The organism is Bacillus sp. AFS017336 (assembly GCF_002555445.1).
Classification (GTDB): Bacteria; Bacillota; Bacilli; order Bacillales; family Bacillaceae_G; genus Gottfriedia.
On sequence record NZ_NUCO01000151.1, the window covers coordinates 1 to 57,671 of the forward strand.

Below are 57,671 nucleotides of genomic sequence, written 5' to 3' on the forward strand. Positions count from 1 at the left end.
CACTTTTTAGACTAACTTAACTCAATAGTGGAAATTAATAAAATTGCTCTATTTCTTTTAAAAAAGTGAAGAAATCTACTAAATATTTATAAATGATGATCATAAAATCAGCTCTAACCAGAAAATCACACGAATATCCCCGGAAAGATCTCGAAAGTTAAAAAAGGGGCCGCCTATAATCAGGTACTCTGACTTTTAGGTCGGCCTTTTAAAATTATCCTTTTCGATTAATTAGATTGTACAGCGCTTACTTCAAATGGATCTGCAGTTGTTTTATCACCTTTATATACGACGGAGTATTCTACACTTTGTACTGTAGAAGTTGCTTTAATTTGATCTACAATAATGAATGCAGTTGATTTGTCAGCACTAAGTGTAACGCTAGTAGGTGTGATTGTTTGCTCGGTGCCACCATTTATACTTACTGATACTTTTAAATCTTTAATAGATAATGAAGAAACACCCATATCAAATTCAAGAGTTAATTTACCATTTGTTGCGTCGATATAATCGAGTTCAGCAGTAGGAGGTTTAATTGCATCAGTATATACTTCTAATAAATCATTATATTCGTTTGTTAGATCTTCTTTAAATGTTGCTGATGTGCGATTTAATATAGGCTTAACAGATTTCAAGATCGTATTTGCTTTTGCTAATTTGCCATATTCCAGTAGATCAGCAGTTTGATCCAACTTTTTAGAAATTGTAACGTCATATCGATACTGTTTATACTTAGAAGATTGATCTTTATACTCATTCATGAAAATTTTTCTCGTTTTTGCATCATAAACGTGATTATAAATAGATAATTGCTTCGATGATACATATTTTCCTAGTTTACTATGTGCAACGATCACAGCATCTAAATCTTCATCTAAAACTGCAGTTTGAAGTTCAGATTCAACCTTTACAGAGTTATCTAAAGATGTCGTTGCTTTTAGATAAGGTTCAACACGTTTCGTAATATACATTTTATATGTGTTATTAAGGTCAGTTAAATATTTTTTCTTTGCCTTCTTGGAATATTTATTGATCGTTTGTTTTGAATAAGTATATTGTTTTTTTGCTTTGTTATATTCAGCTACAACAGTAGCTTTATTAGCTAATTTACCAGTCCTTTGAACTGGGATGTAATACGAGTTATATGCTTTTTTCATTTGAGCTTTTGATTCGTTAACTACTTTTCCAACGTAAACTGTTGCGCCAGTGGAAGTAGGTTTAGCTAATACAACGGTACTTACGATAATAGCACTAACTGCTGCCACATTAATAATTGATTTAATTTTCATTCGTTAGATCTCCTATCAGAAAATGATAAATAAAATACAAAACTTTGTAAAAATAGTTGAAGGTGTAAAGTTTAATTAATAATGATTATCATTTTCATTAAAATCATATATGCTATTGAGAACTAATGTCAATTACTTTTTTTATACTTTAAGAAAATAGTAATTGGTAGAGGAGAAAAAATCGAAGTGGTTTTCATTTTTAGATAATATGTATAAGTGTCATTAGGACTCTGTTTTCTTTAAAAGTTTTCAGAGTGTGGAGAAATAAAAACCACTTTCACATAATTAATCGATTTATGGTGAAAGTGGATAGAGTGATTATTTATTTATTTTTATCAACTACAACATGTTCAAATTTATTTCCAGAAAGATCGACGTCGTACGCAGATCCAAATCCAACGACATATCTCCCATGGATAGGAGTAAGTTCAAATAACGACATATCAGCTAGTCCTCGAAGTAGTTTAATCATTGATGCGCCATGAATTTCCTCGAACTTGGAAAAAATTTCTTCTTTATTATCATTCCCAATGTTTTCAGACGTGCATTGAAAACGAACGCGTTGTCTTGCAAACAGATTAGGTGATTTAGAGTCATCGGCAATCATCATGATATGAATCAATTCATTCTCCTCAATAAATTTATAATGCTCTGTAATACCACTTATAAAAATATATAGTTTTTCCTCATGCTTAACAAAAGGTGCGTAACTAATAAAGGGATTGCCATTTTGATCTAGCGTACTAATGGAAAAAGTTTTTGATTCGTTAACAAATTCAATATATTTCTGTTTGATTGCTTCGATCGATAGTTGTTTTTGCATTGATAGCCTCCAGAAAGATGTTTTTAGCTTCTAAAATTATATGTAGAATATAAGCTAATCTAGATGATAACAATTATCATTATCGATTTCAACATGAATTTCCACATTAATCTGTAATCAAATAGATGTTTTGTCTTAGAGTAGAGAATTTGCGACAGGAATATAAGGACAGGGGATTGGTGGAACCCTTTTTTTATTATTTTTCTTCATGACAGAGAGGGAGCAGAATAAATTGATTCCAAATTAGAAAAAGATTAAAAAAATTAAAAAATCTAATTGACAACTATTCTCAGTGTAAACTATTATCAATTCGAAGGGTGTAATTGATAATGATAATCATTAATAATTAAACATGAGGAGTTATCTATGAAAAAGTTTTTATTAAGCATGTTATCGGTTTTAGTAACTTTTAGTTTACTAGCATTTAATACTTCGGTTTCTGAGGCAGCAACAAAAAAGATCACAGTAAAGGATTTTGCAAAAAGAACAGTGACATTTAAGAAAGCTCCAACACGAGTAGCGATATTAAGTGCTGGTGATCTAAGCACAGTTAAAGCATTAGGTTCTAAAATTGTCGGCCGTCCAACGACAGTTACACCAGTTGATTCTAGCTTAAAAAAAATTACTCAAATTGGAACGATTTATTCACCAAATTATGAAAAAATTGTTAGTGTAAAACCTGACGTTGTTATTGCGACTACTGCATTTAAAGCAAATATTAAAAAAGTAGAAAAGCTTGGAGTAAAGGTTATTATCACTTCTGGAGCATCAGTTAATGATATTAAAAAAAGTATTACTTTACTTGGGAAAGTGTTAAACAAAGGGAAAAAAGCAAAAGTATTAACAGGTAAAATTGATAGCCGTATAAAAAAATTTAGTAAAAGTAAAACAAATGTAAGAGCTGTTATTTTATTTGGCTCAGGTTCGAATTCTTTAGTTGCTCTTCCAAGTTCATTCTCAGGAGATGTATTGAAGAAAACTGGTGGAGTAAATATAGCTTCAAGTTTCTCACAAGTTAAAGATTTCCCAGGGTATGCAAACTTAAGTACAGAGAGAATTGTTAAAAGTAACCCAGATGTTATTTTTATGATTACTCATACAGACCAAAAGAAAACAAAGGCAGCTATGGCTAAGCTAATGTCTTCAAGTTCATGGAAAAATTTAAAAGCAGTTAAAAAGAAAAATGTTATTTTCTTACCTAGTGACCTATTTGCAGCTAGTCCAGGTGTGAAAATTACGAATGCTTTAGATTATATGAACAAAGAATTATTAAAAGTTAAAGCTAAGAAAAACAAATAATTAAATCGATTAATAGGTGATATGAATTCTATTATCATATCACCTTATATTTTTTCTATTAATGAAATACGGGGGAACTATATGATGGAGAGGCAATCTAATGTAGTTGAAGCACAGAGTGAGCCAATAGCAATTAAAGAAAATAGGGTACATCCGTTTACAAAGAGACGAGTAACCACACTAATCTTTTTATTAATTTCGATTGTATTGGTTGTACTTTATTCAACAATTACTGGAAGCGTTAAGCTTAGTCTACATGAAGTTTGGGAAGGTTTATTTAATTCAAAGGATGAGATGCTTCATACAATTGTTTGGGAGTTAAGATTACCACGAATCATTGTAGGATTAGTAGTTGGGATGTGTTTGGCAGTTTCAGGTACAATCATGCAAGGTGTGATGAAAAACCCGCTTGCAGATCCTGGAATAATCGGTGTATCTTCAGGAGCTGCATTAATGGCAGTCATTATTATGATTGTTCTCCCTCAATTCATCATGTTATTACCAATAGCTGCTTTTTCAGGTGGTTTTGTAACAGCCATGTTGATATACAGTTTAGCGTGGCAAAAAGGATCATCTCCTTCAAGAATTATATTAGTAGGAGTAGCTGTAAATTCTGTAATTGGAGCTGCGATGAGCGGATTAATGCTATTATTTAGCGACCGAGTTCAAGCAGTTTTGCCATGGATGGCTGGAGGGATTTCAGGAGCTTCTTGGGACCAAGCAAAGGTCGTTTCAATTTATGCGGTACCTGCTTTAGTCTTATCGCTTTTTGCAATTAAACATATTAAGATTCTTAACTTAGGCGATGAAGTAGCAAAAATCCTTGGTCATAATGTAGAGCGTAGTAGATTCTTTTTAATCGTAATTAGTACATTTTTAGCCGGTGTTGCAGTAAGTGTATCTGGATTAATCGGCTTTATAGGACTTGTTATTCCACATATTTTGAGAATGATTGTTGGAAATGACTATCGATATGTTTTACCATTATCAGCATTAGGTGGGGGAGTATTTTTAGTACTTGCAGACACAATTGCACGAAGCTGGTTTGACCCAATTGAATTGCCTGTAGGTGTATTACTTTCATTCTTAGGTGGACCGTTCTTCCTATACATTTTAAATAAAGGAGGAAAAACTCGTGCTTTTAACTAAGGATATTTCTTTTGCACATTCCGAAACATTTTCACTAAAAGATATTAATGTGGAAGTTATTAAAGGAGAAATTGTTAGTCTAATTGGACCAAATGGCTCAGGTAAGTCGACAATGCTAAGAATTATTTCAAATCTCTTAAAGCCTAATGAGGGTACTGTATTATTAGATGGAAATGAAATAAAGAATCTAAGTAGGCAGGCAATCGCAAAAAAATTAACGATGCTACCACAAATACAAAACAGTGAACTTGATCTAACAATTAGAGAACTTGTTTCCTTTGGCAGAAATCCACATAAAGGCTGGTTTCAAAAGTTAGATGATGAAGACGAAAAGATCATCGATTGGGCGCTAGAAGTTACCAACTTACAGTCATTTGAGTTTCGATTTTTACAATCACTCTCTGGTGGAGAAAGACAAAGAGCCTGGATTGCAATGGCAATAGCACAACGTCCAAGTGTACTTTTATTAGATGAACCAACAACTTTTTTAGATATTGCTCATCAATTGGAAGTTATGGAATTAGTTCAAATGCTAAATGAGCGATTTGGCATGACAGTCATAATGGTTCTTCATGATATTAACCAAGCTGCTAGTTATAGCGATCGGTTAATAGTAATGAAAAATGGGCAAATCAAATACGATGGAAATTCGGAAAGTGTTATTTGTAAAGAAATGTTTCATGACATATTTGAAATAGATGTAGAAATATACAGTGACGGTAACCGACCGTTTTTTACACCAAAAAGAAATATAAGTAAGACGAATGAATATGAGAAAGTACGTTTTGTAAAAAGCTGAGCGGAAAAAGAAATTATCTTTTGGTGTGTGGAAATCAACTTGCATTGCGTTCAGATGAAAATAGGGGGGATTTAAAATGATTATGACAACGAATACAATTAAAGTTGTAAAAGGTCATGCTGACGAAGTAATTGAACGATTTAGAGTTTCTAAAGGGATACATAAATTTCCAGGTTTTGTGCGAATGCAAGTTTTAAAAACATTGGATGTAGAGGAATATGATGAAATTAGAGTATGTACAACATGGGAGTCAATGGAGAACTTTCATAACTGGGTAAATTCTGATTCATTCCGCGGAGCACATGCAAAACGTGCTGAGCAACAGGCGTCTAAAGAGAATAGCATTATGTTAGGTTCACAACTGACTTGTTATGAAATTCAAGTTGAGCATTTACCAAAAGAAAATAATTAATCAGAGTCCAAAACGGGCTCTTTTTTTGTCCATTATTTTGAAAAGTATCTTGTTGAATTCTAGAACAGAATCGTACATATTAATAAACCTAAAGGTAAGGATATAAATATTATTGGAAGTGAATAGAAAGGACAGGAAAACAAAGTTAAAATTTGACTTTAACTTTGTTTTCCTTGGTCCTTCTTACCTGATTGTCTTAAAATGAAATTTTATCACGCTTGTAGTCTAATTGATTTGAATGAGACATTTTATATGCCATTACACCAAATAAAACTCCAGATAAGCCTCTGAAGATCGTTGACATGATCATTGCAGTATTCATACTAAATGATTCCAGCAAAAATACGCCGACTTGCGGGGCGATAAAAGCTACGATTGATAATAAGAAATTATAATTAGCAATATAAGAAGTTCGATGTTCTTCTTCTGTTGATTCTAATAAGCTATTAAATAAGATTAAAACAGTTCCAGATACAAAAAATCCCGATGTAAAGTTTACAAAAAATAAGTAAATATAATTAGTAGATAAAATATTTAAAATAGGTGCAGAAGCCATTCCTATTGAAATCCAAATTAATAATTGAGTATTACTATATCGATTCGCCATCTTTGCCCACCAACGGAAGCTGACGATTTGAGAAAGTTGGTTGCTTACAGTAAATAAACTTATCCAAAAAGCAGTAGCATGAGCATATCTTATTTGATAAATCGAAAATAAAGACCAAGCCATTTGCCATGCGAAGTTAAAAAATAGTGCACAAACTAAAAATGTTATATACGGTTTATACTGAAAAAGATGTTTTGAAAATGGAGAGTAATGAGTAGAAGTTTCAATTGTTTGCTTCTCCTCTTTATGTTTCAAAATATAATAGAACTCAATCATTCCAAATACAAATGCAAATAAAAAAAGTAATTGATAAGGAAGAGCGCTTTTGGAACTGATCGATTTCATACAAAATCCAGCTACAAGTGTTACAACCATTCCTGTAAAGGTAAGAATCCTATTGCGATTACCAAAAAATGTGTTCCGACGATCTGCTGGAATTAAGTCTCCAATAAAAGCTTGCCAGCTTAAATTTAAAAAGGTTCCAGGGAAATTCATTAATGCAATTAATATAACAAAAAACCATGAAATATGTTCTGATTTAATAAATGGTAGAAAAACCATTATTAATAGAAAGAATCGAGTGAAAAAAATTGAATAAGCCGTGAATTTTCTTTTTTCCTCTAACTTGTTCACCATAAAAGCAGCGGGCAGCATTGCGGCCATACCGACAATTGAAGGTAAGGAAGAAATTAAACCTACTTGATAATTTGTAGCACCTAAAATTGCGATTGCAAACAAAATAAAGTAGTTGTTTGATAAGCTTATGGCAATTGTAGAAGCGGCACCATTTTTAATACTCTGGTATTCATTGTGTAGTACGTCTTGTTTACTGTAAATCAACTTACTTTCCTTCTTCCTTTTTTTGATATTTCTTAATTTAGTACAAAATGTAAATAAAACACTCGATTTCAAATTTTTGAATAATTCATTAGAACAATAGCATATTTATACGGTAAATTCTATGATTTGGATTTAAGTTTTTATGTAAAAAAATGGATATATATTAAATGGGGATTTCCAAAAATTAGCTATTAATTTCAGAGTTTTAAAATTGCATTTTAGATAAATTTTTAATAAACTAGAATAATCTGTCTGATTGTAATAAAAGTCTAATTTAAACATATTAAATATTGGAAAGAACATTTTTTAATGGTTAAGCCATACTAAAGTTAGAATTGACGTAAAAATAATCTCAATTATTTCATCGTCAATTTTTTATTTAACTTTAGTTTTTAATTGGCGAGCGATGACGAGTACTCGACGTAGTAACCAGTTCTAGAAATAAAGTAATAGTGGCAACTACGCCTACGGCCCTCACATCGCCCTAAGACTGGCCAATTGGCAAATTTTCTTTATTTACATATGAACAATATACGGCAAGGAGAAGTGACATATGTTTTCACCAGTTTACAAAGTAAATGATGATGGAGAAATTTACTTAAGTACAAAAGGTTTTTCAGTAACTTACGACCAATTTAAAGAGGATGAACAAGGCAACGCATACGTTATCGTAAAAAGCGCTGAAGAACCTCTGATTAGAGTAAAACTACTTCTACATAATATTGGTAATGCGAAAACACCAGAATTAGAAGTAAAAAACAAATCAGGATTAGGTCAGGTGGAAATAAGATTACTTCGAGTAAAAATTAAAAAGTTTAAAAATGGATGGGGAGCAAAAATCGCATTATCGAATGGCGAGGTGACGATTAAGGGAGATATTCCTAAACATGTCAAAATTCAAGTAGTTCGAAAGGTAAAATTAGCTTAAGTATTTGTTCTACTATTTTTTAAATTCATATGAAAAAACTATATTTTGATTTATTTTTTTGGACTAATTCATAAAATTTTTGGTGTCTATTAGCAAGCTAGCTAGTAGGCACCTTTTTTATTTTACCTTTCCATTCTAGAAAGAACATATATTTGAGTTTATTTGCAAAGGATAGATTCAAAATATTAGTAATTTTATTAAGAAAAAATTAAGGATTCTATTGCATAATTCTCTTATTCAATTCTAAGGAGTGGGGATCAATATGGAAAATTTAGAATCAAATTTAGTAGAAAAAAATCAAAAAGCCAATTTGAAAAATAATCGTTCATTTTCTCCTAAAGTTATTTCAATTTTACTAATAGTAAACTTGGTAATTGGTGTTTTTACTTTAATAGGAGTTGGTTATTTAAGCTATAAAAATAATAGCCGTACTGAAATGATGAGAGGTTTCCGTAACGGAGGAGGCTTTCAACAAAACGGTGGCGGAGGCTATTTTAATCAACAACCACCAGCATCTGGTAGCAGCAATTAATAAGAACTTATACAAAAAAAAGAGTGGAAAGTTTTTGCTATTTTGGAAAAACTTCATGATAAGAACTAAACACCCTTACAATTCACAAATGATAACGGAATTTTAATTGGTTAATATACATGTAAGAAGAAATCGCTAAACAAATGTATGCAGCATTTATATCAGTCATTGGAATTATAAAAATTTATGTAAGAGAAACAATCGATTTTTACTTAATAGTAAGTTTTAAATTTTTAATAGAAATAACCGTACTAAGTACGTTTGGTGATATGATAGAAGTAGACTGGACCGATTCGGGCTTTGCGATTTTGAATAATTTAAAGGGAGCGTTGCTATTGTTTAGGGACGCTTCTTTTTTAGTCTAATGGAGGTAAAGTTTTTGAGAATTTTAGCTGTAGAAGATCATAAAGAAGTTTTAAATTCAATCGTTGAATTATTATCAAATGATTTTAAAGTAGATAAGGCATTAGAGGGAGAAGAAGGCTTCTTCATGGCTATGCAAAATATATACGATGTTATTGTATTAGATGTAATGCTGCCAGAAAAAAACGGGTTTGAAATCGTAAAAGATTTGAGAAAAGAAGGGATTCATACGCCAGTACTATTTTTGACAGCAAAAGATTCACTAGAGGATCGTGTTGAGGGATTGAACTTAGGTGCTGATGATTATTTAGTCAAACCATTTCAAGGACCGGAGTTACTTGCGAGAATTTATGCACTACTTAGAAGAAGTGGTAAACTAACAATTGATAGTTCATTAAAATATCAAGGTATTATTTTAAAAGGAAAAGAACATCCAGTCGAAGTAAATAATGAAACTATCCATTTAACAATTAAACAATATGAGCTTTTAGAATACTTCATTCAAAATCAAGGGAAAATTTTAATGAAAGAACAAATTTTTGATCGAGTTTGGGGATTTGATTCTGATACAACTGTTGCGATTGTAGAAGTATATGTTCACCAAATTCGAAAAAAACTAGAGCCTTTTAATTACGGTAGTATAATAAAAACTGTCAGAGGAATTGGATATATTATGAAAGATGACTAGGTGAAGAAATGTTTAAGAAAACTAAAATTCGATTAACAATTATAAATTCGGTAGTATTTATTTTACTAATTGGAATCCTTTCTTTAATTATCTATTCATACACAAATAATCGTTTATATAAAGAAGTTGATCAATCACTTTTATGGAATATTAATCGGATTCAAAATAGTGATAATCCAAATCGTTTACCAATTTCTAATCGAGATCCCCGAGTATTAATGATTATGTGGGATGAAAATAAAAAAGTAGTAAATCCGATGCCAGGTATTAATGCAATAGTATTACAAGATGAACTAAAATATCCTAAAATAATAAACGAAATATATAATGATAAAATTGGTGATATGAATTATCGTACGATTTCAATTCAAGGTGAGACAAATCGCGGGAAAATTACACTACAAATATTACGGAATATAGATTCGGAAAAGGATTTACTAGATACGTTGCTCATCATATTAATTGTTGGTTGGGTATTAGGAAGTGCATTGGCAATTGTGGCCGGGTATATTTTGGCTGGGCGTGCACTTGTACCAATTACAAATGCTTGGCAGAAGCAACAGGAATTCGTTTCTGACGCTTCTCATGAAATAAGGACACCTTTAACAGTCATTCAGTCACGTTTGGAATTATTACTTAGAGAGCCTAATGCTTCAATTGAAGAAAAGGCACAAGATTTTTCAATTATGTTAAAAGAAAATAGGCGTCTATCTAAACTAGTTGCAAGTTTATTAACGTTAGCAAGGTCAGACTCGGGACAAATACAACTAAATAAAAAAGTATTTTCTTTAAACGAATTGTTAGAAGAAGTCACTTCCCATTTCACTGAGATTATATCATTTCAAAATAAAGAACTATTGTTGACAATTAAAGGAACGTATTTTCATTTTGGTGACCAGGAAAGACTTCATCAATTGCTTGTAATTTTAATCGATAATGCAATGAAGTTTACAAATGAAAATGACACGATTGAAATTAGCTGTGAACAAGTGAAAAATCATTTTCTAATAAAAGTTATAGATAGCGGCGTTGGAATAAACGAGGAAAATCTGCCTCGAATATTTGATCGGTTCTTCCAAGAAGACGCATCACGTACATCTAAAAATGGAATTGGATTAGGATTATCAATTGCAAAATGGATTGTTGAAGAGCACGGTGGGAAAATTAAAGTTCAAAGTAAAAAAGGTGAAGGGACAAGCTTTGAAATTACATTGCCAGTCCATTCATCTTTAAAAGGTTAATCATTTTGTTTCTTAATCTAAGAATATTACCCATTATTTAGGATGTTTCCGACATTATTTCCTAAGAAATAACGTTAAATTACAAATTATAAGAAGAACATTAAACTTCTCAAAATAAGAAAAAAAGCGACATATATTTTGTAGAGTCGCTTTTTATTTTGGCTCAGTTAAATTACATTGTTGGTATTTGAACTAAAAAAGAAGCTGTTTTAGTCTCTGAATTCTATTAAACCTTTAACATTTTCATCAAAAATTCAGTAGTTGGTAAACCAAATTTCTTATCGACTAGATCTTGAATAGTTAAACTATTTATCACATTGAAATACCATACTAATAATTTTCGTGGGTCTTCTTTTAAAAATTCTCCACTTTCTTGTCCTTTTATAAATATTGGTATTAGTAAATCAATCAAATAATCTGGAGAGTATGTTGATAGTAATTCTGTCACTTTTTCAGGTACTTCATTGTCTTTCTTCGCTTGTTGGATTATCATAAATGCGTATTTATGATTTTCGTCTAACATTTTTTCAGTTAATAATGTTAATAGCTGGTAAGGAGTTCCAGGAAAAAATTGAAGTGAACTTAGCTCACTTTCAGACTCAATCATTAAACCTTCAATAATTTGAAGAAACAATTCTGCCTTTGAGTGAAAGTGACGAAAAATTAAACCTTCACTAACATTTGCTTCAGTTGCAATTACGCTTGTTTTTGCATTTTTATAGCCATACAATGCGAAAATTTTCAAAGCAGATTGTTTTATAAGCATCTTTCTATCAGTTTGTAGATTATTATCCTTTTGTAACAACTTATTCACTCCAATTTATACTTTCTTACATAAATTATTGATTATTGGGTACATTGAATTGCTAATGGTCTTACTCTTTTTATTAATTCTTGTAAAAACTGTTCAGGTCTAGCAAAGCAAGCTAAATGTCCAGCGTTATTTATATAAACAAACTCTTTTAAAGGGGCTTCTATTTCTTGCAAAAATCGTTCTGCATTTTTTGTAGGCGTAATAATATCTTGATCTCCTTGAAAAATAAAGAAAGGAATTGAAAATTCTGTTCCCAAATGTTCATAATTAAAATTCATTAGTTCGTTAAACAATTGATCCCCTGAAAATTTCATCCCTCTAAAAATATCGAATATATCGTTTATATTATGTTGAGGTGATGAAAGCATTGAAGGCAACATAAGGTCCATTATCATATTTGGAACATTTTTTATAGATTTTACTAAAATCTGATTTCTTTTATCAAAATCTTTTTGAGTCCATTTTGTTTGATCGGGTCCAAAGTTTTTGATTAGCTTAAGTTCTCTAGTATTCCCTGCATCATTCAAGGCATTAATTGCCAAGTGGTATGCTAATTTTTCTGGATCATAACAGTTTTGATCAGTCCCTACATAAGCATAGTAAAGATCGGGCTTTTCTTTTATCATCAATGTAGCTATAAGACTACCAACAGAACTACCTAACAAAATAATTTTATCTTGCTCAAGATCATGACAAATAAGACTAGATAATTCAATGCCATCTTCTGCCAACTGGTTAAATGTAATTTTACCACAACCATCTTTTCCATTCCTTTTAAAAGTTTTTCCAGCGCCTCGCTGATCCCATTGAACTATAGTAAAATACTTTTCCCAAGGTCGTAATAAAGTGCTAAAAATTGTATAAGTCGAGGCCGGACCACCATGAATTAATAAAATAACAGGGTTACTTTTATCTTCTCCTCGGATTGTAATCCATTGATCAATTCCCCCAATAGTTACAAACTTTTCTTCATTTATCATATATTCCGTATTTATTTTTAATTTATTTTTATTTTTCTTTTGATTATATTTACGAAAAAAGATATCCGGTAAAATGTTTGATTTTGTCATTTTGAGTTTTTCCTCTCTAAATTATCTAAATGAGTAAGTTACTCACTCATTCTATGCAATGCATCCTGTCCCTGTCAAATTATTTAATAGAATTAAAAAAGTACCTAAGTCCTATAATTAGTTTATTAAGTAGGTCCTATATAAAAAACAGCCAATGGCTGCTTTTTTTCTTCAACTATCTTAATTGTGAGCTAAGTCTTAATAAATATTAAATAATAAATAATAAAATAACCTACTCGCCTTCATTAAAAATTCGTCCGATATTAGGAAGATGTTGATGAATCAGATTTTTAAAAAATAAAAACACGTACCAGTTTGTGAACAACTTTACTTAAACTAAACTGCCATTTAGTAACATTAGAAAATCATCAATCCACTTACAGAGCCCTTTATTTTAAAAAGCAGTACGAGGGTTTCTTATAAATAACGACGAATAATAATTGTAGCACTAGGAATAAGTTGTCTTTCTCTTGATTTTAAATTAACGAAATCCTACTCTAAAAAGAAGGGAAAACAAAGTTGAGATTAAAATAGAGGTTTTGATGTCTTTTATCCTGTTCATCTTGTATCCCACCCTTAAATAGTCGCATTTTTAATGTGCACATACATAAAATAATAGCAAGGAGGTCATTTGAGATGGAAAAATATATTTTGTCACTTGACCAAGGGACGACTAGTTCGCGAGCAATATTGTTTGATAAAGAAGGTAAAATTGTACATACAGCTCAAAAAGAGTTTACTCAATATTTTCCAAAGCCGGGTTGGGTAGAGCATAATGCGAATGAAATTTGGGGATCGGTTCTTGCTGTAATTGCAACTTGTCTTGCGGAAGCGAATATTAGTCATGATCAAATTAGTGGAATTGGAATTACGAACCAACGTGAAACGACAGTCGTTTGGGATAAACATACTGGGATCCCAATTTATAATGCGATCGTTTGGCAATCAAGACAAACGGCTGAAATATGCGAGGAACTGAAGCAAGGTGGTTTTGATTCAATAGTCCGTGAAAAAACGGGGCTTCTTATTGATGCATATTTTTCCGGTACTAAAGTAAAATGGATTCTTGATCATATAGAAGGTGCTAGAGAAAAGGCTGAGGCAGGCGATTTACTATTTGGCACAATTGATACATGGTTAGTTTGGAAGCTTTCTGGTGGCAAAGCGCATGTAACAGATTACTCAAATGCATCTAGAACGATGATGTATAATATTTACGAATTAAAGTGGGATCAAGACTTATTGAATATGTTAAATATTCCAGAAAGCATGCTTCCGATTGTTCGTCCGTCTTCAGAAATCTATGCGAATACGGTTAGTTATCATTTCTTTGGAAGTGAGATTCCAATTGCGGGAATAGCTGGTGATCAGCAAGCAGCTTTATTTGGTCAGGCATGTTTTGAAAAAGGTATGGCTAAAAACACATATGGTACTGGTTGTTTTATGCTAATGAATACAGGAAATCATGCAGTTAAGTCAAATCATGGACTATTGACAACAATTGCATGGGGGATAGATGGAAAAGTTGAATATGCACTTGAAGGCAGTATATTTGTTGCTGGTTCTGCTATTCAATGGCTACGTGATGGTTTAAGAATTATTAAAAATGCTGCGGATAGTGAGAAATATGCTACTAGAGTAACTTCATCTGATGGAGTTTATGTTGTACCTGCATTTGTAGGATTAGGCACACCATATTGGGATAGTGATGTACGTGGAGCAGTATTTGGTTTGACAAGAGGAACATCTAAGGAACATTTTATTCGTGCTACATTAGAAGCGCTCGCATATCAAACAAAAGACGTATTAACAGCAATGGAGGCAGATGCTAACATTTCATTAAAAACATTGCGAGTAGATGGTGGGGCAGTTAAAAATAATTTCTTAATGCAATTTCAAAGTGATTTGTTAAATGTACCAGTCCAACGTCCGATTATAAATGAAACCACTGCATTAGGTGCGGCATATTTAGCAGGCTTAGCCGTAGGATTTTGGAAAAACCAAGAGGAAATTGCTGGACAATGGCAAATGGATCGTTGCTTCGAGCAAGAGATGTCAAATGATTTAAGCAATGAGTTATATTCGGGCTGGAAAAAAGCAGTGAATGCAGCACTTGCATTTAAGTAAATAGAACATTCAATTGTTTACTAAACTTTTAGGACCATTCTACATGGAATTGTAATTGTAGTGGTCCTTTTTAATTTTAAGAGATTTTCTTTTACCGTGTCTTTCTAATCAACTAGAAAATTTGTTGAAGTGAGGTAGTACAATGGATGAACAATTTTCGAGTTTAAAAAGGAAAAAGATCAAGGAAATATTAACTGAAAAGGTGTTCGATGTATTAATAATTGGTGGCGGAATAACAGGTTGTGGGATCGCGCTTGATGCATCTACAAGAGGAATGACTACTGCTTTAGTTGATATGCAGGATTTTGCATCTGGTACATCGAGTCGTTCTACTAAGCTTGTACATGGTGGCTTGCGATATTTAAAGCAATATGAATTTAAAATGGTGGCAGATGTAGGCAAGGAGCGAGCAATTGTTTATGAAAATGGCCCCCATGTTACGACACCTGAATGGATGTTACTTCCGATATACAAAGGTGGAACGTTTGGAAAGTTCAGTACTTCTTTAGGGCTAAGAATATATGATTACTTAGCTGGTGTAAAAAAAAGTGAACGAAGGAAGATTTTAAATCAAAAAGAAACGATTGATAAAGAACCTTTAGTTAAAAGAGATGGGCTTAAAGGTGGTGGATATTATGTCGAGTACCGCACAGATGATGCTCGCCTAACAATCGAAGTAATAAAAAAGGCAGTTGAACATGGGGCACAGGCGATCAATTACGTTAAGGTTACAGATTTTATTTATGAAAATACTAAAATAGTAGGTGTACATGTAATTGATTTAATCACAAAAGTACCTTTTACAATTCGAGCAAATAAGATCATTAACGCAACAGGACCATGGGTTGATCAGTTAAGGGAAATGGAACGCCTAGAAAGTGATAAAAATTTGAGATTAACTAAAGGGGTACATTTAGTGATTGATCATCAGAAGTTTCCTTTAAATCAGTCTGTTTATTTTGATACGCTAGATGGTCGAATGATATTTGCAATTCCAAGAGATGGAAAGACCTATGTCGGTACGACTGATACATTTTATGATCAAGATACTGCTAATCCAAATGTAAGTAATGAAGATAGAGAGTATATATTAAATTGCATTAAGTATATGTTTCCGACAATCAAATTGGAAGATACCGATGTTGAATCGAGCTGGGCTGGTATTCGTCCTTTAATTTTTGAAAAAGGGAAGGATCCTTCTGAAATATCAAGGAAGGATGAGGTCTGGGTATCTTCTTCAGGGTTGATTACGATTGCAGGAGGAAAGTTAACTGGATATCGTAAAATGGCCGAGACGATTGTAGATAAACTATTAAAAGAAAATAAAAATAAATTTAAAGAATGCCAAACTAAAAATTTACCAATTTCGGGTGGAGATGTTGGTGGTTCCAAAGGAATTAATTACTTTACAAAGCGATTTTCGTCTGCAGGAATTGCGATTGGCTTAAGTGAATCGGAGTATAAAATATTAAGCAGGAAATATGGATCTAATATTGAGCAGTTATTGAATATTTCATTTAGTCACTTGAAGAATCAAACAAGTTTACCGCTACCGCTATTTTTACAGTTGGAATATGGAATTCAAAACGAAATGGTAGTAAAACCGGTGGACTTTTTTATTCGAAGAACTGGATTTTTATATTTTCAAATTGATTTGGTTAATAAATATAAGGAAGAGGTCATTCGTTATATGACAAGTAGATTAGGTTGGAGCAACTATCAAATCATCGAATATCGTCTGGAATTGGAAGAGCACATAAAAAATGCAGTTACAGCTCATAATGAATGATGTTCAAAGCAATTTTAAAATGAAACCCAGACTGATTGGAAGCATACATTTGCGATCAGTCTGGGTTTTCTAATTATCTTGAAACAAATTTATTATTCGTAATCCAAAATCTCCACGGATAATCCTTTGCTTCCCCAGTATTATCGATTCCAATTCTAGGACCACTACTAATATGCTCTGGCTTAATCCCTTCCGTAATATAAACTGGAGGTAGCCAAAAAGGCTTCCCGTAAGACTCCATCGTAATATTTAATGCTTTCGTAAGCTTTCCTGGTCCATTCGTTAAATTAGTAATCGGCTGATTTTTCCGATTTTCGATCATTTTTTCAATCCCGTCCAAAGGTTCTAGTGCCCTAATTAAAACTGCATTAGGTATTCCAACTTCCCCGCAAACAACATTTATTAAAGTATGGGTATGCATTTGATAAGTATAGATGAAACCTGGCTCATGGAACATAATTTCAGTTCGTTTCGTGCGTCTGTTTTGAAAACTATGTGCAGCTCGATCATCCGGTCCCATATAGGCTTCGGTCTCTACGATTACTCCAGATATTTCCATTTCATCGGTACTATGAACTAAGACGCAACCTAAAAGCTCCTTGGCTAATTGTAAAGTAGGTTGTAAAAAGAAATCTTTTTTTAATGTCGAATTCATAAGAAACTCCTCAAAAATTGTTTGTTAAAAAGAGAAAATGTATTATTTTGTCGAGACAATAAGTTGTATTGCCTATTCTGTTTGTTAAAATATTTTTAAAAATAGATTAAATAGATTAATTGAATCATTAGAAATTATTCATTATTACTCATTGTACAATGCCCCTTAAGCCTGTACTATTTATTTGTTATTAGAAGATTCAAAAAAAGGGGTGTAGAATTATGGCAAAACCATCATATTGGAAAGTTTTATCAAGTGTTTCACTTGTTACAGCTTTAAGTATGTCGATTTTAACAGCTGGAGTTACTACAAAAGCAGCAATTCCAACTGAAAGTGAAAGTAAGCAATTAGTAGAAAGTCCTAGTCTAGATTTAAACATTGTTGATGAAGACAGATTAGCACAAGCATTAACAGACAGAGGTGTTATTAAAAAATCTGATAGTGCAAAAACAGTTAAAGCAAAGGTACAAGCTTATCTTGATAAAAAACAAGGTGAAAAAGTAAAAGTAAGCGCTTCCGTACATAATTCTTTAATTGCTGAAAAGCAAAGAAAAACAATCGAAAGACAAAAACAACAGCTAGCAAAACAATTAAATAATACGAATGAGAAAGCTGCTAAAGGTAAAGCTGATGGTTTCGTTCAAGTAGACCCAGCTAAACAAGGGAAATACAATGGTGGAACTCGTGAAGATAATGTATTAGTTATCTTAGCTGAATTTGCAGATTTTAAACATAATAATGTTGATAAGCAAGATGGATATATGTATGCATCTGATTTTAACAAGAAACACTATGAAAATATGTTATTTGGAGATAAAGACTTCAAATTATATGATGGCTCTAAAGTTAAAACGTTTAAGCAATTTTATGAAGAGCAATCAGGTGGAAGCTACACTGTAAAAGGTACAGTTACAGATTGGTTAACTGTTCCTGGAAATGCAGCTGACTACGGAGCTGATAGTGAAACAGGTACTGATAATGGAGGGGCATTAGGACCTCGTGATTTTATTAAAGATGCAGTAAAAGCTGCTATTAAATCAGGTGTTAATTTAGCAGATTTTGATAAATTAGATCCATATGATATTGATGGAGATGGCAATATTAATGAGCCGGACGGTTTAGTCGATCACTTAATGGTAATCCATGCTGGAACTGGTGAAGAAGCTGGTGGCGGTAAACTAGGTGACGATGCAATTTGGTCTCACCGTTGGACTTTAAATGGGGTAACTCCTTTTGCAGGAACTACTGCGTCTGTTGACTATTGGGGCGGTAAAATGGCAGCATTTGATTACACTGTAGAACCAGAAGACGGTGCAACAGGCGTATTTGCTCACGAGTTTGGTCATGACTTAGGCTTACCTGATGAGTACGACACTAATTATACAGGTAGTGGTGAACCGATTGCTTCTTGGTCAATTATGAGTGGCGGTAGCTGGAACGGGGAAATTGCAGGTACAACACCTTCAAGTTTCTCTCCACAAAATAAAGAGTTCTTTCAAAAGACAATTGGTGGTAACTGGGCAAATATTACAGAAGTAGATTATAAAGATATTGATCGTTTAGGTATGCAAACTGTTATCGATCAAAGTGTAACAAAATCAGGTAATCCTGGTGTTGTAAAAGTAAACTTACCGAAAAAAGAAGTGAAAAGTAAGATCCAACCTTTATTCGGTAAAAACTATTATCATAGTTTAAAAGGTGATAATTTAGATACAACTATGACTTCACCTGTTATTGATTTAACTGCGGCTACAAGTGCAAATTTATCATTTAAAGCAAACTATGAAATTGAAAATAATTATGATTATTTAGATGTAAATGTATTAGATTTAACTGGCAAAGTTATCGGTAATTTAGATACATTTGGTGATGAAAAAACGAACGCTCAATTTGACACAACAAATGGTCAATGGGTTGATAAATCATATGACCTAAGTGGATTTAAAGGGCAAAAAGTTCAACTTCAATTTGAATACACTACGGATGGTGGATTAGCTCCAGCTGGTTTTGGATTTGATGAAGCAAAAGTAACAGTAAATGGAAATACTGTATTATCTGATGGTGCTGAAGGTACTCCATTATTCAAATTAGATGGTGGTGCAAGAGTATCTAACGGTACTGATTTTTATGACCACTCTTATTATTTAGAGTGGAGAAACTATGCTGGTGCTGATAAATCACTAGAATACGCTCGTGGCGTTAAATATAATACTGGTTTAGTAGTTTGGTATGGTGATGATAGCTATACAGATAACTGGACAGGAGATCATCCTGGTGAAGGCTTCTTGGGTGTAGTTGACGCACATCCTAACGCAATCGTAGGAACTCTAAATGGTAAGCCTTCTGTAGATCAAAGTACACGTTACCAAGTTGCAGATGCTGCTTTCAGTTATGATAAGTCACCTGCATTCTATATTAACTCACCATCTCGTGGAATCTTTGATTATCAAGGGTTACCTGGTGTAACAACATTTGATGATTCTAAAAAATATGCAGATCCAACAGGTCTAATTCCTGATGCTAGTAGAAAAGTTCCTAACTATGGATTAAAATTCCAAGTAGTTGGTGAAGCAAAAGATAATTCTGCTGGTGCAGTTTGGATTCGTAAATAACAAAGTTGATAGAATACGAGTTTGATATTTTCAAACTCGTATTTTTTTTATTTTTATAACAAGAAATACTCGCAGTAGCTCGTCAGTCGACGAGTTTTTTTGCGTGGTTTTTATGAACAAAATGATTTTAATAGACTTTACGTCTTTAACGTTCATAAAATCTTTTTTCAGAATTATTAAATTATAATACGAGTATTAGAAAGCGTTTACAAAGAAGGGGAGGAAATATAAATGAAAGTTAAAAAAACTAGTTTGTTAATAATGACGTCTTTGGTCGCAGTAAGTCTTGCAGCTTGTAAAGGGAGTAATGTAACTTCGGGAAGTTCCTATCCGAATAAGGCAATATCGGTTGTAGCACCATCTGGAGCAGGGGGCGGGTGGGATTTAACAGCTAGGTCCTTCACTAAAGTATTAAGTGAAACAAAGCTCGTTAAAGAACCAATGACAGTAGAAAATAAGCCAGGTGGTGGCGGAACAGTATTTATGGCTGAGTATGCTACACAGGATAAAGCAAATAATGAAAAATTATTTGTAAACTCACCACCAATTATTATTAACAATTTGAAAAAAGAAGGAAATAGCCCTTATGGCTATAAAAATAGTACACCTTTAGCAGAGCTAACAAAGGATTATGGAGCAATCGTTGTAAAGGCTGATTCAAAGTATAAAGACTTAAAGTCGCTTTTAGATGATATGAAGAAGAATCCTAAAAATATTACGCTAGCTGGGGGATCTGCACCAGGTTCAATGGATCATTTAGTTGGAATTTTACCGGCGTATAAATACGGTATTGATCCTACAAAAATTAAGTATGTGTCATATGATGGGGGATCAGAAGCAATAACAGCATTATTAGGGAATAACGCTGATGTTATTTCGACTGATGTCTCTAGCACACTTGAATTTGTTAAATCAGGTAAGGTTAAAGTTTTGGCGGTCACATCACCTGAACGTTTACAAGGAGATGTATTATCTAAGTTCCCAACAGCTAAAGAGCAAGGAATTGATGCTGAGTTTATCATTTGGCGTGGAGTTTTTGGACCTGAAAAAATGTCTAAAGATGCATATGCGTACTGGGAAAAAACAATATCAAAATTAGTAGAAACAAATGAATGGAAAGAAGAAGTAGAAAAGCAAGGCTGGCAGCCGGAATATAAAAATGGTGAAGAATTTAAATCGTTCTTAACTGAACAAGAAACACAAGTTCAAGATTTATTAAAAGCTTTAGGAATGAGTAAGTAATAATTTAACTAAAAAGGGGGATTGCACTCCCTCTTTTCACTACTAAAAATAAAGAGGTGAGATACATGAGTAAAAAATTTGATCGATTAGCGGCTATCATTTTTCTTATTACAGGTATTACTTTTATTTTAGAAAGCCGCAATATTGCAACCACTGCTTATGGAAGTGTAGTAGGACCGAATGTTTTTCCATTTATTCTTGGCTGTGCACTTTCTCTATTAAGCTGTCGGTTATTTTACGAAACATTTTCATATAAAGAAAAAGAAAAGGATGAAGTTCAATATAATTATAAACAGTTTTTTATTATCCTAGTTTCAGCTATTCTTTATGCACTTTTACTTGAAAAAATCGGCTTTATAATCAGCTCGTTCTTATTTCTTATTGTTTCGATTCAAACATTGGAGCGTGGAAACTGGTTCAAATCAATCTCAATTTCATTAGGATACTCAGTCATCATTTACGTTATTTTTGTTGAAGTTTTAAAAGGTACTTTACCTGGCTGGTCATTGTTTTAGGAGAAAAGAAGGGAGAGTTATCAATTGAGTACTTTTCAATATTTAATGCAGGGATTTGAAACTGCATTTACATGGTATAACTTATTGTTCGCTTTTGCCGGAGTATTAATTGGTACGGCAGTAGGAGTGTTACCTGGTATTGGTCCAATGAGTGGGGTTGCACTATTAATACCTGTAACTGCTTCTGTAACTGGGTTTTTAGGACCTGAACAAGCAGCGGGGAGTGCAATTATTTTATTAGCCGGTGTGTATTATGGTGCTATGTATGGTGGTTCTACTACATCCATTTTATTAAACACACCAGGAGAATCTTCTTCGGTAGTAACAACTTTAGATGGCTATCAAATGGCGAAAAAAGGTAGAGCAGGAAGTGCTTTATCAATTGCTGCAATTGGTTCGTTTGTAGCAGGGATTTTTACACTTTTTGCACTAATTGTATTAGCAAAACCATTATCGGCATTAGCAATTAAGTTTGGTCCAGCTGAATATTTTTCTTTAATGCTTCTTGGATTATGTGCTGTTAGTGGACTAGCTGGAAAATCGGTAACGAAAGCATTAATTATGACAATCTTTGGATTACTACTCGCTACGATCGGAATTGACTCTGTGTCAGGTGTCTCTCGATTTACATATGACATTCCGTGGCTTTATCAGGGATTAGAATTTTTAACAGTAGCGGTAGGATTATTCGCTTTAGGAGAAGTATTTAAAACGATTATTGAAAATGAAATTGAAGATGGTGAGATGGCAAAAATTAATAATTTATTACCATCTAAAGCAGAATTAAAGGAAAGTGTGGCGCCAATTGCTAGGGGCTCAGTATTAGGATTTTTCGTTGGCTTATTACCTGGAGCAGGTGCCATTTTGGCTTCATTCTTTGCCTATATATTAGAAAAGAAAGTTAGTAAAACGCCTGAAAAGTTTGGTACAGGTACAATTGCAGGCGTTGCATCTCCTGAATCTGCAAATAATGCAGCATCTGGAGGAGCAATGATTCCTTTATTAACTTTAGGAATTCCGAGTTCAGGAACAACTGCAATCTTAATGGGTGCTTTAATGATGTATAACATACAACCGGGACCACTGTTATTCGATGAACATCCTGACGTAGCATGGGGATTAATCGCGAGTATGTTTATCGGAAACGTAATGCTTATCATTTTAAACATGCCTTTAGTAAAAATATTTGCAAAGATTATTCAAACACCGAAGAAGTATTTATTGCCATTAATAGTAGCCATTTCAATATTTGGTGTTTATGCAGTACAAGTATCCGTAAATGATTTACTTCTATTAATCGCATGCGGAATTTTTGGATATTTCCTTTCAAAAAATGATTTTCCAATCGCACCATTAGTATTAGGAATCGTATTAGGCCCAATGATTGAAAATAATTTAAGAAGGGCATTAACGGTATCAAATGGTGATTATAGTATTTTCTTTAAACATCCTATTTCATTAGTATTTTTAATAATTGGAGCACTTTGGATCTTAGTTCCAATTTTGATGAAATTGAAAGGGAAAGAAGTAGTCATAAATGTAGAAGCTTAAAAAATTCTAACAAAACTCCTTTAATAAAAGGAGTTTTTTGATTATTATAAAGACATAAGGGGAAATTTTATGCGTTTACATTATAAGTTAATCATCTTTATATCAGTTCTCATTTTAATAGTAAGTAGTGTTTTTGAAATAGTATCTCAGGAAATGTTTCTAAAGAATCTTAAACATGAAAAAGGTTTGAAAGCTCTAGCTATTTCTCAAACTGTTGCGAATATGCCAGAAACTCGTGAAGCATTTTCAAACGCAAAACCTTCTGACAGTATTCAGCCAATCGTTGAAAAAATCCGAAAAGAAGTTGGAGCAGAATTTATCGTAGTTGGGAATATAAATGAAGTACGTTATTCACATCCAAATCATGCATTAATTGGTAAGAAAATGGTTGGGGGAGACAATGATAAAGTATTTAAAGGACAGGAAATCGTTTCAGAATCCACTGGTACATTAGGCCCTTCCTTAAGAGGGAAAACTCCTATTTTTGATGATAAGGGCAAAGTAATTGGAGTTGTTTCTGTAGGCTATTTAATAAAGGATATTGATCATGAGGCAAAAGCCTTTAGTAAAAAGCTATTAAAAAATAGTATTGTCATATTAATACTTGGAATCGGAGCAGCCTTTTTTATTTCGTTTAATATTAAAAAATCAATCTTTGGTTTGGAACCGAAAGAAATCGGAAGGATGTACAAAGAAAAACATGCCATTTTAGAATCAATTCATGAAGGAATCATAGCTATTGATGAATATGGCGAGATAACTGTAGTAAATGAAAATGCCCATAAAGTACTTTCTATTCCAAATAATATTAAGCTTAGAGGATTAAAAATCGAAGAAGTATTGCATAATTCTCATTTAAAGAAAGTAGTTGAGACTGGCGAGCCAATTTATGATTTAGAGTTTTTAATTAATGAAAAAATGGTGATTATTAATTGTATACCGATAATTGGAGTCGATTCTAAAATTGTTGGCGCGGTAACGACTTTTAGGGAAAAATCGGAATTGAATAAATTACTAAATGAATTATCACAAATAAAAGCATATTCAGAAGGGCTTCGAGCACAGGCACATGAATATTCGAATAAATTACATACAATCTTGGGGTTAATACAACTTGAATCCTATCAAGAAGCGATTGAATTAATTTCAAAGGAATCGAATATAACTCAAAATATCATCCATTTTATTATGGAAGAAATTTCGGATCCAGTCGTTGCGGGACTCCTACTAGGGAAAATAAGTTTAGCTAATGAGCTAAAAGTAGATTTTAACATTGACTATAATAGTAGTTTTGTTAATGTCCCGAAGGAAGTAAATCGGGAAGACTTAATCACAATTATCGGAAATCTATTAAATAACGCATTTGATGCAGTATTAGAAACGAATAAGTCTGAAAAGTTTGTTTCACTATTTCTTACTGATTTAGGTGATGATTTAGTGATTGAAATTGAAGATAATGCAAATGGAATTCCTGATGAATTAATTGATGAGATTTTTGAATACGGTGTTACGTCTAAGGATCAATCTCATAATTCAGGGATTGGACTTCACCTCGTTCAAAGGCTACTCCATAAATTAAACGGACAAATTACTTTTCATTCAAACGAACATGGGGGAACTACATTTATTGTTGCAATTCCGAAACGCCAAAAGGAGAGTAACGGATATGATGAAAAAGAATTTTATAGAAGTGTTAATTGTTGAAGACGATAGTAGGATTGCAGAAATCCATCAGCGATTTATTGATAGAATTGAAGGGTTTAAAGTTATTGGTATTGCTACAAATTATCAAGAAGCAGTTGATTTAGTTGAAATTTTAAATCCTCAGTTAGTTTTGCTAGATGTGTATTTTCCAGATATGAATGGCTTAGATTTTTTACAATGGATGAAGAAACATTCAATTATGGCAGATGTCATCATGATCACTGCATCGAAAGAAATCGATTCAGTTAATAAGGCTTTGCATTATGGAGTATTTGATTTTATTATAAAGCCAGTCATTTTTGATCGTTTTAAAAAGTCACTAATTCGCTATGTAAACTATTCTAATAAAGTAAAAAGCTTACAATCAAAAAGTGCATATATTACGCAGGATGAAATCGATGGATTAATAGGAAAGAATAATACAATAATTGAAGAGCAAAGTCTATACCCTAAAGGAATAGATAAACTTACTTTAGATAAGGTGTTACTCGCGATAAGAGAAGTTCGAAACGGGATGACTGCTGAGAATATAGGGCTGGAAATTGGCGTTAGTCGTACAACTGCGCGAAGATATTTAGAATATTTAGTATCGGAAGGAAAAGTTTCAGCAGATTTAGCGTATGGAACGATTGGAAGACCAGAAAGAGTTTATTTGGTTAAAAGCTAAGTAAAGTTACCTCAATGACTATGACAAACCTAACAATTCTGTAACAGAAAGAGCACTATTTTATGATAAGAGAAGTACCTAAACGCTTGATATACAAGCGTTTTTTTATGTTTTTTACAAGTCTATGACATTGCTAGTTTACAAGAGTATAGTCAGTGTAAGCGTTGAAAATTTTCCGTTTGTTCTATAGACTATACTTTGCAATAACTACGGAGGGATATAGATGAAGATACGTTTATTAACAAAAGAAGATGCAGAAATCTATCTTAATATTCGTTTAGAAGGTTTAAAAAAGAATCCTGAAGTTTTTAGTACTACTATGGATGAAATACTAGATCAAGATGACCCTGTTGAATACAAAGCAGAAATATTAGATGAAAATTATACGATCGGTGCATTTACGGACAAAGGTGAATTAATTGGAGTAGCCACTTTAAGAACGTTTGAAAAGGTTAAAGCAGAGCATAAAGGCAAAATAGAATCTGTCTATGTTTCATCTAGAGCTCGAAAAATGGGTGCAGGCTATCTTTTAATCGAAGAGGTAATCCATTTAGCGAAAAGCCTGGGACTTGAACAACTTACATTAAATATCATTGAAGGAAACGAAACAGCAAAAAATCTGTATGAAAAACTAGGATTTAAAACATTTGCTAAAACACCTAATAGTTTGAAGTTGGACAATGAATATTGGGACCAAGAGCATATGATACTTATGTTAGAGGCGGAAAGTGTAGGAAGCTAGAGATACTGAATTAAAAAAGAGGGTGCCACAAAAGTGAGCATTGAAGAATAGGTGAAATAAAAGTCAGAGTGCAATAAGGTTTCTGAGACTGCAAATAAAACTGTGAAAAGTGCAAATAAGATTTCTGAAACTGCAAATAAAGTACGAACTGCAAATAAAAATGGAGAATCTGCAATTAAAATGGACAAAACTGCAAATAAAATTAGTGAAACTGCAATTAAATTTCTTAGATTCCCATATTAGATAGGATAATACCGATACCAGTTAGGGTATCTCTGCTAAATAATTGTTCAAAAGTAGCTGTATAGAAATTAAATATAATAAATTTGCTCTATTTCATTCTAAACCGATAAAAAAAAGTGAAGAAATCTACTAAATATCGATAAATGGAATTCATAAAATCAAGGCTAATTGAAAAACGTCGCCTACATACCCCCTATTTTTCTTCTAGACAGACTTATTTCAACAATATTTCTCGAAATTTAAGTTGAAGTCAGGGGCAGCGAAATAAATTTAAGTTATTTCTTCTCCCTGAACTAAAAAAGGTTTACCTTNNAAGGTAAACCTTTTTTAGTTTTAATTATTTAGTAAAAGTTTTTTCAATGTCATCTAACATTAAGTAAGCAGCTTTGATTCCACCTGCAGTGTTCCAAATAACATCACTTACTTTAATAACATGTCCATTTTTATAAGCATTTAACTTTTTGAATAATGGATCTTCTGTAAATTGTTTTTCAAGAGCAGAGCCAGATTCTTTTCCGTTATCATATGTGAAGTAGAATATGTAATCTCCGTCCATTGCTGGAATTCTTTCTTTTGTAACGCCTTGCTCAGCAAAATCAGGTGCATTTTGTTCTTCTGGACGTTGGAAACCTAATTGTTTAAGAATTACACCTGAGAAAGTATCTTGGTGATAGATTCGAACATCAGCACCCATGAAACGTACCATTGAAATTTTTTGATTTAATTTATCGCCTAATTTAGCTTTTAGATCATCTACACGTTTTGTATAATCAGCTAATACTGTATTTCCTTGTTCTTCTTTATTTAAAACTTTAGCATAAAATTTGAAATTCTCTTGCCAGTCTCCACGTAGTGTTTCAGCGAATACTGTTGGTGCAATCGCACTTAATTGCTCATATACTTTTTCTTGACGCATTTTATTACCGATAATTAAGTCTGGTTTTAAATCAGCGATTTTCTCAAGGTTAACTTCACTTTCTAAACCTACAACTTGCACACCATCCATGTCTTTAGCGATGTGATCATACCATGGGTTTCCTGTCCATGATTGAACAGCACCTACTGGTTTAACTCCTAAAGCAAGTAAAGCTTCAGTTCCTTCATTTGTTAAAATAACAACACGTTTTGGATTCGCTGGAACTTTAGTTGTTCCCATAGCGTGTTGAATTGTAATTGTATTTTTACTTTCTTTACCAGAAGTTTCATCTGATTTTTTAGTGCCACAAGCACCTAATACCATAATTGCTGCAATAAATAGTGCAATTAATGAAGAAAATTTTAGTTTTCTCATTTCTTTACTCTCCCCTTATATTGATAATGATTATCATTTCTCTCGACAACATGTATTATAGATTAAGATTTAATTAGAAGTCAACAAGAAATTGATTATCATTCTCATTGACTTGATAATTCATATCATTTAGACTAAAAAAAGAGAATAGAATATTAGGAGAAATAATAATGCTTATTCACCCAAGATCAAGAATTATCGTACTTATCGCTTGTGTTTTATTATTAGTCATTTGTTTTTTTTCTAGTATTTTACTAGGATACACAAATACTAGTTTTTCAAGCTTAGTTCATTCATTTACACAATTTAATGGATCTAATGAACATTTAGTTATTCAAAATGTTCGTATTCCAAGAGCAATCATTGCATCGATAGTAGGCGCAAGCTTAGCGATTGCTGGTTTATTTATGCAAGTTTTAACAAAGAATCCTTTAGCATCACCGAGCGTTTTAGGGATAAATGCTGGTGCTTCAATGTTGATCGTTCTTAGTATTACATTTTTTCATTTACAGTCACCTAATGCTACTATTTGGCTAGCATTTTTAGGCGCTACAATTTCAGCAGTATTCGTATTTGGATTAAGTTCTTTAGGAAAAGATGGTGCGACTCCAATAAAGATTACTTTAGCTGGGGTTTCAATTGCCGCTATGTTTAGCTCGATTACCCAAGGCTTACTAGTAACAAATGAAGTAGCATTAGAGCAAGTCCTTTTTTGGTTAGCAGGCTCAGTTCAAGGTCGTTCACTCGATTCTTTACATATGGTGTTACCTTATATTGTGATCGCTTGGGTTATTTCACTTGCAATTGGTGGGAAAATTAACACATTCATGCTTGGAGACGATGTATCGAAAGCTTTAGGTCAAAATACAGCTCTCTTAAAAGTTACATTAGTAGTATTAGTTATTATACTAGCAGGTGGCGCTGTCAGTATTTCCGGACCAATAGGTTTGGTCGGAATAATTGTTCCACAAATAGTTAGAATGTTCGTTAAAAATGATTACCGATGGATGATTCCATTTTGCGGTATTTTCGGGGCAATTTTATTACTATTAGCAGACGTAGCTTCTCGTTATATATTAATGCCAGAAGAGACTCCAGTTGGAATTATGACCGCAGTAATCGGTGCACCATTTTTTATTTACTTAGCAAGAAAAGGCGGTACAGTAAAATGAACATGCTCAAAATACGAAACAAGTATTTTTCATTACTATTTAATAAACGTTCAATTTTCGTTTTAACGATTGCACTCATTTTACTGATCAGTTCATTTGTAGTGAGTTTAACATTAGGAGACCGATACATCTCAATTCCAAAAGTATTATCTGTTATTTTTGGTGAAGGTGAAAAAATAGATGAATTATTCATTCAAGCGTTTCGAATGCCTCGAATAATTATTGCCATTTTTGCTGGAATATCTTTAGCTATTGCAGGAGCTATTCTTCAAGGCTTAGTAAGAAATCCACTTGCTTCTCCAGATATTCTAGGGATTACTGGAGGGGCAGGAGCTGCCGTTGTTTTATTTTTAGCGATTTTTAGTAATGACCGTACGAATCAATTAACAGTAAGCATAAAATGGTTACCTTTAGCAGCATTTATTGGTGCCATTATCAGTTTACTATTTGTCTATGGTTTTGCTTATAAGAATGGGGAGTTAAGGCCATTAAGATTAGTTTTGGTTGGCGTTGGATTTTCAGCATTAGCTCAAGCAACAACTTCATTCTTTATGATTATCGGACCAATTTTTAGAGCGACTGAAGCAAACATGTGGTTAACAGGGAGCGTATACGGAGCAAACTGGGAACAAGTTAAAATCTTAACAGTCTGGACATTCATTTTTATAGTCCTAGCTTTAATATTTATTAGACATATAAATACACAACAACTTGGAGACGATGTTTCAACAAGTTTAGGAGTTCAAGTAGAAAAGAATCGTTTAATTTTATTATTTATTAGTACAGCATTAGTAGCAGGTGCGGTTGCATTTGCAGGAGCAATCGCATTTGTTGGATTAATTGCGCCGCATATTGCTCGCAAATTAGTTGGTGCTTCTTACGGTGCATTAATTCCTTTATCAGGAATCATTGGGGCAATTATGGTATTGGCGGCTGATACAATCGGAAGAACGGCGTTTAGCCCGATTCAAATACCTGCTGGTGTTTTTACTGCCGTAATTGGCGCACCATATTTTATCTATTTATTATTTAAGACTGGAAAAAGGTGATAAGATGTCAACGAGCGCAATAGAAACTGAAAAATTAACGTTATCGTATGATGACAGGACAATAATAAATGAATTAAACTTTCAAGTTCCAAAAGGGAAAATTACAGTTTTAATTGGAGCAAATGGTTGCGGAAAATCAACTTTACTTCGATCACTTGCAAGATTACTACAACCAAAAAGTGGAACGATTTTACTTGATGGAAAAGAAATAAGTAAAAGGCCCACAAAGGAAATTGCTCGAAATCTTTCTATCCTACCACAAAGTCCCGTTGCACCTGAAGGTTTAACAGTATTTCAATTAGTGAAGCAAGGGAGATACCCGTATCAAACTTGGTTAAAACAGTGGTCAAAAGAAGATGAAGAAAAAGTAAATAATGCTTTAAAAATAACAAATATGTACGATTTGAAAGATCAATTAGTAGATTCGCTATCTGGAGGGCAACGCCAACGTGCTTGGATTGCAATGACTTTGGCTCAAGATACAGATACGATTTTACTAGATGAGCCAACAACCTATTTAGATTTAACACATCAAATTGAAATTTTAGACTTACTTTATGAATTAAATGAAAAAGAGCAACGTACAATTGTTATGGTACTACATGATATAAATTTAGCTTGTCGTTATGCACATAATGTAGTTGCTATTTCAGGCGGAGAAGTTTATGCAGAAGGGGACCCAGAGAAAATCATAAACCAAGATTTAATCTGCGATGTTTTTTGTATGAACTGTGACATTGTAAAGGACCCATTGTTTGGAACACCACTTTGCATACCACACGGCCGCGGAAGAAAAATAATCTAATTATTTACTAAAAAGGTGTCCTATTAAGGGCACCTTAGTTTTTAAGGCTTAGTAGGAAGTGAGGTTAAAATGACATTATCAATAAACGAAGTATGCGTAGACATTAACGGTAGTTCAATCCTTAAAAATATCAGTTTTGTGGCTAAAAAAGGCGAAATTTTTTGTTTAATAGGAACTTCAGGAGCTGGAAAATCGACTTTACTTCGTGCACTAAATCGACTACAGACGATTAGTAAAGGTGAAATCTATTTAGATGGGCAATCAATTCATAAAATGACGCCTCAAAATCTACGAAAAAGTGCGGTCATGATCTTACAAACTCCATCTCTATTTGAAGGAACCGTAGAGGATAATATTTTGTATGGGCTAAAATTAAATGGTAGCTATAGTAAGAATGATTCCGTTTCAGTTGCTAAATCTTTATTAGAAAAAGTTGGACTAGAAGCTGATTTATTTAATCGAAATTCTTTATCTCTATCGATTGGTCAACAGCAAAGAGTATCAATCGCAAGAGCACTGGCAATGAAACCAAACATATTATTATGTGATGAAATTACTTCAGCTTTAGATCCACAATCTACCCTACATATTCAGGATCTTCTAGTAAACTTAAAAGTAGATGAAAATATGTCCATTATCCTTGTCACACATAATATGGATTTAGTTCAACAAATTGCAGATCGAGTAGGGCTATTAATTGATGGTAAATTAGTAGAAGTGAGTCCAGTTAATGAATTTTTTAAGAATCCAAGCACTGAATTAGGAAAGAGTTTTCTTTCCACTATTGCTTAAAGAGGGTGAAATGATGGAAGGTAATTTGCATATCACAGGTGTATCGCTAACATTTCTATTAATTATTATTGCGATTGCATTATCTTATTATCAAAAGCTTGGCGTTGAAAAAGATATTGGTGTTTCTTCTGTTAGGACAGTAATTCAATTAATGATCATGGGTTATGTACTTGAATACATCCTTAAAATTGAACATTTTTTCATTGTCATCATTATTTTATTTTGTATGATTTTATTTGGTGCTCATACTTCAAGTAAACGGTCGCATCATATTGAAGGAGCATTCTTTATTTCATTTATTAGTATTTTTCTAGGCGTTATGATTTCTTTAGGAATCGTACTGGTAGCAAATAAAATCTCGTTAAAAGCTCAATATGTTATTCCAATTTCAAGTATGATTATTAGTACATCAATGAATGCAAATAGTTTAGCACTAACTAGACTGAGAGCTGAAATTCAAGCGAATAAAAATCAAATTGAAGCTGCACTATGCTTAGGTGCAACAACCAAGCAAGCATCAAATCATGTCATAAAAAATTCAATTAAAGCAGCATTAATTCCATCAATTGATCGTGCTAAAACAGTTGGAATCGTTACATTGCCAGGTTCAATGACTGGTATGATATTTGCTGGAATTAGTCCCTTATATGCAATTAAATATCAATTATTAATTGAATGCATCTTAATCGGAGCAATTGCAATAAGCGTATTTTCCTCAACACTTCTATCTTATCGAAAGTTCTTTACAAAAGACGACTCATTAAAATACGAAACGATATTAGAGGGGTAGAAGAAGGGAATAGATTAATTCTTAGCCTATTCCCTTTTTTACCTTTACCTTTAACTCTTATCCAATAACTCTCAATTGAACGTCCATGTTTCCTCTAGTCGCTTTAGAGTATGGGCATACACCGTGTGCTGCCTTTACTAGTTCTACAGCTACTTCTGTTGGTACTCCTTGCACTTTTACATCAAGTTGAGCAGCTAATTTAAACCCTCCGTCAGCGGGATCTTTACCAATTGTTACGTTTGCCGTTACAGATGTAGCTTCTAATTTAATACTTTTCTGACGAGCTACTAAGTTTAAGGCGCTATCGAAGCAAGCTGAATAACCAGCTGCGAAAAGTTGTTCAGGATTTGTTGCACCACCAGGTCCACCTAATTCTACTGGTGGTTTAAGTGATAAATTAATAAAATCATCTGATGAAATTACTCTTCCGTCACGTCCACCTGTTGCAGTTGCTTTAGCAGTATATATTTTTTCCATTGTGAATTTCTCCTTAATATGATTTATTTATTTTTTTAACTCATTTGCAGATTGAATTTTCTTCAATAGAGCTTTTGTTTGATTAAATAAAATTAAAAGTTCCTCACGAGTAGTATTACTTTCCTGAGAAAATTTTTCAGGTATACAATATGCTTTTTCTTTTAAATTTTTACCCTCTTCAGTTAGCGTAATAAAAACTTTTCTTTCATCACTTGCATTTCGCTTGCGATAAATTAATCCAGCAGATTCCATCCGTTTTAGCATTGGAGTGAGAGTACCTGAATCTAAAAATAGTGTCTCACCAAGCTCTTTCACTGTTTGCTGATCCTTTTCCCAAAGAGAAAGTAATGCGAGATATTGCGGGTAAGTAATTCCAATTTCGTCCAGTATTGGCCGATATAATTTCGTAATTTCCCGTGAGCAAGCATAAATTGAAAAACATAACTGATTTTCAAGCAAAAGTTTATTTTCATTATCCATTTAATCAACATCCTTATATATTAGTTGTGCACAATTTAATGTGACACAATCATAATTCAAGTGAAATAATTTTGCAAGTGATAATACTTATTATTTTTTACCAATATTTAAATTTTCATTAGAAATTTAAGAATAAGAATGGAATAATGATTTTTTTTGGACTAAATAGGCGGTAAACGTGTTAAATGCATTTATTGACATCAAAGTGTTAAAAGATTGTATTGTCAATAATTAAAACGTCATTAAGCAATATACTAGATGGAAAAGTAATGATCTTCAGGAGTTTTATTAATGCTTCTAAATGATAATTTGTATGTATACCATCAAATTTCAGTAAGTACATTTATCTTATTTAGAATATAAAAATATTGAGAGGCTAATCGTTTGAAGAACAAAATTCAAATTATTAGTTTATATATTGAGATTAGCAAAGATGCTGAGTAATTAATTTCTATTTTTCTCTTAGTATAGGATACCAATTATGTTCTTAATTGTATGCTTTGTTTATTAGAAGAAGTTGATTGGAACGGAAGGAGGCTCGACTCCTATGGGATAAGCAGGAAGGCTGAGACCCCACAGGCAACGCCGAGGAGGCTCAGGTCTCGCCCCATGGAAAGCGAGAATCCTGTAGTGGAAATCAACATCATACCACTTTTTTTACATTGAAAAATTGATAAGTTTTTTCGCACTAAAAAAGTCAGTTAATGTGTTAAGTACATTAACTGACTTCAAATTTACGGTTTTCGAGTTTTAGAAATTAATGAAGTAATTTGTAACATCGTAATCGGTAAAGAAGTTTTTTTATGATATGCCAAAAACTTCGGTGTCCAAGAATCTACGTATTTTTCTTTAAAGCTTCTTAAACCTTGAAAATGATACAAGAACTGTCCATATTCATAAATCTGTGCTGCAATTTTTTCACTAGCAAATGAATATTTAGAAAGTCCAACATTTGCTAAAGGTGTCATGCCGATATTAAAGTAGTGAAAATCTTTCGATCTAAACGACTCAATTAAATTAATAAACATATAATCCATAATTCCCTTTGGTGCATCTATTTTATGGCGCATTAAATCAATCGAAATTGTATGGTCATTATAGTTAGGCATAATAGACGCGAAAGCAATCATCTTATTTTCATTATTCTTAATGACAGCTACAGGTGCAAGTTTGATGTAATCCTCATCAAAATAGCCAAGTGAAAAACCTTTTTCTTTTCTACCTTTTAGCCACTCAGTAGATAAACCCTTTAAATCTGAAAAGAACTCATTTGAGAACGGAGGTTCAATCATTTCAAAACTATATTCTTCCCGTTCAAACTTATTATAAAGGGCGCGAATACCTTTATTACGTTTTCCAGATAAAGAGAACGATGAAATATCCGTAAACCCTTCTTCACCAAGTTTAAAGAAATCAAATCCATTTTCATGTAAGTACGCTAAAGAATTTGAGTTTACTTGATAGAAGACGAGAGTATATCCAAATTGATCAGCATAATTTAATAATTCTTCAATTGCAGGATAGATACGGGACTTTTCCCCAATTGGGTCACCTAAAATAACTAATTTGTCTGCATATGGTTGGAAAATAAATAATACTGTTTCATCTTGAGCCCAAAATAAATATTTGTCATGTAAAAAAACTAAGTGGGAAAGTTCAGTTCCACCATATGTATTTAAATGGTCTCTTATTTTTTCTTCTTCATTTTTTGTGCCTATAAAATTAAATTCTTTTCTTTTAACTTTGAAAAAAGCGATATAAAAAAATAGAAAAGCCGCTACAAAACCGAGCACTGCACTTATTACGATATCCCTCGAATTGACAAGAATATAAGGCAAATATTTGGCAGGGATTCGCACATTTGTATGTGGAAGATTAATATAAGCAATTAGTAAATAGCTCCCTAAAAAGAAAAACAAGATAAAATTATCAACGATCAGCTTTCCCCAAGTTAAAACGAAGCTTTCTCTATAAAATTGTTTCTTTGAAGCAAATAATATAAATGCTACTGCTAGTACAAAAAGTGCTTCTTCATAATCTAATCCTTTTGAATAAGTTGTAATTGCTCCAACAATTAGCATGAATAAAGTAATATACCATGCTCTTTTCACTTTATAATCAATTCCTCGCGAGAGCCCTAATAATGTAAAGCCTGCTGTGACCGAAATCAAATGAGAAAGATTAATAATTGTAGACGGTAAAATTAAATTTAAAAGACTAATTCTTAAAAGCATGCTTGGCACAGCTGCGGAAACTAAGAGAATTACTCCAGACAAAAAAATTAAAATCGTTAAAATCTTATGGCCCAAATAGGTTGATATTTGGTTTGGAATATCATTAAATGATTGATTGATTTTGTTCCATAATAGTTTAAGTGCTAAAACAATACCACAAGCAAATGGGAAGAAGAAATAACTGAAACGATAGATTAATAAAACTAGTAGTGTTGTTTCTTTATCAATCCCAAAATAAGTGAAACCTAATAGAAAAATAAAATCAAATGAACCTAATCCTCCAGGGATCATACTTAACAGTGCTGCTACAGAGGCCACTAAAAAAACGGGCAAAACTTCGATAATCGAAATATCAATATTTAAAAATAAACAAATAAAGTAAATAAATAAAAATATAAAGGACCATTCACATAAGGAAATGGTAACCAATGAGATCATATATTTTGCGGAAAAATTTTCCGAGAAAAAATTTCGCTTCATATAAACTACTAAAAACATTACCGGGAAATAACAAATGGCAATGACGATTGCGACATATAAGTACTTATATTCATTTAAAAATGATAAATCAAAGATTCCTGTAAATAAAACTAAACTCAATATCGATAATCCAGAAAGTAAGAAGATTGTTACACTACTTACCGCTTTAACAATTTCTGGTCCAGTGCGCTCTTGTCGATAAAAAAGAGTTCGAATAGTAGTACCAGCCACTCCACCGAGTCCAATTAAGTTAGAGGAAGTGTTTGCAAGCCAAGCTACCATTAAAATTTTACGAAAACTGAAATCTAATTTTAATAGTCTAACAAGGACGAAATCATATAAAAACATTGGAGAAACAGCAATAATACCTAATGCAAAAATTAGAAAATATTGTATTAATGTAAGAGACTCCATATAGTTAAAGAACATTTGAAAGTCGAAATTTAAAAGTACGCTTTTTCCAACAAAGATGAATGTAACTAGTAATATTGAAATGAAAAATAGTTTAAACAAACCTACTTTACTAATCCGAATCTTATTCATAAGACACTCCTGAAGTTATAATTAAACAAAATAAATATTAATACTTAGCTTTAGTATTCCATATTATTCCACTATTTAACAAGAAGAATATGAACAAGAAGTAGAAAATTTAATAACTTATTATTTTGAAGAAAAAAAGTTAACTAGATTTTAACTTTAAGATTGGTTTTGCGACTTAAATTCTGACTAAGAAGTACATTGATTTTCACTATATGGACTCGCTTTTTATAGGGTGAGATCGGTTTTAAGGATTACCGTATTTCTCATCTTGAGACCTTCAATGTGGCAACTAGGAAATAGAAGAATAAATTAAAAAAATTTTTAAAAATCGTCCTAATTAGTTCCAATTGAGCTGGATTCTTCCATTTTTTTAACGTATTTCACTTACCTTTTCCCTTTATCAAAGCTTTAGAGTTTCAAAATGTAACAAAATAGTATACAATTTAGTAGTTGAATTGTAATTTAAGTAATATATATAAATAAATGACCGTTGATCGCTGAGTTCTGTTGAAGACCTTCTTTACTATTTTATCGGAATGGTTTTTCAACATTGAAGCGGGGGAACCGATTTTTGTGCAATTGCACTTTGGGGTGAATCCTTTTTAGGTAGGGCTACTTTTTAGGTCCGAATCCGACAGCTAACCTCGTAGGCGTGTAAGGAGAAGGTTTCCACGTGGATGTATTTTTAGGCACTGGAGATTCTTCCAGTGTCTTTTTGCATCCATTTTTTGAAAAAATAATTTATAAAACGGGGGAAATGAAGTGTTAGATATGTACGTGTTTGGCGGAATTCTTATTATAACAATGTTAACGGCAGTTTATTTTACTCGTAAAGATTCTGGTAATAGTGAGTATAGTAAGAAAAGAGCTAATAGGATTAGAATAGCAAGAGAACGAAAAGCTGGTAAAGTAGTAGGGAATACCGAGTTTAAATAATTAAATTGATATTTATAACCTTCTATAGGAGGGTGGTCAATCAGACCACTCTCTTTTTTACGCATTAAAATACAAAGTAGACCGATCGGCGAGTATTCTTAATCATTTTAAGTTTTGGTTTCATAATTCATATTTAGTTCATAATGAATTTATATAATAGGAATATAATTAATTGTTAATGTAAGAAGGTGGCTTTTTTGAATCATGTTAAAGTTTTAGTCGTTGATGATGACGCAAATATTCGAGAGTTGATTTCTATTTTTTTAAATGCTGAAGGTTATTCAGTAATTGAGGCTGAAAACGGAGAAAAAGCATTAATGCTTTTAGAAAAAAACAGTATTCAAATCGCAGTAGTTGATGTGATGATGCCTGAAATAGATGGATATGAACTTACAAAAGAAATTAAAAAGTTTTATGATATTCCGATTTTAATGGTTACTGCTAAAGGTGAGTCACAGGATAAACTTAAAGGCTTTGATCTTGGGGTAGATGATTATGTGGTGAAGCCGTTTGATCCGTTAGAAATTGTTGCTCGTGTTAAAGCTCTTTTAAGAAGGTTTCAATTAATTTCTGATAAAAATATCCTTTTAGGAAATTTAGCGATTAATCAAATAAAATATGAAATTGCTGTTAATGAGCAATCGATTACACTCCCTTTAAAGGAATTTGAGTTACTGTTTAAGCTTGCTAGTCAATCTGGCAGAATTTTTACGAGAAACGACTTAATTGAACAAATTTGGGGCCTTGATTATGAGGGTGATGAGCGGACAGTTGACGTACATATTAAAAGAGTAAGAGAACGTCTTAGAGAGTTAAAGGCTACTGTTGAAATCGTTACAATCAGAGGATTAGGCTATAAGCTAGAGGAAAATAATACATGAAAAGTATGTATACAAGACTCGTCTTAATTTTCATATCAGTCATTTTACTGAGTTTAGTCATAACTTTTTTTATCGCATCAAAATACTTTATTAAACATGTTGAAACAGAAGTGCAAAGTGATTTAATAGATGTTGGAGAAAATTTTATTACCACTTACTCTAAGCCAAATAATCAAAATGGAGTAGAAGCGACCTTACAGATTCTTAGTAAAAACTTTTATATTACGCTTTATAATGAGTCGGGTAAAATTGTTTTGAAAAATACAGTACAAAAAAAGAAGAGCATTAAAAAAGACCAAATATTAAAAGTGCTAAACCAAAAAAATGTACAGAAAGAAAGTAATCCTTATCTAATAGCTCTACCTTTTGAAAAAGATGGGCATAAATATGCTTTATTTATTCAGCCAAATATTGATCGAGGATTCTTTAAAATGCGTCGGGTTTTATTTTTTAGTTTACTTACAACTTTAATAATTGGCTCAATCACATTTTTATTTGTTGCTAAGTTATTAATAAAGCCTGTAAAAGAGCTAATTCGAGCTACGAAAGAATTGGCGAACGGTAATTATGACGTTCAAGTAAAAATTAAGCGGAAGGATGAAATTGGTTTACTTGCTTCCAACTTTAATTTGATGACGAATAAATTAAATAATTTAGAAGAGATGAGAAGTGAATTTGTTTCCAATGTTTCTCATGAAATTCAATCACCTTTAACATCCATCAAAGGATTTGCAAAGGTATTGAGGAACAAGCAATTAACTGAAGAAAAAAGAGAGCATTATTTAACTATAATAGAGACTGAAAGTGAGCGTCTTTCTATTATGAGTGAAAGACTATTGAAGTTAGCTTCCTTAGACTCTGAGCAACATCCATTCTTGCCCACGACATATAAATTAGATGAACAAATTCGAAAAATTATTTTAGCATTAGAGCCGCATTGGGAAAGTAAAAAACTTCAATTAGTTTTAAATTTACCAAAAACTGAAATAGTAGCTGACCGCTTACTACTTGAACAAGTATGGATTAATTTATTACAAAACGGGATTAAATTCTCGAGTATTGCTGGGTACATTAAAGTAGATATTTTGGAAATGGATCAAATAATTAAAGTCATCATTAGTGATAGTGGACTAGGAATCAGTAAGGAAGATATGGAGCGTATTTTTGAACGCTTTTATCAAGCAGACCGTTCTAGAAATAAAAAAGGAACCGGGCTTGGTCTTTCAATTGTACAAAAAATTGTTGAAATGCACCGTGGGAAAATTGAAGTGGAAAGTGATGTTGGAAAAGGAACAAGCTTTACGATCATCTTGCCTAAGAACTTGGAAACTTAAAAAGTTCATATTATGTTCCTAATTGTTCATATTCTGTTCATATAGTTTTGATAAAATAATCAAGTATTAGAAATGTAACTAATGGAAGGAGAAATAAATACAATATGTTTGCAGGCTTAACAAAATTAAGTTTAAAGAATACCATCTCAGTGATTATATTAAGTGTTCTTGTATTAGTTGGTGGAATTTATTCAGCCCAAAAAATACAAATTGAAACATTTCCAGATGTTTCATTCCCAGCAGTTGCAGTTCAGGTAGTATATCCTGGTGCATCATCTGAGGATATAGAGTCAGAGGTCACAAAGCCAATCGAATCTGGTTTAATGAAGCTTGAAAACTATGATCAGTTAACTAGTACTTCAAGTGAAAATATGGCTTCAATCTTTTTAATTTATCCTTTTGGAACGGATATGGATAAAATTGAAAAAGATGTAGATAACGTAATCAACAAAACGAAATTACCTGACAAAGCTGAAGCAACAGTTCAACGAATTGCGATGGACTCTGCTCCAATTTATCAAGTAGCGATTGCAAATAATGGTCAAGCTAAAAATTTACAGCAATCAATCGAAAATGATTTACTACCTCAAATTAAAAAAATAACTGGTGTTAGTGATGTTAGTCTTCAAGGAACAAAAGAAGAAGAAATTCAAATCGTTGTAGATAACAAAAAAGCAGAAGAAAAAGGAATCTCATTAGATACAATTAAAACTGCAATTCAAGGCCTTGATTATGCAGTACCACTAGGTTCTGTTGAAAATAATGGCAAAACTGTATCTGTTCGAATGAAAGGTACGTTAAACTCAATCGATCAAATCAAAAAAACAGTTTTATCTAGTGCTGCTAGCCAAAGTGCACAAATGGGAGCTACGGCCGGTAGTGCACAATTAGGTAGAGGTGCAGGACAAGCTCAAAACTTAGTGCCAAAAAATGTTACAGTTGCTGATATTGCAGATGTAAAAGTAGTTTCGGTTCAAGATCAAATTTCAAGATATAACGGAAAAGAAAGTTATATTTTATCAGTATCTCAAACACAAGATTCAAATACAGCAGACGTTGCAACAGCTGTTAAGAAAGAAATTAAATCATTTAAGAAGGATAATAATGTAGAAACACATGTAATTATGGATAACGGGAAAGAAATTGAAAAATCCGTTAGTTCTTTAATTAAAGAAGGTCTACTTGGAGCTTTATTTACAGTCGTTGTTATTCTGTTATTCTTAAGAAATATTAGAGCGACTTTAATTTCAATTTTATCTTTACCAATCTCAATCTTTGCAACGATCTCAGTATTAAACTCATTAGGCTATACATTGAATATCATGACTTTAGGTGGTCTAGTTGTTGCAATTGGACGTATCGTTGATGATAGTATCGTTGTAATTGAAAATATATACAGATGGAAGCAACAAAAAGCTAATCAATTTAAGAGAAAAGAATTGGCTCTATTTGCAACAAAAGAAGTTATCGGAGCGATTGCCTCTTCTACATTTGCAACAGTAGTAGTATTTTTACCGTTAGCATTTGTAAGTGGAATTATTGGAGAATTCTTTAGACCGTTTGCGATTTCAGTAGTAGTTTCAATATTAACTTCTTTAATCGTTGCGATTATTCTAATTCCGACTTTAGGAGCAAAATTCTTATCTAAACCATTAAAAGAACATAGTAATGATACACGTTTTATGAGAAGATACGAAAAAATTCTTCGTTCTGCATTAAAACGTAAATGGATTGTTCTTTTATTATCAATCGTTTTATTAGCAGGTTCATTATCGATGATTCCTTTATTAGGATTCTCATTCTTACCTGGAAGTGTAAATAAAACTCTTCAAGTTACAGCTACTCTTCCATCAAATAGTACAGTTGCACAATCTAATTTAGTTGCCAAGGAAATCGAAAAATACTTTGCGGATTCTGACTTAATTGATAGTGTACAAGCTACTGTCGGTGGTAAACGTGATTTTATGATGAATATGGATGGCGGTAAAAATAAAGCGGTCTTCCAAGTTAATCTAAAAAATGGAAAGAATATGGATAAAGAACTTTCAAAAATCACAAAAGAAGTTCCTTCTATTGTTGATGCGAAAGTTAAAGGTACAACAATTGTAGCAAAAGAACTTTCTCAAAATGGTCCTCCAACAGGAAACAATATTGATGTAAATCTATACTCTGCTAACTTTACTGAGTTAAAAGATGCAGCATCAAAAATTGAGAAAGAATTAAATAGTGATGATCGTTTAAAAAATGTTACGAATAATTTAAAAGATGTACAACCAAAATTAGAAATAACATTAAACGATAAAGCACGTGATGAAAATATTTCAATGTTCCAAGTAATGGGAGCAATTAACGAAAAAATTAACGACGTTGAAATCGGCGATTATGATTTAAACGGAGAAACAAATAAACTAACTGTTGGTTATAAAGATAAAGCAAGTACAAAAGAAGACCTTGAAAACATCAAAATTATGACTGCTACAGGTCCAAAAGCAATAAAAGACTATGTAACAATTTCTCAAAAGGATGCACCGGTTTCAATCAACCATGATGATGGAAAAATGTATGCATCAGTAAGTGCTGAAGTAAAAGGTAAAGACACTGCAGCAATTACAAAAGACGTAACAAAACAATTAAAGAAAATTGATCTTCCTAATAGTGTCGATATGAAAATTGGCGGCGGTTTAGATATGATTACAGATGGATTCAGCAGTCTTGGTATAGCAATGGTAGTTGCTGTTGGATTAGTATTCCTAATCATGAGCATGACATTTGGCGGCTTAAGAACACCGTTTGTCATTTTATCGTCATTAATCTTCGTACCAGTAGGAGCTTTCTTAGCACTTTATATCGGAAAGCAAACACTATCAATGAGTGCAATGATCGGATTATTAATGTTGATTGGTATCGTTGTAACAAACGCAGTTGTATTATTAGACCGTGTTGAGCACAACCGTAAAAAAGGATTAGAAGTAACTGACGCATTAATCGAAGCTTCAAAAACAAGATTACGCCCAATCCTAATGACAGCATTAGCAACAATCCTTGCATTAGTTCCAATGGCACTTTCAAATTCAACATCTGGTTTAATTTCGAAAGGTCTAGCAGTAACTGTAATCGGTGGTTTAACAACTTCAACATTCTTAACATTAATCATCATTCCAGTTATCTACAAATTAGTAAGTAAAAAGAAAAAAATAGAAGAATAAACAAAAAAAGAGTGTCTCACAAATTGTGAGGCACTCTTTTCAATTGAAACAGAAAATGGGATAGGTGTTACCTAAGTTCATTTTTTTAGAGTGTTGATATATATAAACGTACACTAAGTGAAATATTTGATGATGTTATTAATGGTTTTTAGTAATCGTTTATTTATGAAGTATCAACTAATTTTAGTAATTGCTTTTATTTTTTTCAGAATATAAAAGTATTGAGATGCTGATCGTTTGAAGAACTAATTCAAATTATTAGTTTATGACTATCTATTGAGATTAACGAAGCTGAGTAATTATTATCTATTTTTCTTGTAGAAAAGGATATCAATTAAGTTTTTAATCGTATGCTTTTTTATTAGGAGAAGTTGATTGGAATGAAAGGATACTCGACTCCTATGGGAGANNNNCATACAGCTTTCTTTACATTAAAAAATATTGCTCATAGATTGATGAGTGCATTTTCAGCGACATGAAAAAGAGCTTAGGTGCTACCTAAGCTCTTTTTTTATTTAGGCTCGTAACTAAAATGTAATTCTTTTTGCTCGTCTATAATTACATTCAAATTATAGTCTTTGAAATACCATAAATCAGTCTCATTAATAAAATAAACAACATTATTAATCGTAATAGATTCTCCAATATTAACTGGTTGTTCCTTTGTTACACCTAATGAATAACCTTTATGTATTGTACTATTTCCACCATATCTTGCGAAAAAACGAACTGTATCTCCTTCTTTCACATTCATCTCATCTTGGAACCATTTTATTGCGTCATCAGTAATTGTAATTTTCATTCCAACCGTCCTTTCAATATCTTATAAAAGTATTATAGTATGAATGTGAAAAACTATACAGAAAAGTGATAGTAAGGAAACTAATAATTTAAGTATGGTTGCAATTGTTGAAATAACAGTAAAACCCACAAGGTATTTTACACCCTGTGGGTTTTCGTTATTATGTTCAGGTAATCTTTATTTCTTGAAGAATGATAAAATGTTGTTTTTAAATAAAACAAATAGTGAAATGACGACAAAAGCATAATAGACAATTTGTTCAACTAATGATGAAGCATCTACAAATGAGAAAACTCCTTCAGTAAATACTTTTCCTCCAAAGAAAATTAATAGAATACCTAGTAAAGTAAAAATGACTTTAATATTTAAATTGATTGTAGTTTTGATAAATAAATATGCGATTAGGATTGCTGAGAGAATACCTAGTAGAATTGCAATCATTCCAACAAACTCGATTGTTTGAGCATTTGATAAAACAAATAAAACTAGCTCTAAGCCCTCACGTATTACAAATACACTCGCCATTAAAAATAATGATAAATTATTATCTTTAATTTTAACTTCTGATTTCATCTTTTCTGAAATATTAATGCTACTTTGACCACTTAACCAGTAGATAAAGTAAAAAATTAATAACGCTGCAATTAATTGTATTACGCCCTCAATAGTATGTTCAATATTTGCATTTAGATCACCGAATGTTGAAAATAAGAAAAATCCAGCGAAAATACTAACGACTACTCCTAAAAGTGTACCGTAAATAACCGACTTGATTAAATGATTCTTTTTACTCTGTATTAAAGTAATGAGTAAAAATCCAATCACTAAAGAAACCTCAAGACCTTCTCTCAATGCTATTAAAAAATTAGCGTTCAATTCACTATCTTCCTCCTTAATATTTTTAAATCTACTAACTAGATTATTCTTACGTAGTAGAATTGGACACTATTTTAATAAAATATAGGCATAATAAATTTTGTGGTAAAATTAATATAAAATGGCCCAAAACGTGAAGGGGAAAACATGGAATCTTTTACAAGTAGAGCAATTGAAATTATTAAAAATATCCCTATAGGTAAAGTAATGACTTACGGTCAAGTTGCCAAATTAGCAGGAAGTCCTAGAGGCGCAAGACAAATTGTAAGAATCTTACATTCAATGACGCAAAAATATCAGTTGCCATGGCATAGGGTATTGAATTCAAAAGGGAAAATTGGAATCCAAGATGAAGTTGGAGCACTAAAGCAAAAGGAGCTCTTACAAAACGAAGGGGTTAAATTTATAGATGAGAAAACAATTGATTTAAAGGAATATCAAGTGGCGCTTGTTCTTGAAAAGGAAGATGTCGACTTAATTTAGCAGGAGCAACTGGAGCTTAAAAATGATATTTAATATCGTAAAAATTGAAATGAAGTATTACTCAAAATTCACAGATTAATGGATTTTGGGTATTTTTTTTTTTGAAAAAGACTATAATTAGAACATTGTTACGCATAATATTGTTGTAAAAACAAAAAAGATAGTGTCAAGTGTGTTTTATGTGAATGCTTTACAATAAAACATTGTTTTGTTATACTCGTGTCAGGAGGAATGTCATATGAGTGAAGAATTAATTTCAAAAAAAGATTTACTACAACTTACAGGCATATCGTACGGACAGCTTTATAGATGGAAAAGAAAAAACATCATTCCTGAAGAGTGGTTTATGAAAAAATCAAGCTTTACTGGACAGGAAACGTTTTTTCCGAAGAAGCAAATTTTGGATCGGATTGAAAAAATAAAAGAGCTGAAGGATGATCAATCATTAGATGATATTGCGAGAGTGTTTTCAATCAATGAAGAAATCGTTTCTGATCGCGGGCATGCTACTTTATCTTTGGAGCAAGTCCCTAAACAAGTCCTACAAATATATCAAACACTTTTTCCAAATAATAAGTTAGAGCATTTAGGTACGGTGCAACTAAGTTCATTACTATGCGTGAACGACTGGCTTTCCAAAGGCACTTTAACGATTGATGAAGCAACACAATTTATAAATTTAGTAGAAACACATAAAAAAGAAATTAAATTAGATGAAGCGATTGTAATTTATATTCGAAAATTTGGCATGGGCAATTGGATAATTGGTAATCGACATGAAACATTTGTTGATCAAAAGGACTCGATCTTAATCAATGTTGCTCTTTCAAGCTATTTAAATAAATCGGTTAAATAAATAATGGAGGAGAGATTATAGTGAGCGTGCAATCAAGGCAAGATGCGGTTATAAATGGTTCAGGAACAATTGGTACTGGCAAATATGATGACGTTAGGATTAGTGGAAGCGGACGAATACTTGGAGATATTTTTTGTCATGAAGTGAAAGTAAGTGGCTCAGCTAAATTCAATGGAAAAGTTGAAACTGAATATTTTAATTGCAGCGGAAGCGCTAAATGTTTAAGTGACGTTGATGCGAAAAAAATGAGTGTCAGTGGCTCGGCTTCGATTGATGGTAAAGTTTCAGGTGGAGATGTCAATGTTAGTGGAAGCTTTAAAACAAAAGGTGACTTAAATGTTAAAAGTATTAATGTATCAGGTTCAATGAAAACGACAGGTATAGTAAAGGCAGAAGTAATTACTGTAAAAGGGTCGCTTTCAACGGAAAAAGGATCTGAATGTGAAGTATTTACAGCTAAAGGTCACTTATCAATGAATGGTTTATTAAATGCTGAAAACGTAAAAATTACACATGGCGGTTTTGGTTATTTACCTCACAATGGATTTAGCTATATTCCTGAAATTGGTGGAGAAACAATTGAAATTAGTCGATTCGATGACAACAATATATTTGCACGGCTTTTTAGTAAACTTTTTAATAATCGGTTGAATTTTAAAGCAGACGTGATCGAGGGTAGTGCTGTAAAGATTGATTATACGACAGCGAGTGTCGTAAGGGGCGATGCTGTAACAATTGGACCAAAATGTGTAATTGAACTAGTGGAATATACAGAAGATGTGCAAATACATCCTTCTGCAAAGGTAACCGATGTAAAAAAATTAGAACAATAAATAGAAGTAAACGAAGAGCGGCTTAAGTAATTTCTAGCCGCTTTTTTCTATTATGTGCAAGCTGGCGTCGATTTCAGTTATTGAACTATAACTAGTAGAATGTTAAGATATTATTGTGCAAACGATTGCAATGAAATTAGTAATCATCTTTTTTATCGTATTTATTATTATAACTAATATTGAAAACGCTTTTATGCATTTGGAGGAGAGAGATTATGACAAATCAAAGTTGGTGGAAGGAAGCGGTTGCCTACCAAATTTATCCACGTAGTTTCATGGATTCAAACGGTGATGGAATCGGTGACTTAAGAGGGGTAATTTCAAAATTAGATTATTTAAAAGAATTAGGAATAGATGTTATATGGATTTGTCCATTTTATAAATCACCAAATGATGATAATGGTTATGATATCTCAGATTATCAGGACATTATGGATGAATTCGGAACAATGGCTGATTTTGATGAGCTATTAGAAGGCGTTCATCAAAGAGGAATGAAACTCATTTTAGATTTAGTCGTCAATCACACAAGTGATGAGCATCCTTGGTTCTTAGAATCTAAAAAGTCTAAGGATAATCCTTACAGAGACTACTATATTTGGAGAGAAGGAAATAAGTCTGGTAAAGAGCCAAATAACTGGGAAAGTATTTTCGGTGGATCTGCATGGGAGTACGATGAAAATACAGAGGAATACTTCCTACATTTATTTTCTAAAAAGCAACCTGATTTAAACTGGGAAAACAAAGAAGTAAGACAAAAAATATATGACATGATTAACTGGTGGTTAGATAAAGGAATAGACGGCTTCCGTGTGGATGCAATAAGTCACATTAAGAAAAGAACAGGTTTTCCCGATATGCCAAATCCCAAGGAAGAAAAATATGTCGCAAGCTTTGATATGCATATGAACCAAGAAGGAATCCACAAATATTTAGACGAATTAAAGCGTGAAACCTTTGATAAATATGACATAATGACAGTTGGTGAAGCAAACGGTGTAACGACGAAAGATGCTCACCTATGGGTTGGAGAAAAAGAAGGTAAGTTCAAAATGATTTTCCAATTCGAAAGCTTAGACCTTTGGAAGAAAACTGACGATTCTGAAACGTCAATCGCTGACTTAAAAGAAGTTCTTACTAAATGGCAATCTGGGCTAGACGGTTTCGGTTGGAATGCGTTATTTATAGAAAACCATGACATACCAAGAGCAGTAAGCACATTAGGAAATGATGCCGAAGCTTATTGGAAAAATTCCGCTAAAGCGATTGGATTAATGTATTTCTTTATGCAAGGAACACCATTCATTTACCAAGGTCAAGAAATTGGAATGACAAATGTTCATTACAAATCAATCAACGACTATAATGATGTAAGTGCAAAAAATATGTACAATTCAATGACTGAAAATGGTTCAACAGAACAAGCTGTTTTAGACATCCTATGGAAAACGGGCCGTGATAATTCCCGTACACCTATGCAATGGAATAGCGAAGAAAACGCCGGATTTACAACAGGTAAACCTTGGCTTAAAACGAATGAAAACTTTAAAGAAATCAATGTTGAAACTCAACTAAAAGACGCTGACTCAATTTTATCATTCTATAAAAAGATGATTACATTACGTAAGCAAAATAAGACATTAGTTCATGCGCCATACGAATACCTAGATGTAAAAAATGAACCTATTTATGCATACACTCGTAACGGAGAAAATGAAACATTCTTAATAATCTCTAACTTATCTTCAGAGAAACAAAAATTTGTATTACCTAAAGAACTTACGAACAAGACTAGCGAATTATGTTTAACAAACATCAATCAAACAGATCAGAAATTAGTTGAAAAAATGGAATTTAAACCTTTTGAAGCAAGAGTTTATCGATTAGTATAATTCTATTGCTGAATTAGAGTAGACTTAAAAAACTGTCATATGACAGTTTTTTTTTATGGCTGAAAAATGAGTTTGCTAATTAATATTGCAAGGTAAGAGAGTTCGAATAAAAAGGTGAAACTGCAATCAAATCATGGGGAGTGTAAATAAAAAATGAGAAACTGCAATTAAATCATGGGGAGTGCAAATAAAAAGCGTGAAACTGCAATTAAATCAGGGGAGGTGCAAATAAAAAGGGTGAAACTGCATTTAAATCAGCATAACTGCAAATAAGGGCGAGAATCATAAAGAAATAGAGTGAAATTATCAAAAAATAGAAGGAGAAACAATAAAAACTAAAGAGGCTCCATAAAATCTATAAATTCCCACGTTGAAATACGCACTCAAAGAAGGGGCAGATCACCTTATCAACAAAAACCAACGTTATATCAACAAATATCACTAATATATCAACAAAAACCGCCGATATATCAACAAAGTTCACAACTATATCAATAAAGTTCACTTAGTGTTCGCATTCCTCACCTGCATAGTGCTACACTTCTCCAATCTGAAAAATGACTGTCGAATGGCAGTCATTTTTTGTTGCACACTTTGGCAAAAACTTACATCGTTTTATAGTATTACAAACACTTCGACAATTTGTAACAATCCTGTAATGGCTTTCATTATTGTATTTTGCTAGACTTACATTATCAATGAAGGGGGAGAAAGTGATGAAAAAGCAATTAATGATAGCTTTCGTATGCTTACTGAGCATGGTATTTTTCACGACTAAATCACAAGCAGCATCTACATATAACCCGTACTCAAAGAAAAATCAGGTAACGGTAATCGCTAAAAAGTATACTGGAGTACCATATCGTTTTGGTGGTACAAGTACTAATGGTTTTGACTGCTCGGGATACGTTGGATATGTATATAACAAAGTAGGTAAAAAATTACCTCGTACTGCTTCATCAATGTATACTGTTAGTTCAATTGTTAAAAAACCCGTACCTGGAGATTTAGTTTTCTTCAAAAATACATATAAAAAAGGTATTAGCCACGTAGGAATTTTTATGGGAAATAACAATTTTATTTCAGCGACTTCAAGTAAGGGAGTAGCTGTTGTAAGTCTTTCTAATTCATATTGGAAACCAAAATTCGCGGGCTCAGGTAGTGTAATTAAATAAACTAACATAATAATAGAGCAATTTACTTTTCTTAAGAAAGGTAGATTGCTTTTTTTTATATTTCATAGAATGTTCCATTTTATGAAACAGGTAGAAGATCCCCGAATGTTATAATGAGATTCATTCATCATTTAAATATATTTTGAAGGAGATGGTAAACATAACCATAATCTACCTATCTTTTTTTCTACTAGGACTTGTGTTTGGTTCTTTTTTTAATGTGGTAGGAATAAGGGTTGCATTGGGTAAATCAATTATCTCACCAGGCTCAACTTGCCCAAATTGTTCACATAAACTAGGTGCTGCAGAGTTAATACCTGTACTTTCTTTTCTATTACAAAGAGGGAGGTGTAAAAGTTGTAAGCTACCAATTTCCAAGATGTATATTTTAATCGAATTAGTAACAGGTTTCTTATTCGTAATAGCAATCCATGAAATCGGCTTTCATAAAGAATTAATTATTTCATTGTCTTTCATTGCATTACTGATGATTATCGTGGTATCAGATACTAGGTTTATGATGATCCCAAATCGGATTCTACTAATCTTTTTGTTTCTTTTTATACTTGAACGAATTTTTATTCCGTTGGATTCACGGTGGAGTAGTGTTGTGGGAGCGGTAGGAGCTTTCATGGTCTTGCTTCTTATTTCAATCATTAGTAAAGGTGGAATGGGAGGGGGAGATATAAAATTATTTGGTGTGCTTGGAATTATTTTAGGGTGGAAATTAACGCTCATTACATTTATGCTCTCATGCTTCTTAGGCGGTATGTTTGGATTACTTCTAATAATGAGGGATCAATCAAAGAAACGAAGTCCAATTCCTTTTGGACCATTCATCGCAGCAGGAGGAATCGTTAGTTACTTTTATAGCGATAAATTATTAGAAATTTATCTTTCCATTTTTGGATGAAAGAACATGAAAAAAGGCTATTTAATTGAAATATCCCTCAACTAAATAACCCCTACTTATTTATTATGAAAATAATTTATCTTCTACACTACTAATTACTGAATCCCAGTATTTTTTATCTTCTACGAAGTTTGTTCTGATTGCTTTAAATACTGCCGTTTGTTTTTCTTGGAAATTTGGATCTTCTTTATCTGGTAATTCTTTTTTCATTTCAGTTACAATTTCTTCAATCTCTGCAGAACGTGGACCCCATACATTTACTTCGTTCCCTTGCTCATCCATAAAAACAAATATTGGAATTGAACGAGATTTCCCATTCGTTAAATACTGATCCATTAATTCTAAGTTTTCATCTCGAATTAGGAATCTAGTATCTACATTTGCTATTTCCATCATTTTTTGAATAACTGGTACATTAAGTAATGCATCGCCACACCAATCTGCTGTTAAAGTTACAACTTTCCAATGACGATTTTTAAGTTGCTCAAGTTTTAATTGTGTATTTTCAGGAATTGTAACACCATTATAGATTTGTAAGAGTTCTTCCTTGTTTACATTCATTGCTTCTACATATTCTTGAAAAGTCATTCCTTTTTCGAACCAAGTATTTAACGCCATTGTAAACACTCCTTTATAGTTGATAAATAGTATTATACCGTATTCGTAATAAGAAGGAATGTAATAAGTATTGAAGAATGTATATACAGTATATATTTTATATGCAGTTTAAGCAGGAGGGAGAAAAATGAGTACGTCAATTGAGATATCTAAAAATCGAAAGCGCTTTCCAAAGTGGGTTAAAATTACATCCGCAGTCTTAATTGTCATCATCTTGATCGTTGCGGGAACTGGTCTTTACTTAACAAAAAAATCATTACCAAGTATTAATGGAGATCTAACGATTAATCTATTAAATCATAAAGTAGAGGTCGTTAGGGATGTTAAAGGAGTGCCTCATATAAGTGCAAAAAATTTGCATGATTTATATGTGACACAGGGATATGTAACTGCACAGGATCGTTTATTTCAAATGGACTTAAGCAGGAGACAAGCATCGGGGCAATTAAGTGAAGTAATCGGCGACGCAACAGTAGATCGTGACTCATATTTTCGAACCCTTGGCTTAAGGAGAGCTGCAGAAGCTTCTTATAGCAAATACGATAAAAATGCTCAAAATGTTTTAAACTGGTATGCAGAAGGAGTGAATGCGTACATTAACTATGCAAAGAAGGAAAATAAACTACCGATCGAATTTAAAATTTTAAAATATAAACCAACCAAATGGTCGGCAATTGATTCGCTTGTAATTGGAAAATATATGGCGTTCGATTTAGGCGGGCATTGGAATGAGCAAGCATTTCGATATTATGCTATGAATAAATTCCCAAAAGACAAGGCTTTGGAACTATTCCCAGCTAATAATGATTTAGACCCGTATATTATTCCAAGTAATACTGCAAAAGTGGATGTTGAAAAAAGCTTTGCGAGCGCAATCATTCCTCCTATTTGGAACGGAAGTAATGATTGGGTAGTCAGTGGCTCTAAAACTAAGTCCGGCAAACCAATATTGGCAGATGACCCACATCTGGGATTAGCAACACCAGCGGTTTGGTATGAAACTCAATTAAAATCTGGTGATATGAATGTTAGTGGGGTAATTTTTGCAGGAGTACCAGGTATTATCGTAGGTCATAATGAACATATTGCCTGGGGAGTAACGAATGTTGGCCCAGATGTACAGGATTTATATATTGAAAAACGAAATCCTAGCAAGTCAGACGAATTTTTGTATGACGGTAAATGGGAAAAAGCACAGGTCATAAATGAAACTATTAAAATTAAAGGTAAAAAGAGTAAAGTTTTACCTGTCATGATCACTAGACATGGCCCAGTGATCTCAGAATTTGCAAGTGATGCGGGAAAGAAAACTGTTTTTTCATTACAATGGACAGCGCTACAACCAACAACTGAGCTCGAAGCAGTGTTAAAGTTTGATGTTGCAAAGGATTGGAATACCTTTAAAGAAGGGCTAGCTTTATTTGAAGCACCTGCACAAAATTTCGTCTTTGCCTCAGATGACGGCACAATTGCCTATCGAGCAAACGGAAAAATTCCAATTCGTAAAAAAGGTAATGGTCTAATGCCAGTGCCAGGTTGGACTAGTGATTACGGTTGGAAAGGCTATATTCCATACGATAAATTACCAACGAGCGTAAATCCAAAAGAAGGATTTATTTCATCTGCTAATAATAAAGTAGTAGATGATTCGTATCCATACCACATCTCAAATTCATGGGCACAGCCTTATCGTCAATTACGCATTCAAGAAGTATTAAAATCAAATGACAAACTGACCGTAAAAGATATGCAAAACCTGCAAATGGATGAAATGAACCTACAAGCAAAAGAACACGCACCGAAGTTTATTCAATCACTAAAACAAAATGAAAACCAACTAACATCTGTAGAAAAGGCAGCTTTAAAGAATCTCGAAAAATGGAATTTTGTAGATGATAAAAATGAGGCATCACCCCTTATATTCCAAATGTGGATGACAGAAATTAATAAAGCACTATTTGATAAACAAATCTCAAAAGACATGATGGATTTATTTGGGGATCAAAAAGTCGTAGTTGATCAACTTTTACGCGACAGTTTAAGTGGTAAAAAAGTAATCTGGATTGATGAACAAGGCGGAATTGACAAATTTTTATTAAAAACATTCAAAACAACAATTAAAAATATTAGTAAAGAAGATGGTAAAAAAGTATCTAATTGGAACTGGGGAGATCACCATAAAGTTGCTTTTGAACACCCACTATCAAGCATAAAAATTTTAAGCTATTTCTTTAACGCAAAAAACCCAATCCCGGTAGGTGGTAGTGCAACAACCGTTAAAGCTACAGGGTATGATGACCAAGGAATAGTAGACCACGGTGCATCTTGGAGAACTGTAGTAGATTTCGCAGATTTAAGTAAATCAACAAACATAGTAGGTCCCGGACAATCTGGCAATCTCGGAAGCAAATGGTATAGCGACCAAATGGAAGACTGGGCAAACGGAACTTATCATACTACTTCGTTGAAAAATGTTGACGGTGAGAAAGAAATTTTGGGACCTGGGAAAAAGTAAATAGACGTTTTGGGCAGACCTCGTGGAGGTCTGTTTTTTTGTGAGAGGTGAGTTAAATAGGTGGAACTGGGCGATTTTTAAGGAAATCTGGTCAATTAATTATGTAATTGATTAGATTTGTGTGAAATCAGTTAATATAGTGATGGTTTTAGAGAAAACCGTTATGTTAATTTCTGTTTAATTGTATAATTGACTATTTTAATTGCAGTTTTGGGAAATTTAATTGCACTTTTGCCGATTTTATTTGCAGTTGATTAAATTTAATTGCACAATTGCTTGTTTTAATTGCAGTTTTCATAAATTTAATTGCACTTTTGCTGATTTTATTTGCAGTTCATAATACCACAGAAACACGACTATTAACCCAACACGAATTTCTTCCCTTTCCTCACGCCATATACTAAAATATTTAAGTAGATTGTCTAAATCAACAGGAAAAAAGGGGGGCTGTAAATGAAGGATGGAATGGGCTTAGTTCTTGAAGGTGGCGGAATGAGAGGGATTTATACTGCTGGTGTTCTTGATTATTTTTTAGAACAAAATATAGAAATTCCTTATGTAATAGGTGTTTCTGCAGGTGCTTGTATGGGAACTTCTTATCTTTCGAAACAACACGGGCGTAATAAACGAGTGAATACGGAATTTTTACAGCATCCAGATTATATTTCTTTTAAAAATTTAATTCGTAATAAGCAGCTTTTTGGTATGGACTTATTATTTGATATTATTCCAAATGAATTAGATCCATTTGATTTTGATTCATTTTATAATGCTGAGCAAAAATTTGTGGTTGGTACGACTGATTGTGTTACGGGTAAACCCGTTTATTTTGATAAAAATCAAATTGTAGATTCAACTGATATGTTAAATATAATTCGAGCTTCAAGCTCGTTACCTTTTATGGCTCCGATTATTGAGTTTAATGAGCATTTCTTGTTGGATGGCGCCATTGCTGATCCGATTCCTATTTGTAAATCTGAATCTGATGGGAATAAGAAAAATATAGTTGTTTTAACTAGAAATGCTGGATATCGCAAAAAGCCTTCAAAAGGAACTTGGTATTTGCAGAAAAAATATAAAGAGTATCCTGGACTTATTCAGGCAGTTTTAAATCGATATGAGCTTTATAATAAACAGCTTGATTATATTGAGGAGCAAGAAAAGGCTGGGAATATTTTAGTTATTCGTCCTTTAAAAAAGTTAAAGGTTGGACGAATCGAACGAAACAAAGCTCGTCTTTTAGAGTTATATAAAGAGGGCTATGAAGATGCAAAAAGTCTTAGTGAACAAATCCAAGAATTTATTTCTTACGCAAAAACGACCTGTTAAAATGCAGGTCGTTTTTTTTATATTGAAAAAGCAATACAGACTGATTGAAAGCGCTTGTCTTCCAAGGCGTGAAACATTATGAGTTGTAGATTTGCTTATTGGTTAATTTGATGCTAATGAAACAGCGGAGAAATTCGAGCGTTTATCAACAGTGTGATCGACCTATAAATTTAGGTCGCTAATATAGGGGGAAGGGAGATAAATGATTAATCCTTATTATTGTTGTTGTTTTTGTTATTATTGTTCATCATGTTTTTAATCATCATTTCAAACATTACCATATCGACACCTAAACACGGATTCATACATCCACAGTTACTTCTTCTTCTGAAGCAACAGCTTCTGCAATTGCAGTTACAATCATGGCGACGGCAATCGCAACGATCTCTATCACAATCATCAAAATCGCAACGTCTTCTTCTGCAATCGTCACAATCACAGTCATTTCTTCTACAGCTACTTGAGTTCATGTTAACTTGATCTTGGTTGTTCCACATCGTAGAACACCTCCTTGATTAATCTACATATACAAGGTATGCATAGATGTCCTATCGAGGAAAGGCTAGTACCTAAATAAAAAATAAAAAAGCACATTAATCTTTTATAGATTATGTGCTTTGAATGATTTGAAATTAGTGTTGGAAGAAAGCTAATTGGATTAAGAATAAAATACCAAATATATAAATAACTGGTTTGACTTTTTTTGCTTTCCCTTTAACTATTTTTAATAGTGGGTACGTAATAAATCCAAGAGCAATACCTGTTGCAATACTTGAAGTAAGTGGCATTGAGAGAATTACTAAGAATGCTGGGAAAGCTTCCTCAAAGTTATCCCACTCAATATGACGAACGCTACCCATCATTAAGCAACCTACTACGATTAGTGATGGTGATGTAATTGCTGCAACATCAGAAATTGAATTAACAAGTGGGCTAAAGAATGCTGCAAAAACGAATAGTAATGCAACTACAAGTGCCGTTAAACCTGTTCTTCCTCCAGCAGCAACACCAGCTGTAGATTCGATATAAGCAGTTGTTGGTGAAGTACCGAACATTGCACCAATTGTTGTACCAAGAGAATCGGATAACATCGCACGACCAGTACGTTTCTCATCCTTCTTATTTAATAATCCCGCTTGTGATGCAACACCTAAGAATGTACCTGTCGTATCAAAAATTGTAACTAATAAGAATGAAAAGACAACTGAATATAGTCCATAATGAATCACATCTGAAAATGCAGTTATTGGATTAGAAACAATGATATGCTCAGGTAATTTAGGAAAAGAGAAGATGCTTCGGAAAGAGAAGATACTTCCTTTAATGTGTAACATTCCAGCAAAGCCTGCGATGATTGCTGTTGTAACCATTCCGAAGAATAAAGCTCCATTTACATTTAGGGCAAATAATATAACTGTAATTGCAATACCGACTAATGTAAGGACTACTCCTTTAGAATGTAGATCGCCTAATCCAACAAGATTATCTTTGTTAGCAACGATAATACCAGAAAGACGTAAGCCTATAAAAGCGATGAATAATCCAATTCCAACACTAATTGCATGTTTTAGTGTATTTGGAATTGCTTCTATTAAATGAGTTCTAAATTTAGTTAAAGATAAAATAACAAATAATATACCAGTAACAAATACTGCTGAAAATGCTAAATGATAAGAAATACCGTGTGCTTTTGAAACAACTGAATAAGCAAAATATGCATTCATTCCCATACCAGGAGCAATCGCAATAGGGTAGTTTCCGAACAATGCCATAAATAATGTTCCAACCAATGTTGCAATGATTGTTGCTGTAAATGCTTGGTTAAATGGAACACCAGCAGCGGATAATATAATAGGATTTATAATAATTATATAAGCCATAGTTAAAAAAGTGGTAAAGCCGGCTATAACTTCTGTTTTAACGGTGGTGTTAGCCTCTTTTAATTTAAACATAATCGTTCTCCTTGTTAAAAAATACGAATGATAAACTCAACAGTTATTAATAATATTCGTTTTATGCTAAAAGTGCAATACTTTTTTAGAATTTAACATCTTTTAACAATTGACTTATGTTTAGTATTCCAAAAAGTATGATTTGGGTATGCTAAATCTGAATTATTTATAAGGAGGATGTAGTAAATGACTCAAAAACAGTTTCCGACTAAATTTATTCCGCAGCATCAAAATAAGCAACCAGGTATCGAAAAGG

General features: G+C 32.6%; 51 protein-coding genes and 1 riboswitch (1 of these 52 running past the window's edge). Of the genes, 36 read left to right on the top strand and 15 right to left on the bottom strand.

Annotated elements, in window-relative coordinates:
* Positions 1-227 precede the first annotated feature (227 nt).
* Both CN601_RS25385 and CN601_RS25390 read right to left on the bottom strand, forming a co-directional pair.
* Positions 228-1,289, bottom strand: coding sequence for a Surface layer protein (locus CN601_RS25385; RefSeq protein WP_098172737.1), 1,062 nt, complete (start codon positions 1,287-1,289; stop codon positions 228-230).
* Between the two features lie 322 nt (positions 1,290-1,611).
* On the bottom strand, positions 1,612-2,112 hold the full coding sequence (locus CN601_RS25390; RefSeq protein ID WP_098172738.1) for a HugZ family pyridoxamine 5'-phosphate oxidase: 501 nt from the start codon (positions 2,110-2,112) through the stop codon (positions 1,612-1,614).
* Positions 2,113-2,478: 366 nt separating this feature from the next.
* Here CN601_RS25390 and CN601_RS25395 point away from each other — a divergent pair, with 366 nt between their 5' ends.
* From CN601_RS25395 to CN601_RS25410, 4 genes are all read left to right on the top strand, one after another.
* Positions 2,479-3,411, top strand: coding sequence for an ABC transporter substrate-binding protein (locus tag CN601_RS25395; protein WP_098120201.1), 933 nt, complete (start codon positions 2,479-2,481; stop codon positions 3,409-3,411).
* 81 nt (positions 3,412-3,492) lie between these two features.
* Positions 3,493-4,560 (top strand): FecCD family ABC transporter permease, encoded by a 1,068-nt coding sequence (locus tag CN601_RS25400; RefSeq protein WP_373605010.1) that lies wholly within the window; start codon positions 3,493-3,495, stop codon positions 4,558-4,560.
* Positions 4,547-5,359, top strand: coding sequence for an ABC transporter ATP-binding protein (locus tag CN601_RS25405; protein WP_098172739.1), 813 nt, complete (start codon positions 4,547-4,549; stop codon positions 5,357-5,359). The genes CN601_RS25400 and CN601_RS25405 overlap by 14 nt, the downstream gene beginning before the upstream one ends.
* Before the next feature lie 76 nt (positions 5,360-5,435).
* A complete protein-coding gene (locus CN601_RS25410; RefSeq protein WP_098172740.1) occupies positions 5,436-5,771 on the top strand; it encodes an antibiotic biosynthesis monooxygenase in 336 nt (111 codons plus the stop codon).
* 196 nt (positions 5,772-5,967) lie between these two features.
* On the opposite strand, the gene CN601_RS25415 is transcribed toward CN601_RS25410, so the two are convergent.
* Positions 5,968-7,218 carry an MFS transporter gene (locus CN601_RS25415; protein ID WP_179865695.1) on the bottom strand — a complete coding sequence of 417 codons (1,251 nt, stop codon included), beginning with the start codon at positions 7,216-7,218 and terminating at the stop codon, positions 5,968-5,970.
* Positions 7,219-7,771: 553 nt separating this feature from the next.
* On the opposite strand from CN601_RS25415, the gene CN601_RS25420 reads away from it, so the two are divergent.
* The 4 genes from CN601_RS25420 to CN601_RS25440 all read left to right on the top strand — a co-directional run bounded on the left by CN601_RS25420 (position 7,772) and on the right by CN601_RS25440 (position 10,970).
* Complete coding sequence (locus CN601_RS25420) at positions 7,772-8,146, top strand: hypothetical protein (RefSeq protein WP_098120197.1); 375 nt, start codon at positions 7,772-7,774, stop codon at positions 8,144-8,146.
* 262 nt (positions 8,147-8,408) lie between these two features.
* On the top strand, positions 8,409-8,678 hold the full coding sequence (locus tag CN601_RS25425) for a hypothetical protein (protein ID WP_098120196.1): 270 nt from the start codon (positions 8,409-8,411) through the stop codon (positions 8,676-8,678).
* Positions 8,679-9,057: 379 nt separating this feature from the next.
* On the top strand, positions 9,058-9,729 hold the full coding sequence (locus tag CN601_RS25435; protein WP_098120195.1) for a response regulator transcription factor: 672 nt from the start codon (positions 9,058-9,060) through the stop codon (positions 9,727-9,729).
* An 8-nt stretch (positions 9,730-9,737) separates the two neighbouring features.
* Entirely contained in the window at positions 9,738-10,970 is a 1,233-nt protein-coding gene (locus tag CN601_RS25440) for a sensor histidine kinase (protein WP_098172742.1), read from the top strand.
* 226 nt (positions 10,971-11,196) lie between these two features.
* On the opposite strand, the gene CN601_RS25445 is transcribed toward CN601_RS25440, so the two are convergent.
* On the bottom strand, positions 11,197-11,775 hold the full coding sequence (locus CN601_RS25445) for a TetR/AcrR family transcriptional regulator (protein WP_373605011.1): 579 nt from the start codon (positions 11,773-11,775) through the stop codon (positions 11,197-11,199).
* A 41-nt stretch (positions 11,776-11,816) separates the two neighbouring features.
* Complete coding sequence (locus CN601_RS25450; RefSeq protein ID WP_098172744.1) at positions 11,817-12,854, bottom strand: alpha/beta fold hydrolase; 1,038 nt, start codon at positions 12,852-12,854, stop codon at positions 11,817-11,819.
* Positions 12,855-13,490: 636 nt separating this feature from the next.
* Here CN601_RS25450 and glpK point away from each other — a divergent pair.
* On the top strand, positions 13,491-14,981 hold the full coding sequence (glpK, locus tag CN601_RS25455) for a glycerol kinase GlpK (protein WP_098172745.1): 1,491 nt from the start codon (positions 13,491-13,493) through the stop codon (positions 14,979-14,981).
* A 142-nt stretch (positions 14,982-15,123) separates the two neighbouring features.
* The gene (locus CN601_RS25460; RefSeq protein ID WP_098172746.1) at positions 15,124-16,770 is read left to right on the top strand and encodes a glycerol-3-phosphate dehydrogenase/oxidase; all 1,647 of its coding nucleotides are present in this window, start codon (positions 15,124-15,126) and stop codon (positions 16,768-16,770) included.
* 73 nt (positions 16,771-16,843) lie between these two features.
* Here the strand turns inward: CN601_RS25460 and CN601_RS25465 are convergent, their stop codons facing one another.
* Positions 16,844-17,425 (bottom strand): DNA-3-methyladenine glycosylase, encoded by a 582-nt coding sequence (locus CN601_RS25465; RefSeq protein WP_098120189.1) that lies wholly within the window; start codon positions 17,423-17,425, stop codon positions 16,844-16,846.
* 221 nt (positions 17,426-17,646) lie between these two features.
* Here CN601_RS25465 and CN601_RS25470 point away from each other — a divergent pair, with 221 nt between their 5' ends.
* The 8 genes from CN601_RS25470 to CN601_RS27160 all read left to right on the top strand — a co-directional run bounded on the left by CN601_RS25470 (position 17,647) and on the right by CN601_RS27160 (position 26,701).
* A complete protein-coding gene (locus CN601_RS25470) occupies positions 17,647-20,037 on the top strand; it encodes an immune inhibitor A domain-containing protein (protein ID WP_098172747.1) in 2,391 nt (796 codons plus the stop codon).
* Positions 20,038-20,268: 231 nt separating this feature from the next.
* Entirely contained in the window at positions 20,269-21,279 is a 1,011-nt protein-coding gene (locus CN601_RS25475; protein ID WP_098172748.1) for a Bug family tripartite tricarboxylate transporter substrate binding protein, read from the top strand.
* Between the two features lie 65 nt (positions 21,280-21,344).
* Positions 21,345-21,794, top strand: a complete 450-nt coding sequence (locus CN601_RS25480) for a tripartite tricarboxylate transporter TctB family protein (RefSeq protein WP_098172749.1) — start codon at positions 21,345-21,347, stop codon at positions 21,792-21,794.
* 24 nt (positions 21,795-21,818) lie between these two features.
* Positions 21,819-23,345: a tripartite tricarboxylate transporter permease gene (locus CN601_RS25485; RefSeq protein ID WP_098120185.1), complete on the top strand. Its 1,527-nt coding sequence runs from the start codon at positions 21,819-21,821 to the stop codon at positions 23,343-23,345.
* Between the two features lie 69 nt (positions 23,346-23,414).
* The gene (locus tag CN601_RS25490; RefSeq protein WP_098172750.1) at positions 23,415-25,049 is read left to right on the top strand and encodes an ATP-binding protein; all 1,635 of its coding nucleotides are present in this window, start codon (positions 23,415-23,417) and stop codon (positions 25,047-25,049) included.
* The gene (locus CN601_RS25495) at positions 25,015-25,716 is read left to right on the top strand and encodes a response regulator (RefSeq protein ID WP_373605012.1); all 702 of its coding nucleotides are present in this window, start codon (positions 25,015-25,017) and stop codon (positions 25,714-25,716) included. The genes CN601_RS25490 and CN601_RS25495 overlap by 35 nt, the downstream gene beginning before the upstream one ends.
* 223 nt (positions 25,717-25,939) lie before the next feature.
* Positions 25,940-26,458 (top strand): GNAT family N-acetyltransferase, encoded by a 519-nt coding sequence (locus tag CN601_RS25500; protein ID WP_098120182.1) that lies wholly within the window; start codon positions 25,940-25,942, stop codon positions 26,456-26,458.
* A gap of 102 nt (positions 26,459-26,560) precedes the next feature.
* Complete coding sequence (locus CN601_RS27160; protein WP_179865696.1) at positions 26,561-26,701, top strand: hypothetical protein; 141 nt, start codon at positions 26,561-26,563, stop codon at positions 26,699-26,701.
* A 337-nt stretch (positions 26,702-27,038) separates the two neighbouring features.
* Here the strand turns inward: CN601_RS27160 and CN601_RS25505 are convergent, their stop codons facing one another.
* Complete coding sequence (locus tag CN601_RS25505; protein WP_098172751.1) at positions 27,039-27,992, bottom strand: ABC transporter substrate-binding protein; 954 nt, start codon at positions 27,990-27,992, stop codon at positions 27,039-27,041.
* 167 nt (positions 27,993-28,159) lie between these two features.
* Here CN601_RS25505 and CN601_RS25510 point away from each other — a divergent pair, with 167 nt between their 5' ends.
* The 5 genes from CN601_RS25510 to CN601_RS25530 all read left to right on the top strand — a co-directional run bounded on the left by CN601_RS25510 (position 28,160) and on the right by CN601_RS25530 (position 32,600).
* Positions 28,160-29,164: a FecCD family ABC transporter permease gene (locus CN601_RS25510; RefSeq protein WP_142317436.1), complete on the top strand. Its 1,005-nt coding sequence runs from the start codon at positions 28,160-28,162 to the stop codon at positions 29,162-29,164.
* Positions 29,161-30,213 carry a FecCD family ABC transporter permease gene (locus CN601_RS25515; protein ID WP_142317437.1) on the top strand — a complete coding sequence of 351 codons (1,053 nt, stop codon included), beginning with the start codon at positions 29,161-29,163 and terminating at the stop codon, positions 30,211-30,213. Before CN601_RS25510 ends, CN601_RS25515 begins: the two co-directional genes overlap by 4 nt.
* A 4-nt stretch (positions 30,214-30,217) precedes the next feature.
* On the top strand, positions 30,218-31,018 hold the full coding sequence (locus CN601_RS25520; RefSeq protein WP_098120179.1) for an ABC transporter ATP-binding protein: 801 nt from the start codon (positions 30,218-30,220) through the stop codon (positions 31,016-31,018).
* Between the two features lie 69 nt (positions 31,019-31,087).
* Complete coding sequence (locus CN601_RS25525) at positions 31,088-31,810, top strand: phosphate ABC transporter ATP-binding protein (RefSeq protein WP_098172752.1); 723 nt, start codon at positions 31,088-31,090, stop codon at positions 31,808-31,810.
* Positions 31,811-31,820: 10 nt separating this feature from the next.
* Positions 31,821-32,600, top strand: coding sequence for an ABC transporter permease (locus CN601_RS25530; RefSeq protein ID WP_098120177.1), 780 nt, complete (start codon positions 31,821-31,823; stop codon positions 32,598-32,600).
* A 57-nt stretch (positions 32,601-32,657) separates the two neighbouring features.
* On the opposite strand, the gene CN601_RS25535 is transcribed toward CN601_RS25530, so the two are convergent.
* The 3 genes from CN601_RS25535 to mprF form a co-directional block, all read right to left on the bottom strand.
* A complete protein-coding gene (locus CN601_RS25535; RefSeq protein ID WP_098172753.1) occupies positions 32,658-33,077 on the bottom strand; it encodes an organic hydroperoxide resistance protein in 420 nt (139 codons plus the stop codon).
* 27 nt (positions 33,078-33,104) lie between these two features.
* Entirely contained in the window at positions 33,105-33,557 is a 453-nt protein-coding gene (locus CN601_RS25540; RefSeq protein WP_098172754.1) for a MarR family winged helix-turn-helix transcriptional regulator, read from the bottom strand.
* Between the two features lie 734 nt (positions 33,558-34,291).
* Positions 34,292-36,814, bottom strand: coding sequence for a bifunctional lysylphosphatidylglycerol flippase/synthetase MprF (gene mprF, locus CN601_RS25545; protein WP_098172755.1), 2,523 nt, complete (start codon positions 36,812-36,814; stop codon positions 34,292-34,294).
* 528 nt (positions 36,815-37,342) lie between these two features.
* A riboswitch (cyclic di-AMP (ydaO/yuaA leader) is annotated at positions 37,343-37,483 on the top strand.
* 93 nt (positions 37,484-37,576) lie between these two features.
* Here mprF and CN601_RS27165 point away from each other — a divergent pair.
* From CN601_RS27165 to CN601_RS25560, 4 genes are all read left to right on the top strand, one after another.
* A complete protein-coding gene (locus CN601_RS27165; RefSeq protein WP_179865697.1) occupies positions 37,577-37,750 on the top strand; it encodes a hypothetical protein in 174 nt (57 codons plus the stop codon).
* A gap of 197 nt (positions 37,751-37,947) precedes the next feature.
* Positions 37,948-38,631 carry a response regulator transcription factor gene (locus CN601_RS25550; protein WP_098120173.1) on the top strand — a complete coding sequence of 228 codons (684 nt, stop codon included), beginning with the start codon at positions 37,948-37,950 and terminating at the stop codon, positions 38,629-38,631.
* Entirely contained in the window at positions 38,628-39,965 is a 1,338-nt protein-coding gene (locus CN601_RS25555) for a sensor histidine kinase (protein WP_098172756.1), read from the top strand. The genes CN601_RS25550 and CN601_RS25555 overlap by 4 nt, the downstream gene beginning before the upstream one ends.
* 104 nt (positions 39,966-40,069) lie before the next feature.
* Positions 40,070-43,171 (top strand): efflux RND transporter permease subunit, encoded by a 3,102-nt coding sequence (locus tag CN601_RS25560; protein WP_098172757.1) that lies wholly within the window; start codon positions 40,070-40,072, stop codon positions 43,169-43,171.
* Between the two features lie 511 nt (positions 43,172-43,682).
* Here CN601_RS25560 and CN601_RS25565 read toward each other — a convergent pair.
* The gene (locus CN601_RS25565) at positions 43,683-43,973 is read right to left on the bottom strand and encodes a HesB/YadR/YfhF family protein (RefSeq protein WP_098172758.1); all 291 of its coding nucleotides are present in this window, start codon (positions 43,971-43,973) and stop codon (positions 43,683-43,685) included.
* A gap of 177 nt (positions 43,974-44,150) precedes the next feature.
* On the bottom strand, positions 44,151-44,849 hold the full coding sequence (locus CN601_RS25570; protein ID WP_179865698.1) for an FTR1 family protein: 699 nt from the start codon (positions 44,847-44,849) through the stop codon (positions 44,151-44,153).
* A 147-nt stretch (positions 44,850-44,996) separates the two neighbouring features.
* On the opposite strand from CN601_RS25570, the gene CN601_RS25575 reads away from it, so the two are divergent.
* The 6 genes from CN601_RS25575 (at position 44,997) to CN601_RS25600 (ending at position 51,001) form a co-directional block, all read left to right on the top strand.
* Positions 44,997-45,332 (top strand): MGMT family protein, encoded by a 336-nt coding sequence (locus CN601_RS25575; RefSeq protein ID WP_098172760.1) that lies wholly within the window; start codon positions 44,997-44,999, stop codon positions 45,330-45,332.
* A 238-nt stretch (positions 45,333-45,570) separates the two neighbouring features.
* A complete protein-coding gene (locus CN601_RS25580) occupies positions 45,571-46,188 on the top strand; it encodes a DUF4004 family protein (RefSeq protein ID WP_098172761.1) in 618 nt (205 codons plus the stop codon).
* A gap of 17 nt (positions 46,189-46,205) precedes the next feature.
* On the top strand, positions 46,206-47,021 hold the full coding sequence (locus CN601_RS25585; protein ID WP_373605013.1) for a polymer-forming cytoskeletal protein: 816 nt from the start codon (positions 46,206-46,208) through the stop codon (positions 47,019-47,021).
* A gap of 215 nt (positions 47,022-47,236) precedes the next feature.
* Positions 47,237-48,913 (top strand): glycoside hydrolase family 13 protein, encoded by a 1,677-nt coding sequence (locus tag CN601_RS25590; protein WP_098172763.1) that lies wholly within the window; start codon positions 47,237-47,239, stop codon positions 48,911-48,913.
* 716 nt (positions 48,914-49,629) lie between these two features.
* On the top strand, positions 49,630-50,088 hold the full coding sequence (locus CN601_RS25595; protein WP_098120164.1) for a C40 family peptidase: 459 nt from the start codon (positions 49,630-49,632) through the stop codon (positions 50,086-50,088).
* A 151-nt stretch (positions 50,089-50,239) separates the two neighbouring features.
* Complete coding sequence (locus tag CN601_RS25600; RefSeq protein ID WP_098172764.1) at positions 50,240-51,001, top strand: prepilin peptidase; 762 nt, start codon at positions 50,240-50,242, stop codon at positions 50,999-51,001.
* Positions 51,002-51,064: 63 nt separating this feature from the next.
* On the opposite strand, the gene CN601_RS25605 is transcribed toward CN601_RS25600, so the two are convergent.
* A complete protein-coding gene (locus CN601_RS25605) occupies positions 51,065-51,619 on the bottom strand; it encodes a thioredoxin family protein (protein WP_098172765.1) in 555 nt (184 codons plus the stop codon).
* A gap of 127 nt (positions 51,620-51,746) precedes the next feature.
* Here CN601_RS25605 and CN601_RS25610 point away from each other — a divergent pair, with 127 nt between their 5' ends.
* Positions 51,747-54,134, top strand: coding sequence for a penicillin acylase family protein (locus CN601_RS25610; RefSeq protein WP_098172766.1), 2,388 nt, complete (start codon positions 51,747-51,749; stop codon positions 54,132-54,134).
* A 453-nt stretch (positions 54,135-54,587) separates the two neighbouring features.
* Positions 54,588-55,463 carry a patatin-like phospholipase family protein gene (locus CN601_RS25615; protein ID WP_098120161.1) on the top strand — a complete coding sequence of 292 codons (876 nt, stop codon included), beginning with the start codon at positions 54,588-54,590 and terminating at the stop codon, positions 55,461-55,463.
* A gap of 301 nt (positions 55,464-55,764) precedes the next feature.
* On the opposite strand, the gene CN601_RS27170 is transcribed toward CN601_RS25615, so the two are convergent.
* The gene (locus CN601_RS27170; RefSeq protein WP_179865700.1) at positions 55,765-55,908 is read right to left on the bottom strand and encodes a hypothetical protein; all 144 of its coding nucleotides are present in this window, start codon (positions 55,906-55,908) and stop codon (positions 55,765-55,767) included.
* 187 nt (positions 55,909-56,095) lie between these two features.
* Positions 56,096-57,415: an NCS2 family permease gene (locus CN601_RS25620; protein WP_098120160.1), complete on the bottom strand. Its 1,320-nt coding sequence runs from the start codon at positions 57,413-57,415 to the stop codon at positions 56,096-56,098.
* Between the two features lie 186 nt (positions 57,416-57,601).
* Between CN601_RS25620 and CN601_RS25625 the strand changes: the two genes are divergently transcribed.
* Positions 57,602-57,671, top strand: partial view of an SDR family oxidoreductase gene (locus CN601_RS25625; RefSeq protein WP_098172767.1) — the 5' portion only. 797 nt of this gene lie beyond the right edge of the window; 70 of the gene's 867 nt are visible here — the first part of the coding sequence; it begins with the start codon at positions 57,602-57,604; its stop codon lies beyond the right edge, outside the window.

What these genes read in the sequence shown, in the direction of transcription:
- CN601_RS25385 (WP_098172737.1), bottom strand. Translation starts at nt 1,289, where the DNA reads ATGAAAATTAAATCAATTATTAATGTGGCAGCAGTTAGTGCTATTATC.
- CN601_RS25390 (WP_098172738.1), bottom strand. Translation starts at nt 2,112, where the DNA reads ATGCAAAAACAACTATCGATCGAAGCAATCAAACAGAAATATATTGAA.
- CN601_RS25395 (WP_098120201.1), top strand. Translation starts at nt 2,479, where the DNA reads ATGAAAAAGTTTTTATTAAGCATGTTATCGGTTTTAGTAACTTTTAGT.
- CN601_RS25400 (WP_373605010.1), top strand. Translation starts at nt 3,493, where the DNA reads ATGATGGAGAGGCAATCTAATGTAGTTGAAGCACAGAGTGAGCCAATA.
- CN601_RS25410 (WP_098172740.1), top strand. Translation starts at nt 5,436, where the DNA reads ATGATTATGACAACGAATACAATTAAAGTTGTAAAAGGTCATGCTGAC.
- CN601_RS25420 (WP_098120197.1), top strand. Translation starts at nt 7,772, where the DNA reads ATGTTTTCACCAGTTTACAAAGTAAATGATGATGGAGAAATTTACTTA.
- CN601_RS25425 (WP_098120196.1), top strand. Translation starts at nt 8,409, where the DNA reads ATGGAAAATTTAGAATCAAATTTAGTAGAAAAAAATCAAAAAGCCAAT.
- CN601_RS25440 (WP_098172742.1), top strand. Translation starts at nt 9,738, where the DNA reads ATGTTTAAGAAAACTAAAATTCGATTAACAATTATAAATTCGGTAGTA.
- CN601_RS25450 (WP_098172744.1), bottom strand. Translation starts at nt 12,854, where the DNA reads ATGACAAAATCAAACATTTTACCGGATATCTTTTTTCGTAAATATAAT.
- glpK (WP_098172745.1), top strand. Translation starts at nt 13,491, where the DNA reads ATGGAAAAATATATTTTGTCACTTGACCAAGGGACGACTAGTTCGCGA.
- CN601_RS25460 (WP_098172746.1), top strand. Translation starts at nt 15,124, where the DNA reads ATGGATGAACAATTTTCGAGTTTAAAAAGGAAAAAGATCAAGGAAATA.
- CN601_RS25465 (WP_098120189.1), bottom strand. Translation starts at nt 17,425, where the DNA reads ATGAATTCGACATTAAAAAAAGATTTCTTTTTACAACCTACTTTACAA.
- CN601_RS25470 (WP_098172747.1), top strand. Translation starts at nt 17,647, where the DNA reads ATGGCAAAACCATCATATTGGAAAGTTTTATCAAGTGTTTCACTTGTT.
- CN601_RS25475 (WP_098172748.1), top strand. Translation starts at nt 20,269, where the DNA reads ATGAAAGTTAAAAAAACTAGTTTGTTAATAATGACGTCTTTGGTCGCA.
- CN601_RS25480 (WP_098172749.1), top strand. Translation starts at nt 21,345, where the DNA reads ATGAGTAAAAAATTTGATCGATTAGCGGCTATCATTTTTCTTATTACA.
- CN601_RS25490 (WP_098172750.1), top strand. Translation starts at nt 23,415, where the DNA reads ATGCGTTTACATTATAAGTTAATCATCTTTATATCAGTTCTCATTTTA.
- CN601_RS25495 (WP_373605012.1), top strand. Translation starts at nt 25,015, where the DNA reads ATGAAAAAGAATTTTATAGAAGTGTTAATTGTTGAAGACGATAGTAGG.
- CN601_RS25500 (WP_098120182.1), top strand. Translation starts at nt 25,940, where the DNA reads ATGAAGATACGTTTATTAACAAAAGAAGATGCAGAAATCTATCTTAAT.
- CN601_RS25505 (WP_098172751.1), bottom strand. Translation starts at nt 27,992, where the DNA reads ATGAGAAAACTAAAATTTTCTTCATTAATTGCACTATTTATTGCAGCA.
- CN601_RS25515 (WP_142317437.1), top strand. Translation starts at nt 29,161, where the DNA reads ATGAACATGCTCAAAATACGAAACAAGTATTTTTCATTACTATTTAAT.
- CN601_RS25520 (WP_098120179.1), top strand. Translation starts at nt 30,218, where the DNA reads ATGTCAACGAGCGCAATAGAAACTGAAAAATTAACGTTATCGTATGAT.
- CN601_RS25525 (WP_098172752.1), top strand. Translation starts at nt 31,088, where the DNA reads ATGACATTATCAATAAACGAAGTATGCGTAGACATTAACGGTAGTTCA.
- CN601_RS25530 (WP_098120177.1), top strand. Translation starts at nt 31,821, where the DNA reads ATGATGGAAGGTAATTTGCATATCACAGGTGTATCGCTAACATTTCTA.
- CN601_RS25535 (WP_098172753.1), bottom strand. Translation starts at nt 33,077, where the DNA reads ATGGAAAAAATATATACTGCTAAAGCAACTGCAACAGGTGGACGTGAC.
- CN601_RS25540 (WP_098172754.1), bottom strand. Translation starts at nt 33,557, where the DNA reads ATGGATAATGAAAATAAACTTTTGCTTGAAAATCAGTTATGTTTTTCA.
- mprF (WP_098172755.1), bottom strand. Translation starts at nt 36,814, where the DNA reads ATGAATAAGATTCGGATTAGTAAAGTAGGTTTGTTTAAACTATTTTTC.
- CN601_RS25555 (WP_098172756.1), top strand. Translation starts at nt 38,628, where the DNA reads ATGAAAAGTATGTATACAAGACTCGTCTTAATTTTCATATCAGTCATT.
- CN601_RS25560 (WP_098172757.1), top strand. Translation starts at nt 40,070, where the DNA reads ATGTTTGCAGGCTTAACAAAATTAAGTTTAAAGAATACCATCTCAGTG.
- CN601_RS25565 (WP_098172758.1), bottom strand. Translation starts at nt 43,973, where the DNA reads ATGAAAATTACAATTACTGATGACGCAATAAAATGGTTCCAAGATGAG.
- CN601_RS25575 (WP_098172760.1), top strand. Translation starts at nt 44,997, where the DNA reads ATGGAATCTTTTACAAGTAGAGCAATTGAAATTATTAAAAATATCCCT.
- CN601_RS25580 (WP_098172761.1), top strand. Translation starts at nt 45,571, where the DNA reads ATGAGTGAAGAATTAATTTCAAAAAAAGATTTACTACAACTTACAGGC.
- CN601_RS25590 (WP_098172763.1), top strand. Translation starts at nt 47,237, where the DNA reads ATGACAAATCAAAGTTGGTGGAAGGAAGCGGTTGCCTACCAAATTTAT.
- CN601_RS25595 (WP_098120164.1), top strand. Translation starts at nt 49,630, where the DNA reads ATGAAAAAGCAATTAATGATAGCTTTCGTATGCTTACTGAGCATGGTA.
- CN601_RS25600 (WP_098172764.1), top strand. Translation starts at nt 50,240, where the DNA reads ATGGTAAACATAACCATAATCTACCTATCTTTTTTTCTACTAGGACTT.
- CN601_RS25605 (WP_098172765.1), bottom strand. Translation starts at nt 51,619, where the DNA reads ATGGCGTTAAATACTTGGTTCGAAAAAGGAATGACTTTTCAAGAATAT.
- CN601_RS25610 (WP_098172766.1), top strand. Translation starts at nt 51,747, where the DNA reads ATGAGTACGTCAATTGAGATATCTAAAAATCGAAAGCGCTTTCCAAAG.
- CN601_RS25615 (WP_098120161.1), top strand. Translation starts at nt 54,588, where the DNA reads ATGAAGGATGGAATGGGCTTAGTTCTTGAAGGTGGCGGAATGAGAGGG.
- CN601_RS27170 (WP_179865700.1), bottom strand. Translation starts at nt 55,908, where the DNA reads ATGACTGTGATTGTGACGATTGCAGAAGAAGACGTTGCGATTTTGATG.
- CN601_RS25620 (WP_098120160.1), bottom strand. Translation starts at nt 57,415, where the DNA reads ATGTTTAAATTAAAAGAGGCTAACACCACCGTTAAAACAGAAGTTATA.